This window comes from Microbispora rosea (genome assembly GCF_044460045.1).
Taxonomy (GTDB): Bacteria; Actinomycetota; Actinomycetes; order Streptosporangiales; family Streptosporangiaceae; genus Microbispora; species Microbispora rosea.
In genome coordinates this window covers 341,652-399,322 of sequence record NZ_JBITJO010000002.1, presented here as the reverse complement: position 1 = coordinate 399,322, position 57,671 = coordinate 341,652, and the positions used below count along the sequence as shown (strand labels likewise).

At 71.8% G+C, this 57,671-nt stretch carries 46 protein-coding genes and 1 pseudogene (1 of these 47 only partly in view); 24 read left to right on the top strand and 23 right to left on the bottom strand.

Annotation, left to right across the window (positions count from 1 at the left end; all coding sequences use genetic code 11):
* Window positions 1–98: 98 nt before the first annotated feature.
* Window positions 99–515, top strand: a complete 417-nt coding sequence (locus tag ACIBK1_RS09215; RefSeq protein ID WP_030505253.1) for a ferritin-like domain-containing protein — start codon at window positions 99–101, stop codon at window positions 513–515.
* Between the two features lie 261 nt (window positions 516–776).
* On the opposite strand, the gene ACIBK1_RS09210 is transcribed toward ACIBK1_RS09215, so the two are convergent.
* The 8 genes from ACIBK1_RS09210 to ACIBK1_RS09175 form a co-directional block, all read right to left on the bottom strand.
* Window positions 777–1,622, bottom strand: coding sequence for a helix-turn-helix domain-containing protein (locus ACIBK1_RS09210; RefSeq protein ID WP_030505252.1), 846 nt, complete (start codon window positions 1,620–1,622; stop codon window positions 777–779).
* A 67-nt stretch (window positions 1,623–1,689) separates the two neighbouring features.
* The gene (locus tag ACIBK1_RS09205) at window positions 1,690–1,905 is read right to left on the bottom strand and encodes a hypothetical protein (RefSeq protein ID WP_036404419.1); all 216 of its coding nucleotides are present in this window, start codon (window positions 1,903–1,905) and stop codon (window positions 1,690–1,692) included.
* A gap of 41 nt (window positions 1,906–1,946) precedes the next feature.
* Window positions 1,947–3,866: an acyclic terpene utilization AtuA family protein gene (locus ACIBK1_RS09200; RefSeq protein WP_396733622.1), complete on the bottom strand. Its 1,920-nt coding sequence runs from the start codon at window positions 3,864–3,866 to the stop codon at window positions 1,947–1,949.
* Between the two features lie 79 nt (window positions 3,867–3,945).
* Window positions 3,946–4,746 carry an enoyl-CoA hydratase-related protein gene (locus tag ACIBK1_RS09195; RefSeq protein ID WP_197042365.1) on the bottom strand — a complete coding sequence of 267 codons (801 nt, stop codon included), beginning with the start codon at window positions 4,744–4,746 and terminating at the stop codon, window positions 3,946–3,948.
* A complete protein-coding gene (locus ACIBK1_RS09190; RefSeq protein WP_449566880.1) occupies window positions 4,743–7,130 on the bottom strand; it encodes an ATP-binding protein in 2,388 nt (795 codons plus the stop codon). The genes ACIBK1_RS09195 and ACIBK1_RS09190 overlap by 4 nt, the downstream gene beginning before the upstream one ends.
* A 97-nt stretch (window positions 7,131–7,227) precedes the next feature.
* Window positions 7,228–8,826 carry an acyl-CoA carboxylase subunit beta gene (locus ACIBK1_RS09185; protein WP_363532774.1) on the bottom strand — a complete coding sequence of 533 codons (1,599 nt, stop codon included), beginning with the start codon at window positions 8,824–8,826 and terminating at the stop codon, window positions 7,228–7,230.
* A 185-nt stretch (window positions 8,827–9,011) separates the two neighbouring features.
* The gene (locus tag ACIBK1_RS09180; RefSeq protein ID WP_396733617.1) at window positions 9,012–10,973 is read right to left on the bottom strand and encodes a serine/threonine-protein kinase; all 1,962 of its coding nucleotides are present in this window, start codon (window positions 10,971–10,973) and stop codon (window positions 9,012–9,014) included.
* Between the two features lie 50 nt (window positions 10,974–11,023).
* On the bottom strand, window positions 11,024–12,364 hold the full coding sequence (locus ACIBK1_RS09175) for an FAD-binding oxidoreductase (protein ID WP_396733614.1): 1,341 nt from the start codon (window positions 12,362–12,364) through the stop codon (window positions 11,024–11,026).
* A 197-nt stretch (window positions 12,365–12,561) separates the two neighbouring features.
* Here ACIBK1_RS09175 and ACIBK1_RS09170 point away from each other — a divergent pair, with 197 nt between their 5' ends.
* Both ACIBK1_RS09170 and ACIBK1_RS09165 read left to right on the top strand, forming a co-directional pair.
* A complete protein-coding gene (locus ACIBK1_RS09170; protein WP_387069207.1) occupies window positions 12,562–15,315 on the top strand; it encodes an immune inhibitor A domain-containing protein in 2,754 nt (917 codons plus the stop codon).
* Between the two features lie 121 nt (window positions 15,316–15,436).
* On the top strand, window positions 15,437–16,366 hold the full coding sequence (locus ACIBK1_RS09165) for a diacylglycerol/lipid kinase family protein (RefSeq protein WP_030505244.1): 930 nt from the start codon (window positions 15,437–15,439) through the stop codon (window positions 16,364–16,366).
* 140 nt (window positions 16,367–16,506) lie between these two features.
* On the opposite strand, the gene ACIBK1_RS09160 is transcribed toward ACIBK1_RS09165, so the two are convergent.
* The 4 genes and pseudogenes from ACIBK1_RS09160 to ACIBK1_RS09145 form a co-directional block, all read right to left on the bottom strand.
* Window positions 16,507–17,400: an SWIM zinc finger family protein gene (locus tag ACIBK1_RS09160; protein ID WP_396733610.1), complete on the bottom strand. Its 894-nt coding sequence runs from the start codon at window positions 17,398–17,400 to the stop codon at window positions 16,507–16,509.
* Window positions 17,401–20,112, bottom strand: a complete 2,712-nt coding sequence (locus ACIBK1_RS09155; protein WP_197042408.1) for an SNF2-related protein — start codon at window positions 20,110–20,112, stop codon at window positions 17,401–17,403. It lies immediately after the preceding gene.
* 249 nt (window positions 20,113–20,361) lie between these two features.
* A pseudogene (locus ACIBK1_RS09150) lies at window positions 20,362–21,309 on the bottom strand (SNF2 helicase-associated domain-containing protein); the annotation flags it as partial.
* A 905-nt stretch (window positions 21,310–22,214) separates the two neighbouring features.
* Entirely contained in the window at window positions 22,215–22,859 is a 645-nt protein-coding gene (locus ACIBK1_RS09145; RefSeq protein ID WP_357320627.1) for a TetR/AcrR family transcriptional regulator, read from the bottom strand.
* Window positions 22,860–22,951: 92 nt separating this feature from the next.
* Between ACIBK1_RS09145 and ACIBK1_RS09140 the strand changes: the two genes are divergently transcribed.
* On the top strand, window positions 22,952–24,103 hold the full coding sequence (locus ACIBK1_RS09140) for an FAD-dependent monooxygenase (RefSeq protein ID WP_396733605.1): 1,152 nt from the start codon (window positions 22,952–22,954) through the stop codon (window positions 24,101–24,103).
* Between the two features lie 21 nt (window positions 24,104–24,124).
* Here the strand turns inward: ACIBK1_RS09140 and ACIBK1_RS09135 are convergent, their stop codons facing one another.
* Window positions 24,125–24,859 (bottom strand): GNAT family N-acetyltransferase, encoded by a 735-nt coding sequence (locus tag ACIBK1_RS09135; RefSeq protein WP_030505240.1) that lies wholly within the window; start codon window positions 24,857–24,859, stop codon window positions 24,125–24,127.
* A 148-nt stretch (window positions 24,860–25,007) separates the two neighbouring features.
* Entirely contained in the window at window positions 25,008–25,862 is an 855-nt protein-coding gene (locus ACIBK1_RS09130; protein ID WP_396733602.1) for a GNAT family N-acetyltransferase, read from the bottom strand.
* A gap of 429 nt (window positions 25,863–26,291) precedes the next feature.
* Between ACIBK1_RS09130 and ACIBK1_RS09125 the strand changes: the two genes are divergently transcribed.
* Entirely contained in the window at window positions 26,292–27,086 is a 795-nt protein-coding gene (locus ACIBK1_RS09125) for an SDR family NAD(P)-dependent oxidoreductase (protein ID WP_363537672.1), read from the top strand.
* 189 nt (window positions 27,087–27,275) lie between these two features.
* Here ACIBK1_RS09125 and ACIBK1_RS09120 read toward each other — a convergent pair whose 3' ends face one another.
* From ACIBK1_RS09120 to ACIBK1_RS09105, 4 genes are all read right to left on the bottom strand, one after another.
* Window positions 27,276–27,848 (bottom strand): TetR/AcrR family transcriptional regulator, encoded by a 573-nt coding sequence (locus ACIBK1_RS09120; RefSeq protein WP_357320611.1) that lies wholly within the window; start codon window positions 27,846–27,848, stop codon window positions 27,276–27,278.
* A gap of 173 nt (window positions 27,849–28,021) precedes the next feature.
* Window positions 28,022–28,735 (bottom strand): FAD:protein FMN transferase, encoded by a 714-nt coding sequence (locus ACIBK1_RS09115; RefSeq protein WP_030505236.1) that lies wholly within the window; start codon window positions 28,733–28,735, stop codon window positions 28,022–28,024.
* Window positions 28,736–28,755: 20 nt separating this feature from the next.
* On the bottom strand, window positions 28,756–29,346 hold the full coding sequence (locus ACIBK1_RS09110; RefSeq protein ID WP_030505235.1) for an FMN-binding protein: 591 nt from the start codon (window positions 29,344–29,346) through the stop codon (window positions 28,756–28,758).
* A 20-nt stretch (window positions 29,347–29,366) separates the two neighbouring features.
* The gene (locus ACIBK1_RS09105; protein WP_030505234.1) at window positions 29,367–30,740 is read right to left on the bottom strand and encodes a ferredoxin reductase family protein; all 1,374 of its coding nucleotides are present in this window, start codon (window positions 30,738–30,740) and stop codon (window positions 29,367–29,369) included.
* A 149-nt stretch (window positions 30,741–30,889) separates the two neighbouring features.
* Here ACIBK1_RS09105 and ACIBK1_RS09100 point away from each other — a divergent pair, with 149 nt between their 5' ends.
* From ACIBK1_RS09100 to ACIBK1_RS09085, 4 genes are all read left to right on the top strand, one after another.
* Complete coding sequence (locus tag ACIBK1_RS09100; protein ID WP_030505233.1) at window positions 30,890–31,618, top strand: response regulator transcription factor; 729 nt, start codon at window positions 30,890–30,892, stop codon at window positions 31,616–31,618.
* Between the two features lie 109 nt (window positions 31,619–31,727).
* On the top strand, window positions 31,728–33,185 hold the full coding sequence (locus ACIBK1_RS09095; protein ID WP_030505232.1) for a sensor histidine kinase: 1,458 nt from the start codon (window positions 31,728–31,730) through the stop codon (window positions 33,183–33,185).
* Window positions 33,186–33,247: 62 nt separating this feature from the next.
* A complete protein-coding gene (locus tag ACIBK1_RS09090) occupies window positions 33,248–35,485 on the top strand; it encodes a bifunctional serine/threonine protein kinase/MFS transporter (RefSeq protein WP_396733595.1) in 2,238 nt (745 codons plus the stop codon).
* 135 nt (window positions 35,486–35,620) lie between these two features.
* Window positions 35,621–35,884, top strand: a complete 264-nt coding sequence (locus tag ACIBK1_RS09085; RefSeq protein WP_030505230.1) for a hypothetical protein — start codon at window positions 35,621–35,623, stop codon at window positions 35,882–35,884.
* 193 nt (window positions 35,885–36,077) lie between these two features.
* Here the strand turns inward: ACIBK1_RS09085 and ACIBK1_RS09080 are convergent, their stop codons facing one another.
* From ACIBK1_RS09080 to ACIBK1_RS09060, 3 genes are all read right to left on the bottom strand, one after another.
* A complete protein-coding gene (locus ACIBK1_RS09080; RefSeq protein ID WP_030505229.1) occupies window positions 36,078–36,479 on the bottom strand; it encodes a cellulose binding domain-containing protein in 402 nt (133 codons plus the stop codon).
* 100 nt (window positions 36,480–36,579) lie between these two features.
* Window positions 36,580–38,970, bottom strand: coding sequence for a glycoside hydrolase family 9 protein (locus tag ACIBK1_RS09065; RefSeq protein WP_449566879.1), 2,391 nt, complete (start codon window positions 38,968–38,970; stop codon window positions 36,580–36,582).
* A 152-nt stretch (window positions 38,971–39,122) separates the two neighbouring features.
* The gene (locus tag ACIBK1_RS09060) at window positions 39,123–41,609 is read right to left on the bottom strand and encodes a glycoside hydrolase family 48 protein (protein WP_030505227.1); all 2,487 of its coding nucleotides are present in this window, start codon (window positions 41,607–41,609) and stop codon (window positions 39,123–39,125) included.
* Between the two features lie 366 nt (window positions 41,610–41,975).
* On the opposite strand from ACIBK1_RS09060, the gene ACIBK1_RS09055 reads away from it, so the two are divergent.
* The 15 genes from ACIBK1_RS09055 (at window position 41,976) to ACIBK1_RS08985 (ending at window position 55,416) form a co-directional block, all read left to right on the top strand.
* Window positions 41,976–42,374 (top strand): phage holin family protein, encoded by a 399-nt coding sequence (locus ACIBK1_RS09055; RefSeq protein WP_030505226.1) that lies wholly within the window; start codon window positions 41,976–41,978, stop codon window positions 42,372–42,374.
* The gene (locus tag ACIBK1_RS09050) at window positions 42,371–43,300 is read left to right on the top strand and encodes a DUF3618 domain-containing protein (RefSeq protein WP_396733590.1); all 930 of its coding nucleotides are present in this window, start codon (window positions 42,371–42,373) and stop codon (window positions 43,298–43,300) included. The genes ACIBK1_RS09055 and ACIBK1_RS09050 overlap by 4 nt, the downstream gene beginning before the upstream one ends.
* A complete protein-coding gene (locus ACIBK1_RS09045) occupies window positions 43,297–44,301 on the top strand; it encodes a YihY/virulence factor BrkB family protein (protein ID WP_051761108.1) in 1,005 nt (334 codons plus the stop codon). The genes ACIBK1_RS09050 and ACIBK1_RS09045 overlap by 4 nt, the downstream gene beginning before the upstream one ends.
* 227 nt (window positions 44,302–44,528) lie before the next feature.
* Entirely contained in the window at window positions 44,529–45,047 is a 519-nt protein-coding gene (locus ACIBK1_RS09040) for a MaoC family dehydratase (RefSeq protein ID WP_363531754.1), read from the top strand.
* Complete coding sequence (locus tag ACIBK1_RS09035) at window positions 45,047–46,207, top strand: acyl-CoA dehydrogenase family protein (protein ID WP_357317256.1); 1,161 nt, start codon at window positions 45,047–45,049, stop codon at window positions 46,205–46,207. Before ACIBK1_RS09040 ends, ACIBK1_RS09035 begins: the two co-directional genes overlap by 1 nt.
* Window positions 46,204–46,668 (top strand): HIT family protein, encoded by a 465-nt coding sequence (locus ACIBK1_RS09030; RefSeq protein ID WP_331281149.1) that lies wholly within the window; start codon window positions 46,204–46,206, stop codon window positions 46,666–46,668. The genes ACIBK1_RS09035 and ACIBK1_RS09030 overlap by 4 nt, the downstream gene beginning before the upstream one ends.
* A gap of 78 nt (window positions 46,669–46,746) precedes the next feature.
* Window positions 46,747–47,652, top strand: coding sequence for a haloalkane dehalogenase (locus ACIBK1_RS09025; RefSeq protein WP_030505221.1), 906 nt, complete (start codon window positions 46,747–46,749; stop codon window positions 47,650–47,652).
* Window positions 47,653–47,897: 245 nt separating this feature from the next.
* A complete protein-coding gene (locus ACIBK1_RS09020; protein WP_396733586.1) occupies window positions 47,898–48,284 on the top strand; it encodes a hypothetical protein in 387 nt (128 codons plus the stop codon).
* Between the two features lie 104 nt (window positions 48,285–48,388).
* Window positions 48,389–49,570 (top strand): sensor histidine kinase, encoded by a 1,182-nt coding sequence (locus ACIBK1_RS09015; RefSeq protein WP_030505219.1) that lies wholly within the window; start codon window positions 48,389–48,391, stop codon window positions 49,568–49,570.
* 85 nt (window positions 49,571–49,655) lie between these two features.
* A complete protein-coding gene (locus tag ACIBK1_RS09010; RefSeq protein ID WP_030505218.1) occupies window positions 49,656–50,405 on the top strand; it encodes a LytR/AlgR family response regulator transcription factor in 750 nt (249 codons plus the stop codon).
* Between the two features lie 18 nt (window positions 50,406–50,423).
* Window positions 50,424–50,858, top strand: a complete 435-nt coding sequence (locus tag ACIBK1_RS09005; RefSeq protein ID WP_197042363.1) for a DUF485 domain-containing protein — start codon at window positions 50,424–50,426, stop codon at window positions 50,856–50,858.
* Window positions 50,859–50,905: 47 nt separating this feature from the next.
* Window positions 50,906–52,381 carry a sodium/solute symporter gene (locus tag ACIBK1_RS09000; protein ID WP_357324678.1) on the top strand — a complete coding sequence of 492 codons (1,476 nt, stop codon included), beginning with the start codon at window positions 50,906–50,908 and terminating at the stop codon, window positions 52,379–52,381.
* A 299-nt stretch (window positions 52,382–52,680) separates the two neighbouring features.
* Window positions 52,681–53,025, top strand: coding sequence for a DUF485 domain-containing protein (locus ACIBK1_RS08995; RefSeq protein WP_083744017.1), 345 nt, complete (start codon window positions 52,681–52,683; stop codon window positions 53,023–53,025).
* Window positions 53,022–54,632 (top strand): solute symporter family protein, encoded by a 1,611-nt coding sequence (locus ACIBK1_RS08990; RefSeq protein ID WP_363413870.1) that lies wholly within the window; start codon window positions 53,022–53,024, stop codon window positions 54,630–54,632. The genes ACIBK1_RS08995 and ACIBK1_RS08990 overlap by 4 nt, the downstream gene beginning before the upstream one ends.
* Window positions 54,633–54,816: 184 nt before the next feature.
* Window positions 54,817–55,416 (top strand): TetR/AcrR family transcriptional regulator, encoded by a 600-nt coding sequence (locus ACIBK1_RS08985; RefSeq protein WP_036404413.1) that lies wholly within the window; start codon window positions 54,817–54,819, stop codon window positions 55,414–55,416.
* On the opposite strand, the gene ACIBK1_RS08980 is transcribed toward ACIBK1_RS08985, so the two are convergent.
* Together ACIBK1_RS08980 and ACIBK1_RS08975 are read right to left on the bottom strand one after the other, a co-directional pair.
* On the bottom strand, window positions 55,365–56,984 hold the full coding sequence (locus tag ACIBK1_RS08980; protein ID WP_396733582.1) for a wax ester/triacylglycerol synthase family O-acyltransferase: 1,620 nt from the start codon (window positions 56,982–56,984) through the stop codon (window positions 55,365–55,367). The two genes, ACIBK1_RS08985 and ACIBK1_RS08980, sit on opposite strands and share 52 nt — an antisense overlap.
* Before the next feature lie 412 nt (window positions 56,985–57,396).
* Window positions 57,397–57,671 carry the final stretch of an SAM-dependent methyltransferase gene (locus tag ACIBK1_RS08975; protein ID WP_076433647.1) on the bottom strand. 541 nt of this gene lie beyond the right edge of the window, so the window shows 275 of its 816 coding nt (coding positions 542–816); its start codon lies off the right edge, out of view; the stop codon is at window positions 57,397–57,399.

The window sequence follows — 57,671 nt, the reverse complement described above, 5'->3', positions numbered from 1 at the left end:
CACCGCCTGGTGAAGGCGCACGGCACGCAGGGCTGACGGCGTTCGGCGCCGCCCTCGGCGGGTACGTGATGGGCCTTCCGACCGACGAAAGGACTCCCATGGACACGGAGGGCTTCATCGCCCTGCTCAACGAGGACCTGGAGAGCGAGTACCGCTCGATCGTGCAGTACGTGCAGCACACGGCCACCATCAAGGGCGCGGAGTATCTGTCGATCATCGAGGAGCTCAGGCAGCACCTCGGCCAGGAACTCGACCACGCGAGCACGCTGGCCGAGCAGATCGACTTCCTGGGTGGCGTCCCGAGCGTCCGCGTTCCCGAGGTGCCGGTGGCGACCGACGGCGCCGACGCCCTCCGGCTCGACCTGGAGCTGGAGCAGGAGCAGCTGCGCCGCTACCGCGAGCGCGTGGAACAGGCCCAGGAGCTCGGCCTGAGCGACGTGGCCGAGGCGCTGCGCCCGCTGCTGCAGCAGACGCAGGACCACGTCATGGACCTGCAGACCGCGCTGGGAAAGTGACCGGGCGGCCGCGCGTGGAGTGAGGCGGGACGGCGTGGCCGGGGCCGGGCCGCGAGTCCCGCATCCGGGCGCCGGGGACGACCAGCGCGACCAGCCGGCCAGCGCGGCCGGGTCAGGGCAGCCGGGTCAGGGCAGCCGGGCCAGGGCAGCCGGGCCAGGGCAGCCGGGTCAGGGCAGCCGGGTCAGGGCGGCCGGGTCAGGGCGGCCGGGTCAGGGCGGCCGGGTCAGGGCGGCCGGGCCGAGGCAGCAGGGCGGCAGGGGTCAGCGCGGCCGGGCGTAGTCGTCGAGGGCGCGCACGATCAGCGCCCTCGCGTCGTCGTGGAAGGCCGCCACCTCACAGAGCTCCTCGAACGCCTCCGCGTAGAAGGCGACGTCCTCGACGTCGCGGAGCAGCAGGTCCCGGGTCCTGGTCGCCACCCCGACCAGGCAGTCGTCGTAGATCCAGAACGAGTTCATCAGCGCGGACGGCAACTGCGCCTCGAACGGCAGCAGCCCGAACTCCACGTTCGGCAGCGTGGTCACCGCGATCAGCCGGTCGAGCTGGCCGCGCATCACGTCAGGGGGCGCGAGCCGGTAACGCAGCACCGCCTCCGGCATGACGAACCGGAACCGCCGTGCCGGGTCGTACAGGATCTCCTGGCGCCGCATGCGGACGCGGATCGCGTCGTCCACGTCGTCGGTGGACTCGTACACCCGCCTGACCTTGCCGAAGATGTGCCTGGCGTACTCGGTGGTCTGCAGCAGGCCGATCACCACGCCCGGCTCGAAGGCCCGGAACAGCCGGGTGCGCGTCTCCAGGTCGCGGACGTCCTGCTGCAGCGCGGCGAGGCCGTTCCTGTTCCGCTGCCGCCAGGTGTCGTGCCGCTCCAGCAGTCCGGCCGCCTGCCGGATCAGGCCGTCGATGGCCTGCGGGTCGGCCTCCACGGCCTTCCCCCACGCGGCCACGTCGTCTTCGGTGGCGGTCTGGCGGGCGTTCTCGATGCGCGAGACCTTCGACGGCTGCCAGCGCAGCCGCTCGGCGAGGTCCTTTCCGGACAGGCGGGCGTTCTCCCGCAACCGGCGTAGCTGGGCTCCCAGGTCCATGCGGGCCTGATGGAAACCGCTCATGCCCACCTCCGGCCGTGGTGCGGTTCAAGGTAGACCCGGCACGCCGGATCATGCCAGAGGGGGGCGCTCAATGGTGATCGGGCAGGGCCCGCCGGGCGATCTCGACGAGGAGTTCCCTCGGCACCTCGACCGCGGTCTCCCCGTCGAGCACATGGCGCAGGTCGGCGCGGGCCTCGCGGTCCACGACCTCCAGGCCCTGGACGACCAACGTGCCGCGGTCGGTCTCGTAGAGGGAGGGGCAGGCCCCCGCCTCCGACGTGGAGCCGAGAAAGCGCAATCGCATGTTCTTGTCTCTCGATTGGCGGCGATCGGGCGCAATCCTAGTCATCGGGGAATGGGCACGCACACGGCGCGAAGTCGCTCGCCGAGCGCCTTCGCCTGGGCGTCGAGGAGCGGGCTCGCCGCCACGCCCCGGCCCAGGAGCCCATGGACGACGAAGTTCAGCGCGTGCAGGTTCGGCAACGCGAACCGGTCGATCGGCAGGTCGCCGACCTCCGGCAGCAGTTCCCTGAGCCGGTCCACGGTCAGGAACGCCGCGAGCCACGGATAGCGTGCGGGGTCGCGCACCCAGACGCCGAGGTTGGCGTCGCCGCCCTTGTCGCCCGAGCGGGCGCCGGCGACCGTTCCGAGCGGCGCGACCTGCCCGGCCGCGACATCCCCGGCGTACGGCGGGATCGCGGCGTCGGCCGCGCCGCCGGGCGGCGGTCCGCCCGCCTGCTCGCCCAGCAGCGGACCGGACGGCGGGGTGTGTGGCACCTCGACGCGGATTCCGTTCACGGTCACCACCGGGAGCACGGCCCGCGCGTTGACCGACGAGGGCCAGTAGACCCCGTAGGGGGAGGCGTCACCGGGCGGCGTCAGGCCGTAGAAGCCGGGGTAGCTCGCCAGGCCGGTCTCCACCACGGCGGAGGAGAACGCCCGCCCGGCCCTGCGAGGATCGGGGTCCATGACCGTGATCCGCAGCAACGCGGTCCCGGCGTCGTCGCGGCGGTTCGCCTCCCCGCGGCCGCCGCCCGTGTGCCCGCCGCCCGTGTGCCCGCCGCCCGTGTGCCCGGTGCCCGTGTGCCCAGCGTCCGTGTGCCCGGCGTCCATATGCGCGGTGCCCGTGTGCGAGGGGCTCGGGGAGCCGGATCCGCCGTCCGCGCCGAGGGGGGTCAGCTCCACGTGGACCTGCTCGAACGACTCCCGGGGGACGCGCGCCCAGATCGCCTCCTGCGCGATCCGTGACTTGGCCGCGATGTCGAGGCCGGTCAGCACGAGCGTCATCGTGTTGCGGTAGCCGCCGAGGTAGGTGACGGCGACCTTCAGCGTGTCCGGCGGGGGTTCGCCGCGCACGCCCGTGATCCTGACCCGGTCGGGGCCCTCCTGCTCCAGCCGGATGGTGTCGAACCTGGCGGTCACGTCGGGCCCGAGGTAGCGGGGCGAGGCGATCTCGTACAGCAGTTGCGCGGTCACGGTTCCGGTCGAGACCAGCCCGCCGGTACCGCGGTGCTTGGTGATCACGCTCGACCCGTCGGCGTACAGCTCGGCGATGGGGAAGCCGCAGTGGGCGAGGTCCGGCACCTCCTCGAAGAAGGCGTAGTTGCCGCCGGTCGCCTGGCAGCCGCACTCGATCACATGCCCGGCGACGACGGAGCCGGCCAGCGGGTCGAGGTCATCGGGGTCCCAGCCGAACCACCACATGCCGGGCCCGGTGACCAGCGCCGCGTCGGTGACCCGACCGGTCACGACGACGTCCGCGCCGTGCTCCAGCGCCACGGCGATCGGCCGGCCGCCGAGGTAGGCGTTGGCGGTCAGCGGGGTCGCCCGCAGGGTCTCACCGGTGTCCGCGTTGACCGGCGGTCCGGCGAGCGGCATGAGGTCGTCGCCGGTGACGTGGGCGACGGCCGCGCGCAGCCCGAGCCGCTCGGCCAGGGCGGAGACCGCCTCCGCGCACCCGGCCGGATCGAGGCCGCCCGCGTTGGCGACGACTCTGATGCCGCGGTCGAGGCAGGTGCCGAGGACCTGCTCCATCTGGGTCAGGAACGTGCGCGCGTAGCCGGGGCGGCCCTTGAGCCGGTTGCCGGCGAGGATCGACATGGTGAGCTCGGCCAGCCAGTCGCCCGTCAGCACGTCGATCGGCCCGCCCTCGACCATCTCCTCGGCGGCCGACAGCCGGTCGCCGTAGAAGCCGCCGCAGTTCGCGACCCGGATCGGTCCCGGCCGCCCGGCCTGCGCCGGGACAAGGCCGGCCTCCGCCGTCATCGCCCGGCCTCCGGTGTCATAGGCCCGGCCTGCGCCGTGATGAGCCCGGCCTCCGGCGTCCTGGGCCCGGCCTCCGGTGTCATCGCCCGGCTTCCGCGACCGGCGCCTCGGCGGGCACCCAGGCGGCGGGCCGCTTCTCGGCGAAGGCCCGGATGCCCTCCTGCCCCTCCTCCGAGGTGAAGCGCTCGGCCGACAGCGCGGCCATCGCGCGGAACCCCTCCTCGACGGGCAGTTGCGGCACCTCCCGCACGAGCCGCTTGGTGATCGCCAGCGCCTCCGGGCCGCCGCGCAGCAGCATGCCGGTGTAGTGCGCCACGGTCGCGTCCAGGTCCTCCTCCGGGACGGCCCGGGTCAGCAGGCCGATCTCCACCGCGCGTTCGGCGGAGAAGACCTCGCCGGTGAGGAAATACTCCGCCGCGGCCCGGGGCTCCAGGCGGCGCAGGCAGGTGACCGCGATCATGGCGGGGACCACCCCGAGCCGCACCTCGGTGAAGGCGAACGACGCGGTCGCCGGGGCGACGGCGAAGTCGCAGGCCGCCACCAGGCCGAGGCCGCCCGCTCGCGCCGTGCCGTTCAGGCGGCACACGACCGGCTTCGGGCTCTCCCAGATCCGCAGCATGATGTCGGGGAACGACGCGGTGACCGGCGCCCCTCCGCCGCGCTGCTCCTTCAGGTCGGCGCCCGCGCAGAACACCGGTCCCGCGCCGGTCAGCACGATCACCCGTACGGCGGGCTCGTCCAGCGCCCATGACAGGGCATCGTCGAGCTGCCGCAGCAGCCGGGACGACAGGGCGTTGCGGTTGTGCGGCGAGTCGAGCGTGATCGTGCCCACGCCGCCCGCCTGCTCGCGGCGTACCAGCACGTCCTGGGGTTCGCTCACGGCTGCGTCGCCTCCCCGCCCCGATCCGCGCCCGTCTGACCGCCGATCTCCGGGCCGGCCTCCGGGCCCAGCTCGCTGCCGGTCGCTGTGCCGGTCTGTGCGGCGATCTCTGTGCCGATTGCTGCGCCGGTCTCTGCGCCGCCCCGCGTGCCCGGATCCGCGCCCGTCTCGGCGCCGGGGGGAACGCCCGTCTCCAGACCCGGGTGCGGGCCGGTGTCCGTACCCGGATGTCCGACGGTGTCCGTTGCCGGATGTCCGAGGGTGTCCGTCACCGGCGGCGCGCCCGTCGCGGAGCTGGCGTCCGGTCGCGTCTCCGGGAAGCCTTCCGCGCCGGTCGCTGTGCCGTTCATCGGGCCGGTTGCCGTGGTGGCCGCCGTGTCCGGCTCCGCCGCGGTCCCCTCCGTCTGCGGGCCGCCGTCCGGTTCCCGCGGCGGCGACGGCTCGATCACGGCGAGCGGCACGCCCGCCTCGACCTGCGTGCCCGGCGTCACGTGCAGCGCGGCCACCGTGCCCGAGGCGGGGGACACGATCAGGTGCTCCATCTTCATCGCCTCCAGCACGACCACCGGCTGCCCGGCCTCGACCACGTCACCGGGCTTGACCTCGACACGCAGGACCGTACCCGGCATCGGGGCGGGCAGTGCCCCCGGCGTCACGCGCGCGGCCGGTTCGGGCAGCCGCTCGACCGTGGTGAGCCGCACCGGACCGAGTGGGGAGTCGACATGCACCACGCCGGGGCGAACCTCGGGGTAGGCGGCCACCTCGAAGGTGTGCCGCAGGCCCGCCGTCTCCAGCACCACCCGGCCGGGTTCCGCGGCCACGAGCGTGACGTCCTCGAAGCCCTCGGCTCGCAGCCCGTCCCTGGTCAGCCGGTAGGCGACCTCCACGCGTCCGCCGTCCTCGGTGCCGAACGCCGTGCGCTGCGGCTGGGACGGCACATTGCGCCAGCCGCTCGGCAGCCCGCCCAGCACGCCGTGGCGGCGGGCGGCGGCGCGGCCGGCCGCCGCCCCGGCGAGCGCCGCCGCGAGCGCGGACAGCCGTACGGCCTCGGGACCGGCGAGCGGGGCCGGCACGGGATGCCGGTCGAGGAAGCCGGTGTCGAGCGCCCCGGACAGGAAGTCCGGGTGCCGCAGCACTCCCACGAGCAGGTCGCGATTGGTCATCAGCCCGTGGATGCGCGCCCGCGCGAGCGCGTCCGCCAGCCGCCGGGCCGCCTCCGCCCGGTCCCGGCCGTACGAGACGACCTTGGCGAGCATCGGGTCGTAGTGGACGCCCACCTCGGTGCCGGGCATCACTCCCGAGTCGAGCCGCAGCCGTGCCCCGAGCCCGAACTCGCCGTCCACGCCGGGGATCTCGAAACGACGCAGCACGCCGCTCTGCGGGCGGCCCTCGGAGTCCTCCGCGTACAGGCGGGCCTCGATCGCGTGACCGACCGGGCTCGGCGGCAGTGCGGCGAGGTGGGCGCCCTCGGCCACCTCGATCTGCAGCCGGACCAGGTCGACCCCGTAGACGCACTCGGTGACCGGGTGCTCCACCTGGAGGCGGGTGTTCATCTCCAGGAAGAAGAAGCCCTCGTCCGACAGCAGGAACTCGACGGTGCCCGCGCCCTGGTAGCCGATCGCACGTGCGGCGCGGATCGCCGCCTCGCTCAGCTCGCGGCGCAGTTCGGGAGTGACCGCTGGGGAGGGAGCCTCCTCGATCACCTTCTGGTGGCGGCGCTGGATCGAGCACTCGCGCTCGCCGAGCGCCCAGACCGTGCCGTGGGCGTCGGCGAGGATCTGCACCTCGATGTGGCGGGCACCCTCCAGCAGGGGCTCGGCGAACAGCGTGCCGTCGCCGAAGGCCGACAGCGCCTCCCGCCGGGCCGACTCGACGGCCCCGGCGAGATCGGCCGGATCGCGCACCACCCGCATGCCGCGCCCGCCGCCGCCCGCCGACGCCTTGACCAGCAGCGGAGCCGTCATCTCCACCGGGCTGTCCGGGGACAGCGGGACGGTCGGCAGGACCGGCACGCCGGCCTCCGCCATCAGCGCCTTCGCCTCGATCTTCTTGCCCATTGCGGCGACGGCCTCGGGGGAGGGGCCGATCCAGGTCAGCCCTGCCTCCAGCACGGCGCGGGCGAAGCCGGCGTTCTCCGACAGGAAGCCGTATCCGGGATGGACCGCGTCGGCGCCCGACCTGCGGGCCGCCTCGACGATCCGCTCCGGGTCGAGGTACGCCAGGGGGGCGCCCAGCCGTACGGCCTGGTCGGCCTCGGCGGTGTGCGGGGCGGACGCGTCGGCGTCGGTGAAGACGGCGACGGTCTCGATTCCCAGTTCGCGGCAGGTGCGGAAGACCCGGCGGGCGATCTCCCCGCGGTTCGCGACCAGCAGTCGCCCGATCATGACCCCTCACCCCCGTCGATCCGCGTGAGCCCGCTGCCGGTAAGAACGGTGCCGTTGAGCATGGTGCCGTTGAGCGTGGTGCCGTTGAGCATGCCGGTCACATCCGGAAGACGCCGTAGCCGGCCCGGCCGGCGTCCGGTGCTCCCGCCACCGCCGACAGGCACAGCCCGAGCACCGTACGGGTGTCGCGGGGGTCGATGACCCCGTCGTCGTACAGCCGGCCGGACAGGAAGAACGCCGCCGACTCCGACTCGATCTGCGCCTCGACCGCGGCACGCATCGCCGCGTCGGCCTCCTCGTCGTAGGCCTGCCCCCGCGCCTGGGCGGCGGCCCGGCCCACGATCGACATGACGCCCGCGAGCTGGGCCGGGCCCATGACGGCCGACTTCGCGCTCGGCCAGCTGAACAGGAAGCGGGGGTCGTAGGCCCGCCCGCACATGCCGTAGTTGCCCGCGCCGTAGGAGGCACCCATGACGATCGTGATGTGCGGCACGGTCGAGTTGGCCACCGCGTTGATCATCAGCGCGCCGTGCTTGATGATGCCGCTCTGCTCGTAGTCCCTGCCGACCATGTACCCCGTGGTGTTCTGCAGGAAGACCAGCGGTGTGCGCGACTGGTTCGCGAGCTGGATGAACTGGGCGGCCTTCTGGGACTCCGCGCCGAACAGCACGCCGCTGGCGTTGGCGAGGACCCCGACCGGGTGGCCGTGGACGCTCGCCCACCCGGTGACCAGGCTCGGCCCGTAGAGCGGCTTGAACTCGTCGAAGTCGCTGCCGTCCACCACCCGGGCCAGGACCTCGCGGGGGTCGAAGGGGACCTTCAGGTCCTCCGGCACGATCCCCAGCAGCTCGTCCTCGTCGTGCAGCGGAGCGGCGTAGCCGGACGCGGGAACGTTCCCGCCTTTGCGCCAGTTGAGCCGCCGCACGATGCGACGGCCGATCCGCAGCGCGTCGTACTCGTCGGCGGCCAGGTGGTCGGCCAGCCCGGAGGCCCGCGCGTGCATCTCCGCGCCGCCCAGCGACTCGTCGTCGGACTCCTCGCCGGTGGCCATCTTCACCAGGGGCGGGCCGCCGAGGAACACCTTGGCCCGCTCCCGCACCATGACGACGTGGTCGCTCAGGCCCGGCACGTACGCGCCGCCCGCGGTGGCGTTGCCGAAGACCAGTGCGATGGTCGGGATCCCCTCGGCTGACAGCCGGGTCAGGTCGCGGAAGACCTGGCCGCCGGGGATGAAGATGTCCTTCTGCGACGGCAGGTCCGCGCCGCCCGACTCCACCAGGTTCACGTACGGCATGCGGTTGCGCAGCGCGATATCGGCGGCGCGCAGGGTCTTGCGCAGTGTCCACGGGTTCGACGCGCCGCCGCGCACGGTCGGGTCGCTGGCGGTGACGACGCATTCGACGCCCTCGATCACCCCGATGCCGGTGACGACGCTCGCGCCGACGGGATACTCGGTGCCCCAGGCCGCCAGCGGGGACAGCTCCAGGAACGGCGAGTCGGGGTCGACGAGCAGCTCGATCCGCTCGCGGGGGAGCAGCTTGCCGCGCTCCCGGTGCCGCTCGACGTACTTCTGCCCGCCTCCCGCGACGGCCTTGGCGTGCTCGGCCTCCAGCTCGGCGAGCTTCGCCAGCATGGCCTCGCGCCGCGTGCCGTACTCGCCGCTGGAGGTGTCCAGCCGGCTCACGAGCACCGTCATCGCATCACCGAACCGAATTCTGTCACCTGATGATCCTCCTGGTGAGCCGCCGCCGCGTCAACGAGCCGGGCCCGGCCGCGGGGCCGGCCCGTGTGGATCAATCCCCGGCATCGGTCCCGGCGCCTCCTGGGTCACCCCCGGCGGCTTCGGGATCAGCCGCCGTGGTTTCGGATGCAGCCCCGGGATCAGCCACAGTGCGACCACGCGCTGCTCCAGGCGGCGGTGCCGTAGCCGCCGCCCCAGATGACGCACTTGCTCTTGGCCGCGAGCCGGATCGGCCCGGCGTAGGTGGTGTAGCTGCCGGAGTCGGTCTTCGACGACCCGCCCTGGACCTTCAGCACCGCGCTCATCTTGATCTTCCCGGGCACGACGTACTTCGACATCGTGATCACGCAGTTGTAGCCGTTGGACGCGTTGTAGAGCAGGTACGTCGTCGCCTGCCCGTAGGAGTGCGAGTCGACGACGGCGTAGCCGCCGCCGCACACGCCGGCGGCGGTGTACGGGTTGGGCTTGGGCGCCGCGGTCTTCGTCGGGGTGGCCTTGGCCGTCGCGCTGGGCTTGGGGGCCGCGGTGGTCTTCGCCGGAGCCGGGGTGGTCTTCGCGGGCGCCGGCGTGCTCTGCGCCGGCGTGGTGGTCTTGTAGGTGGGCTTGACCTGCTGCGGGACCGTGTGGGAGGGCGACGGCCGCGCCTGGCGGGTGCGCGCGGGGGAGGCGGCCGGCTTCGGCCACACGCTCGGCCGGCGTGCCGAGGGATTCGGCGAGGGCTTCCTGTCCTTCGGCCGCGCCGGGTTGGTGACCAGCTCGGACGGCTGCGGGACGGGCACCTCGTCGTCCAGGGACTGCGTCATCGTGGGCGACGCGGTGGGGCCGAGGGCGTCCTCGGACGAGATCTGCTGGGCGGACACCCACGTCGGCACGAGGAAGGCCGCCGCCGCGAGGACAGACACCCCGAGACCGGCCGCCGTCCACGTCAGCACCGGCCGCCGCGGTCGCGACCCGTCGGCGCCGGGCCCGCGCCGCGCGGGCGGTGTGGGCGGCGTGGATGCTCCGGCGCCCCGCGGCCCCGGAGCGGGCGCGTGCGGCCCCGGCGTGTGCGGTCCTGGTGCGTGCGGTCCTGGTGCGTGTGGTCCTGGTGCGTGCGGTCCCGGCGCGCGCGGCCCGGGCGCCGGACCGGCGCCGTGCGACCCCGGCCCCGGTGTGTGCGGCCCCGCTGCGTGTGGGCCCGGTGTGTGTGGGCCCGGTGCGTAGGGTCCGGGCGCGTGCGGCCCGGGTGCCTGTGGGCCGGGTACCTGCGGACCGGATGTCTGCGGCGCCGACGGGGCGGCGGCGGGCCGTACGGGCACGGTGGGCTGTCCGGTGAGCCGCGCGACCACGTCCTCGGCCGAGGGACGCAGCGTGGGGTCCTTCGACAGGCACGCGGCGACGATGTCCCGCAGGGGTGCCGCGAGGTCGCCCAGGTCGGGCTGCGCGTTCAGGATCCGGGTGATCACCGAGGGGATCGAGTCCGCGCCGAAGGCGGGCCTGCCGGTGGCGGCGAACGCCATCGTGACGCCCCAGGCGAACATGTCTGCGGACGCACCGGCGGTGCCGCCGGAGAGCACCTCGGGGGCCAGGTAGGCGGGCGTGCCGATGGACGCGCCGGTCGCGGTGGACTGGGGCGAGTCGGGCGCCCTGGCCACCCCGAAGTCGATGACGACCGGGCCCTCGGGGCCCATCAGGACGTTGGCCGGCTTGAAGTCGCGGTGGGTGATCCCGGCCCGGTGGATGGCGGCCAGCGCCGTCGCCGTGCTGATGGCGAGCCGTTCGAGTGCGGCGCCCCGGCGCGGCCCCTCCCGGTCGACGAGCTGCCGCAGCGAAGGCCCCGGCACGAACTCGCTGACGATGAACGGCTGGTTGCCCGCGAGGTCGGCGTACAGGACGGGGGCCGTGCAGAAGGGCGCGACCCGCTGCGCCAGCGCGACCTCGCGCAGGAACCGCTCCCGCGCCTCGGGATCGGCCGTCAGCCGGGTGTGCAGCAACTTGACCGCGACCTGCTCGCCCGCCGGGCCGCGCCCGAGGAAGACGATCCCCTGGCCGCCCTCACCGAGCCGGTCGACGAGCGTGAACGGGCCCAGGCGGTCGGGATCCCCAGCCTCTAACGCCACCATCGCCCCCGAATAACACGCAACCTGACAATGGGACCAAACGCTACCAGTGGTCAGATGGCCTTACCGGGGTTGAGGATGTTCAGCGGGTCGAACACCTGCTTGATGCCCTGGTGCAGTTCGGCGGCCACCGGGCCGGTCTCCAGGCCGAGCCAGCGCTTCTTCAGCAGGCCGACACCGTGCTCGCCGGTGAGCGTGCCGCCCAGGTCGAGCGCGGCGCGGAAGACCTCGTCGGCCGCGGCCCAGACCTCCTCCGGCGGCTCGGCGAGGCCGCGGTCGAAGACGAACACCGGGTGCACGTTGCCGTCCCCCGCGTGGGCGACCGTCGCGATCAGCACGCCGTGCCGGGCCGCGGCCTCCTCGATCGCGGTGATCATCTCGGGGAGCACCGAGCGGGGCACGCACACGTCCTCCACCAGGCACTGGCCCAGACGCTCCTTGGCCTGGTAGGCCAGGCGCCTGACGCCGATCAGCTCGGCGGCCTCCTCCGGCGTGGACGACACCGCGACGAACGACGCGGCCCCGCACAGGTCCGCCATCTCGTCCGCCGAGCCCTCGGCCTGGGCGATGAGCATCGCCCTGGTGGACGGCTCCAGCCCGATGTTCTTCCAGTCGTCGATGGCCTGCAGGGTCGTGCGGTCCATCAGTTCGAGCATCGACGGCTGGCAGCCCGCGGCGACGATCGCCGACACGGCCGCCGCGGCGTCGCGCAGCGAGGTGAACTCGGCGGCGACCGTCGCCATCTCGCGCGGGGCCCGCCGCAGCCGCACGGTCGCGGCTGTGATCACGCCGAGCGTGCCCTCCGAGCCGACGAACAGGCCGGTCAGGTCATATCCGGCCACGCCCTTCATCGTGCGGCGGCCGGTGTTCAGCACCCGCCCGTCCGCCAAGACGACCTCCAGGCCCAGCGCCGAGTCGCGGGTCACGCCGTACTTCACGCACCTCAGGCCGCCCGCGTTGGTCGCCAGGTTGCCGCCGATGGTCGAGATCTCGTACGACGAGGGGTCGGGGGCGTACATCAGGCCGTGCTCGCGGGCCGCCCGGTCGAGGTCGGCGGTGATGACGCCGGGCTCCACGACCGCGATCTCGTCCTGCGGCGACAGCTCGCGGATCGCGGTCATCCGGGCGAGGGACAGGACGACGCAGCCGTCGACGGCCGTCGCCCCGCCGGCGAGCCCGGTGCCCGCGCCGCGCGGGACCACCGGCACCCGGTGCTCGCTCGCCCAGCGCATCGTGGCCACGACGTCGTCGCGCGTCTCCGCCAGGACCACGCCGAGCGGCCTGCCCGGCTGCACGAACGTTCGGTCCCTGGCGTACGAGTCGGTGACGTCGGGATCGGTGAGGACTCGTCCGTCCGGCAGCGCCGCGGCGAGCGCGGAGGTCAACTCGTTCACGTCTGGACTTTACGGCACGGTTCGGTATCGGGTGTCATCCGGAATTATTAACGGTTTTCGGTACAGATCACATTTTGACAACCATGCCGGATGCCTCTTTACCCGCCCTTTACCCCCTCGTTTAAGGTCCCGCATGCGCGCTCATCCCGGCGCGCCGTGCATGGGTGTCCGGGGAACCCGGACGGGAAGGGATCTCGTTGTCCAGAAGAATCCGGCGTCTCGCCGCGATCGTGCCCGCGCTCGGGCTGGCGGCAGGAGGTCTGGCCGCGGCCGGTGCGGCTGCGGCTCCCACGGCGGGCTACCAGCCCTCCGCCAAGGACCACTACATCAACTACGCGCCGCCGCGCGTGCAGGGCGACTTCACCACCATCGATGAGAAGGTCCCGGCCAAGGGCGCCAAGCGCACCGCGGCCCTGGCGCAGGCGATCGACCACAAGTTCGCGAGCGGCAACCCGGTCGCGGCGCGGGTGCTCGCCAAGCACGAGAAGCAGGCGATCAAGACCGGGAAGAACCCCTTCGACTTCATCTACAAGAAGGCGAAGACGACCCGCACCGCCAAGCTCCTCACGCTGCTGGTCGAGTTCAACGACCAGGCCAACGACGACTTCTCCGGCTGGTCCCACCCGAGGACGATCGACGACGTCGACGACTGCATCACCGAGCCGCCGGGCACCAAGCTGAACGGCCCGCTGCACAACAAGATCCCCAACCCGGCGACCGCCGGCGGTGGGGGCAAGGACAACAACTCCATGTGGGTGGCCGACTTCAACACGGCTCACTACAACAACATGCTCTACACCTCCAAGGGGATCACGACCCGGGTCCGCCCGGATCTGAAGGACCCCCGGGACGGCAAGAAGGGCATCGACATCTCCGGCTCCACCATGAAGAACATGTACGAGGAGATGTCGAAGGGCGCCTACACCGTCACCGGTGAGGCCGTCGGCTGGCTCAAGGTCCCGCACTCGGAGGCGTGGTACGGCGCGGGCAAGTGCCACACCTACCCGCAGGACATGACCGGCCACCCGGACAACCCGCGCGGCGCCGCCCAGCTCGCGGTCGACGCGGTCGACGCGCTCGTGAAGTCGAACCCGAACTTCCCGTGGGCCGACTACGACGTCGAGGACACCTCCGACGCCGACGGCGACGGCAACTTCGACGAGCCCGACGGCGTCGTCGACCACCTCGTGCTGATCCACGCCGGTGAGGACAAGTCCAGCGGCGGCGGCGCCGAGGGCACGCTCTCCCTGTGGGCCCACTCCAGCGACGTGGCCGGCGGCTACGCGGTGCCGGGCACGAACGTGAAGATCTCCAACTACATCCTCCAGCCGGAGGACGCCGGGGTGGGCGTGTTCGCCCACGAGTACGGCCACGACCTCGGCCTGCCGGACCTGTACGACACCACCGGCGCCGGCGACTCCGACGTCGACTTCTGGGACCTGATGTCGAGCGGCTCGCACTCCGGGCCGATCTTCCAGTCCCTGCCCACCCACATGGGCCTGTGGGACAAGTGGGTGCTCGGCTGGGCCAACCCGAAGGTCATCGAGCCGGGCGGCAAGAACCAGCTCGTGACGGTCGGCCAGACCTCGCGTACGCCGAAGGGCACCGAGGACGGCGTCCGGATCAACCTGCCGGACAAGCAGAACATCATGTCCACTCCGCACAGCGGGTCGAACCTGTGGTGGTCCAACGGCGACCAGGACTGGGCCGACAACAAGCTGAGCAGGACCGTCGACGTCCCGGCCGGGGCGGACGCGAAGTTCTGGTGGTGGAGCGACTGGGGCATCGAGGCCGACTGGGACTTCGGCTTCTTCGAGATCTCCACCGACGGCGGCGCCACCTGGACCGAGCAGAAGGTCTACAACGAGGACGGCAGCCTCGCCACCACCGGCGACGACTACACCGACCCCAACGGCCGCCTGAAGGACTACGGCAACAAGAAGTACGGCCTCACCGGTGAGAGCGGCGGCTGGCACCACCTGTACGTCGACCTCGCCCCGTTCGCGGGCACGTCCGTCCAGATCCGCCTGCGCTACGCCACGGACGCGGCGTCCGTGCAGCGCGGCTGGTTCAACGACGACTTCTCGCTGAACAACGGCGCCACCGCGGTCTGGACCGACGACGTCGAGGGCGGCGCCAACGGCTGGACGGCCACCACGGGCACGTTCACCGACACCAGCGGCGCCGGCTGGGTCATCCACTCCGGCCAGGAGCAGGCGGCACAGTACTACCTCGCCGAGTGGCGCAACTTCGACGGGTTCGACAAGGGCCTGGAGTACGCCTACGACACGACCTGGCTGCGTGACGGCGCCTGGAAGGTCGAGAAGGTCAAGTACAACGCCCCCGGCCTGCTCGTGTGGTACCGCGACACCTCGGTGTCCAACAACGACGTCTCGGGCCGCACGTTCGACCTGCCGTCGGTGGGCCCGAAGGGCGAGCTCCTCGTCGTGGACTCGCACTTCGACCCGCTGCGCCGTACGGGTGCGGCGGCGGACAAGGACCCGTCGGAGCTGAAGAACCTGCCGTCCCGCCCGCAGTCGTCCAACGCGGCGTTCAACTTCGTCGGCACCTACCCGTTCAAGGAGTGCATCGAGGGCGAGCCGTTCGTGGAGTACTGCACCTCGTTCGGCAAGCAGGCCGCGGTGAAGTCGTTCACGGACGCCAAGGGCTGGTACCCCGGCCTGGAGGTCCGCGACGGCAGCCTCTACTACCGCCAGCGTGACTCCTCTGCGGTCGTCCCGTCCAAGGACAACCAGCAGTACTCGACCAGGATCGTCAACGCGGACGGCACCCCCGCCAAGGAGCTGTACGGCACCGACATCGGCGGTGCGATCCTCGGCACCGGCAACCCCGGCGACGAGGGCAAGCAGCTCGGCGTGCAGATCAAGCTGATCAGCCCGCTGCCGGCCAACCTGGGCGCGATCATCCAGGTCACCCCCGCCAAGAAGTAACCGCCATCGGGGTGTAAGCCCCCTGGCCCCCGTGCCCGGCCGCCGTCCGCCCCGGACGGCAGCCGGGCACACTCGCGTCCGGGGCCGCGCGCCCGGCCGCGGCGGCCCCTAGCATGTGACCGTGCGGAGCAAGGCGGAGCATACGGAGACCATCCACCGGGAGCGGAAGGCCGCCGTCGTCGTGAACACCAAGTCGCGGCGGGGCCGGCGCCACTACGCCGAGGTGCTGCGGCTGCTGAAGGAGCGCGACTTCCGGCTCACCGGCGTCCACCCCGTCACCGACCCCTCGCGGCTGCGCGACATCCTGACCCGCGCGCTCGACTCCGGCCCCGACCTGCTCGTCGTCGGGGGCGGCGACGGCACGCTGAGCAGCTCGGTCAGGCACGTGGCGGGCCGCGACGTCGCCCTCGGCGTGCTGCCGCTGGGCACCACCAACAACTTCGCCCGCAGCCTGGGGCTGCCGCTCGACCTGCCAGGGGCGATCGGCGTGTTCACCGAGGGCAAGGTGGCCGACATCGACCTCGGCATCTGCGGCGACCGGCCCTTCGCCAACCTCGCGAGCTTCGGCGTCTCGGTCGAGGTGGCGGGCACGGTCAAGCCGTGGCTCAAGCGGATGCTGGGCCGGGCGGCCTACCCGCTGACCGCGATGACGATCCTGCCGAGGCACCGGCCGTTCCGCGCCTACATCACCGTGGACGGCAAGCGCCACGAGCTGCTGACCCACCAGCTCAACATCGCCAACGGCCGCTTCCACGGCGGCTGGCAGATCGCCAGGGACGTCAGCATCGACAACCGCAAGCTGGTGGCCTACCAGCTCGGCTCCGGCAAGCGGCTGCGCCTGCTCGGGGAGACCCTCGTGCGGGCGACCACCGGCAGATGGACCAGCCTCGCGGGCGGGCCGTTCGTGACCGGCCAGGAGATGCTGCTGGAGACCGACCCGCCGATGGCGGCCGACATCGACGGCGAGGTGCGGCTGCGCACCCCGCTCGTGCTCAGGACCGTCCCGAACGGCGTCCGCGTGATGGTCCCGCAGAGCTTCGAGGACACCTGATCCCTACCAGGTCGTGTCCCGTGATCTTTCCAGCCTACTGCGGTCGGCCAAATGGCGCCTCGCTGCGTTCTCGTCGTCGCCCATAGCTCCGCTATGGGCTCCTCCTCGGCCTTGCGATGCATCCACCTGGCCGATCCTCGCTACGGCAAAAGATCACGGGACACTCCCTCGGCCTCGTCGTTCTCCCCGGCTGCGAGAGTCCGGTACGCGGGCCGCAGCAGGTCGAGCAGCGGGATGTGCCTGGCCTTGACCTGCGGCGGGTCCAGCGCGCGCAGCAGCAGGTCGGGAGGAGATCCGGGATCGGCCGGCGGGCCGAGGCGGGCCGCCGAGGCGCCGGACTCGTAGAAGTCGCCCATCCGCTCGGCGAACGGGACGTCGGGCACGCCGAGCGGGTCGGGTGTCCCGCCGCCTCCCGGCTCAGCCGGGATCCGCCCGCCGTCGCCGCCGGTGGCGCGGAGGGCGTCGAGCAGCGCCTCCCTGGCCATGCCCCGCCAGGCCAGCACCAGGAACGGATCGTCGTCGAACGCCTCGGCCAGCAGGTAGAGCACGGCCGACAGGTGCTTGCACGGAAAGCCCCAGTCGGGGCAGGAGCAGTCCATGTCCAGGCCGCGCTCGCCGGGGAAGAGCGGCAGCCCGCACGCCTCGAAGACCTGCTCGATCTCCGGCGGCATCTCCCCGGCGAGCAGCTTCGCCCGGTGGAGAGCCTGCGCGGCCAGCGCCTCGACCAGCCCCGCCCACTCCCGCTCGCCGTACGCCGTGATCCGCACGCTCACGCCGTAAGGGTCCGGCCGCGAGCCCTGCACCCGGGCCTTCACCAGGCCGGGACCGAGGTCGAGGTCGAGCACCTGGCCCCGTCGCGCGTACGCGCGGCCCCGGCTCAGCCTGCCCGCGTCGCAGACGCGCTCCAGGACGTCGACGAACCGCCGCGACCACCACTGCTCGCCGATGGTCCCCCGCTTCGAGCGCGCCTTGATGCCGCCCTCGACCCTGATGGGTCGCGCGGCCTCGAACCAGCCGTCCCGCCCGACCGGCATTCAGCTCACCGCCTCGGGGGACAGCCGGAACAGCTCGCGCAGCTCCGCCGTGGACAGCGCGGAGATCCAGTCCTCACCCGTCCCGACGACGCTTTCGGCCAGGGCCTTCTTGCGCTCGATCATCTCGTCGATCCGCTCCTCCAGGGTCCCCGCGCAGATGAACTTCCTGACCTGCACATTGCGGGTCTGGCCGATCCGGAACGCCCGGTCGGTCGCCTGGTTCTCCACGGCGGGGTTCCACCACCGGTCCACGTGCACGACGTGGTTGGCGGCGGTGAGGTTGAGACCGGTGCCGGCGGCCTTGAGCGACAGCAGGAAGATCATCGGCTCGTTCTCGCTCTGGAACCGCTCCACCAGCGCGTCGCGCGTCTTCTTCGGCAGCCCGCCGTGCAGCCACAGCACCGGGCGGTCGAGACGCGCCGCCAGGTAGGGCTGCAGCATCGAGCCGAACTCCGCGTACTGCGTGAAGACCAGTGCCTTGTCGCCCTCGCTGAGGATCTCCTCGGCCAGCTCCTCCAGCCGGGCCAGCTTCCCCGACCTGCCGGACAGCCGGGAGCCGTCCTTGAGCAGGTGGGCGGGGTGGTTGCAGACCTGCTTGAGCCTGGTCATCGCGGCCAGGACGTTTCCGCGCCGCTCGATGCCCTCGCTGCCGGCGATCCTGTCCATCATGTCCTCGACCACCGCCTGGTAGAGGCTCGCCTGCTCGGGGGTGAGCGTGCACCAGACCTTCATCTCCATCTTGTCCGGGAGGTCGGAGATGATCGCCTTGTCGGTCTTGAGGCGCCGGAGCACGAACGGGCCGGTCGCCCGCTTGAGCGCGGCCGTGGCCGCCTCGTCGCCCCGCCGTTCGATCGGCTCCTGGTAGCGGTCGCGGAAGGCCCTCGCCGACCCGAGCAGGCCGGGGTTGCAGAACTCCATGATCGACCACAGCTCGGCCAGATGGTTCTCGACCGGGGTGCCGGTCAGCGCCAGCCTCGTCCGGGCCGGGAGCGAGCGCACCGCCTGAGCCTGCCGGGCGGCGGCGTTCTTGACGGCCTGAGCCTCGTCGCAGACGACCCGGGCCCAGGTGAACCGGGCCAGGGCGTCGCGGTCGCGCAACGCCGTCCCGTACGTCGTGAGGACGAGGTCGGCCTCGCCGACCCGCCCGGCCAGTTCCTCGCCGCGCAGGCGGCCCGTGCCGTGGTGGAGGTAGACGTCCAGCGAGGGCGCGAAGCGGGCGGCCTCCTTCTGCCAGTTGCTGAGCAGCGACATCGGGCACACCAGCAGCGTCGCCCCGGCCCGCTCCTCCTGCTCGCGTTCATTCAGCAGCAGTGAAAGGGTCTGTGCGGTGTTGTGGCAGAGGATGCCTCCGGCGACGAAGTTGTGGTGCTCTGCCACCTCGAAGTCATAGACGTATCCCTCGTAATCGACCTCTTCCACCGAGACGACCCGCGCGTAGAAGACCTCACGTTCCGCGCGCATGGCGAGCTCATCACGGATGGCGCGTAAGGCGTCCCGATCCAAGGCGCGACAGGCGCCAGCGACCTTCCCGGTCCATCGGTTCTCCGGTTGAATCAGATGTTCGCATTCCGCTGCGCCGGACAACATCCGGTCCATCGCCTGGATCGCCATGGCCGCGGTCTTCGGGGAAAGCTCCTGGGTCCCCGTGAAGTAGACGGGACCGACGCCGAAATGACGCATGGGAAGGCCGGTGGACGCCCGAGCGAGCGCCAGGAGATCGCTGCCGGGTACGCCCTCCACATTCGAGTTGGCCGGCTTCGCACAGAGGTCGTCCAACTTGGCCTGCTTCACCGGGTCGGAGAACCCGATCAGATCGCGGAACAATCGGAGCCCAGGACCGCCGATCATGCCGATTTGATAGGGCCGCCTGATTCCAGAGCCGTTGGTGGCCGCCTTCATCTTCTCAGTCGTCCGCAGCCAGATCCCGAATCGGCGGAGCATGATGCTCAGCTGGGACATAAGCCAGCGCGAGGCGGACGCGATCTCGATCATCCGCATTCCCGCGACGACACTGCCTTCAGCCGCGAAGAATTCCCTGAGGAAGAGCCGGACCGTGTCGTCGCCGGCGGCCATGATGAAGTCAGGAATGCGTTTCGCGGCGGAGAGGCGGCCCCACTCGTAGCCCCGGGCGGAGAGGAACGCGGCGTAGTCGACGCTGCACAGGCGCAGATCGTGCACATCCCTTGCAGGTCGAATGGTCGGATTGTTTACGAACAGCCCATAGCGGGTGCCGATCCGGAGAATACGCTCATGGAGTTCGTCGAGAACGGCGCGGTTTTTCTGGGTGATTCGTAGATCCGCCTTGCGACTTTCGTGGCCCTCGCTTATCTGCCATGCCAGGAGTACGGTGAGGTCCGGATCGACCGGCTCCCCCTCCCATCTAATGCGGCGGGGTACGCAGATTCGGTCGCCGGGCTGGATGTTGCGGGTCCAACCGTTGACACCGAGCAAACGATGCCGCCTGGTGATCGTGATCTCACTGCCGTCGTCCAGGCGGACCCGGCGAAGCCGTTCCCACACATGCTGGCGGTAGAGGCGAGTGAACGAGGCCTGTACCACCCGGCCCTCGGCGTCGATCGCATTGGTGGAGAGCGGAGACAACGGGGTGGCCCACTCACCGCCATCCTTGAAGAGGATGCCGACGGCGTAGTTCTGCCAAATATCGGCTGCGGAGGCAAGCGCACCGTTGACGAAGATGGGCGAATCGGGCATTAGGCACTTACCGAGTCCCATGTCGTCCGCGAGAATGCCGCCGAGCCCGATTTGGGACATGAAGTCGAGCCAGGCCAGCCCGCGCTCCTGGTACGGCCGGAGCGTGCCGTGGAACGCGGCCGGGGTCGCGACGGGTTCGAGACGGCGGTCGGCCTCGCCCGACAGCAGGTCGCCGAGCAGGCCGTCGGCGTCCACCTCCACGAGCGGAAGCTCGTCGTCCCCGGCGTGGACCACCTCCTGGATGACCTCGCCGATGGTCATCCGACCGGAGCCGCGGCGCTCCACCGCCCTCAGCGCGGCCCCGAGCTGCCGGGCGTCCAGCTCGACCCACTGCCCGCGCAGCCGGACCAGCGGCACCTTGAGCCGGGCCAGCTCTGCCAGCTCCGCCTCGCTGATCGTCTCGTCGCCGACGGCCAGCTCGGCCCGGAAGTCCACGAGCTGCGCCAGCCCGAACCCCTGGTCGGCGGCGGCGCCGGGTCCGGAGCGGGACCTCGTGGTGAGCTTCAGGCCGAGGCGGGTGCGGCCCGCCCACGCGGGCAGCTGCACGCCGAAGCCGGCCGACTGCAGGAGGGGCGCGGCGTGCCGGAGGAAATGGAAGGCCCCCTCCACGTCGAGGCCGACGTCCGTCGGCCGGGGTTCGCGGAGCGCGTCGTCGATCCTCGGGTAGAGACGGGCCGCCCGGCCGAGCCCGGCGAGCAGCGTCTCGTCCGGCCGTCCGGGCAGGCCGGGCAGACCCTCGCCCGCCCAGACGAGGGGAGCGGGCACGTAGAGGCTCGGGTCCTCGGCCGACTGGAGGGCGAACTCGACCCGCCACGCCCCTGCTCCCGCCTCGGCCGCAGCGCCCACGTGGGGTGCGCTGACCGCCTGCGCGGGATCTTCGGCCGGGAGGGGCTCGACGAGGCGGAAGCACACCTTGACCGGGCCGTCGAGCTGGTGCGCCGCCCTGAACCACTCCTCCAGCGGCCGGGCCAGCGCCTGCGCCTCCTCCCCGCGGGCGCCGGGAAGGGCCGCCGTGTCCCCGGTGAGCGCCACCGTCCACCGGTCGGCCAGGGGGCTGCGCGGCCCGGGGCGGTGCCCGCCGAGCAGGCGTTCGGGTAGCGCCTGCCGTACGGCGGCGTCGGCCAGGCCCGCCAGCGCCTCGGTCAGCACATGGGTGGACGGCCGCTCCCGCTCCACCGCCCGGCAGACCGGCGGCATGGCGGCGGCGAGCTCGCGGAAGCGGTCGGCGTGCGCGCCGGTCAGCACCGGCCGCCAGCGCGCCGCGTAGCCGCCGTCCTCGGCGGCGAGCTGGGGCAGCACCCGGCCGCGCCGCACCAGGTCACGGGCGTGGGCGGCGACGACCGCGAGATAACGCAGGGACGGCCCGGCGACGGGTGGCGGCTCGAACTCCTCGGTCAGCAGGCGGAGTGCGGGCCCCGGCTCGACCAGCAGCGCGGGCACCCGCCACGGACTTATCCTCGGGCGGCGCGCGGTGACGCGCAGGCCGGTCTCCGGGGAAGGGAGGGGACTCGTCGCCGAACTCGGCAGCAGCAGCACGGCGTCGCCGGACACGGCCTTGCCCGCCGCCTCGGCCGCCGCGTCCCCCCAGCGGGGCAGCTCTCCGGCCAGGGCGCTCGCCGGGACGGCGAAGGGATGGGGGCGCACCTCGGCGCGGGAGGCCGCAGGCTCCGCGCCGGTCGTCTCCTCCGCCCAGAGCACGAGATTCCCGCCGTTCCAGGCGGCGTGGATCACGACCACGCCGTCTCCTCCGCCGAGATCACGAGTTCCCCGCCGTTCCAGGCGGCGTGGATCACGACCACGCCGTCTCCTCCGCCGAGATCACGAGTTCCCCGCCGTTCCAGGCGGCGTGGATCACGACCATGCCGTCTCCTTCACCAGGAGTGCGAGCCGCCCGCCGTCGCAGGCCGTGTGAGTCACGAGCACACCGTCTCCTCCCGCCAATTCGGAACGCTAGCAGCGGCGACGGAGCTTCCCGGCCGCTCCCGCCGTCGCCTGTGGACAACGCTCCGCGCGGGCCTGCCTCGACCTGCCGGGTGAACGCGCTGATCGCCTGGTCGAGCCGTGTCCGCGACATCCCCTGCCGGAGCGTCGTCGCGCGAGCGTCACTCGGCGGGCGGGAGCCGTACGGCGATGTAGCCGCGCAGGTCGTCCTCGTCGAGCGAAGATCCGGGGAGGGGCGATCCCGCGTCGGCACGCAGGCCGTCCAGCATGATCTCCACCACGCGTTCCATGGCCTGCTCGTTGTGCGTGCCCGGCGGCGTGTACACGTTCAGGGTCATCAGCAGGGCGACGTCGCCGGGGCCGATGTCGGCGCGCAGCGCGCCGTCCGCCTGCGCCTGTTCGACCATCCGCAGGACGGTGGCGATCACCAGCTGCCGCATCTCGTGCAGGTCGGGGCCGGTGCGCAGCCGCTGGTGCAGGTGTGGCTGGAGCTTCGCCGGCAGCACGCCCAGCCGCATGGCGACCGAGCCGCGCAGGAAACGGCACAACGCGTGCCAGGCGTCCGGCTCCTCCTGCCAGGACGTCTCCGCCAGATCCACGAGACGGCGCAGGCTCTCCTCGCCGACCGCCCTGAGCAGCGCTTCCCGGTCGGGAAAGCGGCGGTAGAGCGTGCCGACGCCCACGCCGGCGCGGCGGGCGACCTCCTCCAGTGGCACATCGACGCCCTGCTCCAGGAACAGCTCCTGGGCCGCGGCGACGATCAGGTCCCGGTTGCGGCGCGCGTCGGCGCGCAGCCCCTTCTCCACTGCTGCCACCCCACAGACGGATCTGGACGATTTTCCTCCGGTTAGGATACCGTCGCTTATCGGAGGAAATCCCTCCGGTTAGGGGGTGCGTCATGAGCACAGCGCTGATCTCGGGGGCCGGGATCGCGGGGACGACGCTGGCCTACTGGCTGGCCGGGCACGGGTTCCGGGTCACGGTGGTCGAGCGCGGGGGACGGCTCCGGTCCAGCGGCAACCCGGTGGACGTCAGGGGGCCGGCCGTCCCGGTCGCGGAGCGGATGGGCGTCATGCCCCGGCTGCGCCGGGCCACCACCGGCACGACCGGGGTCAGCTTCGTCGACGCGGCGGGCAGGCGGGCCGGCCGGATGGACATGCGCGCCGTGCAGCGGCCGGACGAGGTCGAGGTGCCGCGCGGCGACCTCGCGTCGATCCTCTACGAGGCGAGCCGCGACCGCGCCGAGTTCCTCTTCGACGACTCCATCACCGCGCTCGGCCAGGACGAGCACGGGGTGGAGGTCACCTTCGAGCGCGCCGCCCCACGCCGCTTCGATCTGGTGATCGGGGCCGACGGCCTGCACTCGGTGACGCGGCGCCTCACGTTCGGCCAGGAGACGGAGACGCCGCAGAGCGGGCTCGTACGTCACATGGGCCTGTACGTCGCGACGATGCCGCTCGGCGACGGGGCGGCCGGGGACGGCCGGGACATCCTCATGCACAACACGCCCGGCAAGGCGGTCGCCGTCAATCCCCGGCCGGCGGGCGCGTTCTTCCTCTACCGGAGCCCCGAGGAGCCCGGCTTCGACCACCGCGACACCGAGCAGCACAAGCGGATGCTGATCGACGCCTTCGCGGACGTGTCGTGGCGGGCGCCGGAACTGCTCGACCACGTGCGCGCCGCCGACGACCTCTACTTCGACTCCGTCAGCCAGGTGCGCCTGCCCCGCTGGTGGAAGGGCCGCGTCGCGCTCCTCGGCGACGCCGCGTCCTGCGTGTCGCTGTTCGGGGATGGCTCCACCCTTGCCATCGCGGGGGCGTTCACCCTCGCCGAGGCGCTGGCCGCCCACCCCGGCGATCCCGCGGCGGCCTTCCGCCGCTACGAGGCGGCGCACCGGCGCCTGGTGGACCCCAAGCAGCGCAACGTCGCGCAGGCGTCGGCACTCCTGGTCCCCGCGACGCGAGGCGGCATCCTCGCCAGGAACCTGGCCACCCGTCTGTGGCCCGCCGTGGCCGCCGCCACGCGGCTCAAGCACGCTCTCGCACGGTGAGCGCAGGCCCCAGCCGCTCCGCTAGGCGGGGAAGGCGAAGAGGCGGTACCGGGAGACTTCGACGAAACCGAATAGCCGGTACAGCGGCTCGCCGGCCGGGCTCGCGGCGAGTGCCGCCAGCCGCGTACCGCGGTCCCGTCCCACGCGGAGCGCTGCCGCGGTCAGCGCTGTGCCGACGCCGCGTCGGCGATGCGTGTCCGCGACGTGGACGAGGAAGATCCCGGCCACGTCGTGGGCCGCGATCACTGTCGTCGTCCCGACCACACGGTCCTCGAGAACCGCCGCCAGGCGGACGATGTCCGCGTTGTCCCGACGTCGCGACTCGATCCGTACGATCTCGGGTTCGAGGCTCGGCGCGACGCCCATGGAAGCGCTGTAGGTGCGTACCAGTTCCGGCAGCCGGTCATGATCGGTTACCGCCTCGATCCGCAGGCCGGCCGGCGGATCCATCGGATCCACGGCCTGGTCGAGCGATCTGACCATCACGGGGAGCGTTGTGAATTCTTGCGCTCCGCGGGTGGTCAGGGCGGACGACGTGCCCGCGGGGCTGTCCGGGCCGACCCACCACCACCAGGGCACTCCCGCGAGCCGATCTCGCGCGGTGGCGGTGATCTGCTCGACCGCATCCAGGGAGCGGACGCGGACCACTCCGTTGAACTGTGGCTGAGCCAGCCCGCTGCGGAAGTAGCCGAGGTCACCCTCACCGCGGTCCGCCGCGCCCCAACCGGTGAGGTACTGGCGGAAGTTGGCGGTCACGCGGGCCATGCTCCCGGGGTGCCACAGGGCTCGCGGGGCATGGTTGCCCGGGGACGCGGCCGCCGCGAGCGGTTCATCGGCTCCGCTTGGAACGTTCGTCATGGGTGTCACCTCTGTGGAGAAGCGGCCTTCTATTGATCTTGTGGTGTCAGGACGCCACGATTCGGTAGTCCAAGACGGGGCGGTATCCGATGCGCCGGTAGACGTTGTTGCTCGCCGGGTTGGCGAGGTCGGTGAAGAGGAGCACGTGTTCCGCGCCGGCGTCGCGAGCTGCCAGGGAGACGGCTGTGGTGACGGCGGAGCCGTAGCCCCGGCCGCGTTGTCCGGGCGGCGTGTAGACGGGGGTGATGCGGGCCGTCCCGGCCACCACGGACGTCATGGCGGCCATGGCCACTGGTTCGTCCCCGACCGCCCACAGCCGCCAGCCGCCCCGGCTCAGCCGCTCGTCGATGAACGCGTCGAGATCGGCTCCGAGCGAGCCGGCTTCCATGACGAAACGGGTGCACCAGTCATGGAGAAGAGCCCGGTCGCCCTCGGTCGCCGCCCGCGGTGCCCCTGGTGGTGCCCCTGGTGGTGCGACGTCAGGGCGCACAAGCTGTTCGAGACGGTAGAGGCGCAGGTGCGGTCCGTTCTTCGGCGCGGAGCCGGTGGTCGTCCGCCAGGCTTCGCAGAAGGCGCGGACCGACGCGGCGTCGGCCAGGAGCTGCGTGAACGGGTGAGTCCGGGCGGACAGGAGCCGGGCCAGGTGCGCTGCCGCGACCTGGGAAAGGCGGCTCGCGGCCAGGAGGTGCGGCGGCGTCCAGACGAAGGCGGCCGTCGTCGCCGTCTCTTCCGGTTCCCGCCACCAGCCCAGCACCGTGGGCGGGTTCTTGCCCCCGGATCGCAGCTGCTCGATCGTCTCGAGCCCGGACAGCAGCATGGTGTGCAGATCGGGACGTGCGGCGAGGAACGACCCCGCCTCGGAGCGGAACACTTCGGGGTTGTCTGTGATGAACCAGGTCACTGGGTGTGGTCTCCTGCTGGCCAGGGGGCGCGCGCGGTAGCCATGTGTCCCGGGGGCGTCACCAGATGAGGTGAGAGCCGCCGTGCGGACATCGATGCCGGGCAGGTCATCGAAGGAGTCGCAGATGCTCGGGCTTGTGCCACGCTCCGGGCGCCGGCGACAGCGACGGCAGGGTCGTTCGAACCTCAGGTGAGGCGTTCGGCATGAGCCCATCATGGAGGCCCCCGCCTCGCAGTGTCCATGTGATAGATGTCACCAATGATCTATATGGCCGGGCTGAACCACCCCGCCGTGGGAGAAAACCCTCCCGGCCCGCCGATGGTTCGCCGGCCGTACCCCTCGTCGTGAGCGCCGAGGTTGGCAACCGTGAAGACCTTAGATTATGGTCGCCATCTAAAGACGTACATCCACTGAGGGAAGAAGACGACCATGTCCACACAGAAGACCGGCACGGCACTCGTCACCGGCGCGACCGCAGGTCTGGGCGCCGCCTACGCCGAGGAACTGGCGGCGCGGGGGCACGACCTGCTGCTCGTCGCTCGCGACCAGGCGCGGCTGGAATCTTCCGCAGCCGGCCTCGCGCAGCGTTTCGGCGTCGAGGTTTCGGCGCTGAGCGCCGACCTGGCCACGCCGAAGGGCATGCGGAGCGTCGAGGACCGCCTGGCGGCGGACTCCTCGATCGACATGCTGGTGAACAACGCCGGCAGCGCGCTGTTCGGCCCGCTGTCCGCGGCGGACCCGGACCGGCTGGAGTGGCTGGTCACGTTCAACCTGACCTCCGTCACCCGGCTGGCGGCCGCCGCCGCGAAGGCGTTCGCCGGCCGGGGCTCGGGCACGATCGTCAACGTTTCGTCCGCCCTCGCCCTCAACATCCTGCCCGTGGGCGCGGTGTACAGCGGGACGAAGGCCTACGTGATCGCGTTCACCCAGGCCCTGGCGCAGGAATTCGCCGGATCCGGCGTCCGGGTGCAGGTGGTGGTGCCGGGAGCGCTGGAGACGGCGATCTGGGACGGCTCGGGCATCGAACTCGACCAGTTGCCCAAGGAGGCCGTCATGGCACCCCGCGACGCCGCGCGGGCCGCGCTCGCAGGTCTCGACGCCGGCGAGCTGGTCACGATTCCCTCGCTGCCGGAGTACGCCAGGTGGGAGGAGTACGAGAAGGCCCGCCAGGGACTCATCCCGGGCCTGTCCCTCACGCACCCCGCCGAACGCTACGCCCGCTGACAGCGGGGCACGCACGCTCTTCGCCAGGACCGGAGGCCAACCGCCGCCGGCTGGCGGCGGGCCGGGCCACGAGTTCAGGACGCCGTATGAACCGGCCGCGGGGCCTGGGCCTGCGGGGCGCCCTGCGAACACGGCGTACGCGCCGCTTTGGGACGTCGAGCGGGTCAGGACACCGAGGTGGCGTGCACGTCAGCGGGTTTCCGGTTGACCGGTGTCGGCGGCCCTCGCCGCCGCGGCACGCGCGGCCTGCAGGATCTGCTCCGACAAAGGCGTGCCCGCGGTGGCACGGGCGAGAAGTATGCCGCCGACGAGCGTGGCGTAGGCGGCCAAGCCGGCGTCCCCGGGCGCGATCCACTCAGCGAGCTCCTGGACGCCCTTGGCGTAGGTCTCCCTGTGCTCGGGCTCACGCGCGACGTCGCCCGCGAAACCGGCTCCGGGACAACCCGTGCCGGGGTTGTCGCGATGCTCGACGGAGAAGTAGGACTCGAGCAGCGACTGCCACGCCTCCTGATGCCCTCCGGCCTCGTGGTCCAGAGCCATGAGGTCGTGCAGGTTGTCGGCGAAAGCCTTGGCGGTCGCTTCGTCGACGAGAGCGGCTTTGGAGGCGAACTGCTTGTAGAAGCCGCCTTGAGTAAGTCCGATCGACTTCATCACATCCGCGATGCCGACCTTGACCACACCCTCCTCACGGAACAGCTGAGAGGCCGCGGCCACCACTCGCTCTCGGTTGGCCTTCGCTTCCGCTTGCGAGACGCGACTCATTCATCCCCTCCATATGCCGGCTGTCCGCCCCGTCGCGGCCCGTCACAACGACCAGCGGCGCAGCGCCCCGGCCTTGAGATTATGCCTGTCGTCTATCGCCTGTCACAGCTCCCTGTCGGCGGAACCCGGTGTCAGGCGAGGCCGGGGAGCAGCAGGCCTGTCGCGTCGTCCCCTCAGAGGCCGGACGTGCGCCAAGTGCCGCCGGTCGCGGTGACGGCGAAGGCCTCGTAGCCGTCCAGCTCTTCCACCCACTCCCTCGCGGCGCCGCCCATGGCGAAGGCAGCCGTGGCGTACGCGTCGGCGAGGGTGAGGTCCGGCCCGATCACCGTCACCGAGGCCAGCTCGGTGGCGGGTCTGCCGGTGTGGGGGTCGATGACGTGCGCCCCGCGTTCCGCCGTGCCCGAGGTGGCGACGGCGAGGTCGTTGCCCGTCACGACGGCGGCCAGGTCTCCCGGGCGGAGCGGGTGAGCGACGCCGACCCGCCAGGAACGGCCTGGGCCCGCCGAGCCGGACAGCCGCACGTCCCCGCCGCCGTTCACGCAGTGGTCCGGCGCGCCCGCATCGCGGAGCATGGCGGAGGCCCGTTCGACCGCCCATCCCTTGACGAGGGCCGAAGGGTCGAGCCGGCCCCCGGGGTAGGCGGTGAAGTATCCCCGGGACCGGTCGCTCACCGATTCGCACATGCGGAGAACGTCGGCCACCTCCGGCGGGCAGTCGGCCAGGGCGATCTCACCCCGGCCCAGCCGGCTGACCGGGCTGTCCGGCTTGTAGGTCGAGAAGACCGCGTCGACGTGGTGCAGCCAGGCCACCGCCTCCGTCACGGAGGTTCCGGCGTCGTCGTGGCGTCCGCCGGAGTGACGTACGTCGAAGGAGAAAACGGTGCCCATCACGTGCTCGACATGGCGTGTCAAAGGCCGGCCTTGTCGAGCGCGCTCTGCAGGGAGCGGATGTACCCGTCGCTGGTGTAGGTGGCGCCGGAGACCGTGTCGATCTGGGCGGACCGCGCCGACAGCGCCTCCTCGTTCAGGATCGGCAGCGCCTCGTTGTTGATCGATATGTCGCGGCGGTTGTTGGCGGGGGCCACCGGCACCCTGATCCCGGCCAGCTTCCCGCCGGAGATCACGATCTGCACCTGCACCGGGCCCCAGCGAGTGTCGGCGGGATCGCCGGTGACGATCTTCTCGCCGCCGGTGGCGCCCGCCGCGGCGCCCTGCCCGGTCCACTCCGACCCGGAACCGGAGGAACCCGAGGAGTCCGGGGAGCCCTCGCCGAAGCGGTCCCCGTCGCCGGACTCGTCGTCGCGGCCGAAGAACCCGTCGTCCTGGCCCTGCTCGCCGTCCTGTTCGCCGCCCTGGGCGCGGTCGCCGGCGTCCGCGTCCCCGCCCTGGGTGACGGCGGCCGGACGCTCGGCCAGCGAGGTCACCTCGTGCGGTTTGAAGGACAGCAGCAGCACGAGACCGACGGCGGTCGCGAGCACGGCCAGAATGGCTCTGCGCATGAAACTCCCATCAAGGGCGATCAGAATTCGAACGATTCGTGGTGGATGTGGCGCTTGGGCACCCCGGCGGCCCGGAGGGCGGCGGTGACGGCGCTCGTCATCTCGGCCGGCCCGCAGACGTACGCCTCGTGACCGGTCAGATCGGGCACCAGCCCGGCGAGCGTCGCGGGCGTGAACGGGTCGCCGATCACGGTCCGGGGGCCGACGCAGTAGTGCAGGGTAGCGCCGCGCGCCGTGGCGATCTCCTCGAGCTCGGCGCGGAACACCAGGTGCCGTTCGTCGCGCGCACGGTACAGGAGGGTCAGGTCGCCGGGGGCGGCCGGCACCGACTCGAACAGCGCGCGCAGCGGCGTGATGCCGACGCCGCCCGCGACGAGCAGCACCTTGCGCGCCCGGCCCCCGCCCGCGGTGAACGCGCCGTACGGGCCCTCGGCGAGCACCCGGGTGCCGGGCCGCAGGCCGGAGAGAGAGCGGCTCTGGTCGCCCAGGTCCTTCACCGTGATCCGCATCTCGCCCGCGCGGGGCGGGGCGGACAGCGAGTACGGGTTGGGGGACCACCACAGGTCCCTGGTCAGGAACCGCCAGCGGAAGAACTGGCCGGGCTCGGCCCGCAGCCGGCCCAGGCGCCGCCCGGTCACGTACACGGAGACCACCCCCGGAGCCTCCGGCACCACCCGGGAGACCCTCAGGCGGTGCCGTACGGCCAGCCGTACGGGCGTGAGGAAGCGATACCACACGATCAGCGCCGCGACGCCCCAGTAGAGGACGTACCAGGAGGTGCGGGCGACCGGGGCCACGGCGAACTCCGCGCCCGTGGCGAGCTGGTGCCCGAAGGCCAGCCACGCGGCCAGGTAGGTGTAGAAGTGCAGGTGGAACCACGTCTCGTAGCGCAGCTTCGGACGGATCCTGCGGGCGGAGACGACGCCGACGCCCACCAGGAGCAGCAGCGCGACGGTGGCCTTCAGCACGTCGGGATAGGTGAGGTTCAGCGTCACCGTCTCGCTCACCACGTCGGTGCGGTCGGTCAGCGCGTAGCCCCAGATGGTCAGCAGCATGTGCGCCACCGCCAGGCCGACGACGTAGCGTCCGCCCATCGAGTGCCACCGGGCGAGCCGGTCGGAGCCGACGCCGCGCTCCAGCGCGGGTACCCGGGCCATCAGCGCCAGCAGCACGGCGATCGCGTACCCGGCGAGCAGCCCGGTGATGCGGCCCGCGTTCGTCAGCCAGCCGTCGAATCCCGCGACGCTCGGCGTGTTCGCCCACCACATGCCGACGACCGCGACCACGCCCACGGCGATGAGCGCCAGGACGGCCACGGGGCGGGCGCGCACGCTCCGTCGCGGCGGACGCGCGTGCCCGGTCGTCACCGCCGCCCCCGGGAACGTGGTGGTCACGGTTGCCTCCTCGTCGTCATCACGCGCCTCACCGTGCCAACGAAACCTCTTGGTTTCCTATGAACCGGGGCATTTGCGGACCATTCATAGGATTCTCTGAGGCGGCTCACAGGGTAGGCCCGGTGAGCGGGGAGGACCCTGTAGGCATCATGCGTAAGACTTCGAACGACCGGCCCGGCCTGGTCCGCTCCGACGGAAATCCCGTACGCGTCCTCGTGGTCGACGACGAACCCGACCTCGTCGAGGTCCTCGCCGCGGTGCTCAAGTACGAGGGGTGGGAGGTGCGCACGGCGGGCGACGGGACGTCGGCCGTGCGGGAGGCACGGGAGTTCCAGCCCGACGCGGTGCTGCTGGACGTGATGCTGCCCGACTTCGACGGGCTGGAGGTGCTGCGCCGCCTGCGCGCCGAGGCCCCGGACGTGTGCGTGCTGTTCCTCACCGCGCGCGACGCGGTGGAGGACCGTATCGCGGGCATCACGGCGGGCGGGGACGACTACGTGACCAAGCCGTTCAGCCTGGAGGAGGTGCTCGCCCGGCTGCGCGGGCTGCTGCGCCGCGCAGGCATGGCGCGCAGCGCCGAGGGCGACCGGCTGACGGTGGGCGACCTGGCGATGGACGAGGACGCCCGCGAGGTGACCCGGGACGGGGAGCTGGTCGAGCTCACGCCGACCGAGTTCGAGTTGCTGCGCTTCCTCATGCGCAACCCCCGGCGTGTGCTGAGCAAGGCCCAGATCCTCGACCGGGTCTGGTCGTACGACTTCGGCGGGCAGGCGCACGTGGTCGAGCTGTACATCAGCTACCTGCGCAAGAAGATCGACGCCGGCCGCAGGCCGCTGATCCACACGGTGCGGGGCGTGGGATACGTCCTGCGGCCGTGATGGCGCCGCTGTGACCGGCTCGCCGCCCCGGGCGGCGCCGCCCCGGGCGGCGCCGGCCCGGGCAGTGCCGCGACAGAAGCCGCCGCGCACGCGCCGCCTTCTTCGCCCGGTGCCGACGACGTTGCGGGCCCGCCTGGTGGTGGGCACGCTGGTGCTGCTCGTGCTGGCCTGCGCGGCGGCCGGGGCGGCCTCCTCCCTCCTGCTCGAACGGTTCATGATCGAACGGCTGGACCAGCAACTGTCCGTGACGGCCGGGCGGTTCGCGGCGAGCCTGGCCCACGAGGAGCGCGAGCACGGGTATCCGCGCGATCCGGGCGGCGAGCGCGGGGACTCGCGCGGGCAGGCGCCCGGCACCTTGGGCGTGCTGATGCGGGACGGCCAGGTGGGGACGCCCGCCGTGGTGGGCCGGGCCGACCCGGTGCTGTCGGCGGCGGACCGGAAGGCGCTGGCCGCCGTCCGGGCCGACGGGCTCGGGCACACGGTGGATCTGTCCTCGGGCGGACTCGACGACTATCGGGTGATGGCCGTGGGGGACGACGACGGCGAGCTTCTCATCACCGGCCTGCCGCTGGACGACGTGCGCACCACCGTGCAGCGGCTGCAGATCGCCGAGATCGGGGTGTTCGCCGTCGTCGTGCTGGTGACGGGGATCGCCGGGGCCGTCTGGGTGAGGCTGTCGCTGCGCCCACTGGACCGGGTCGCCGCCACGGCCCGGCGTGTGGCCCGCCTGCCGCTCGCCGACGGAGAGGTGGCGCTGCCCGAGGGGGTGCCCGACGAGGATCCCCGCACCGAGATCGGCCAGGTGGGGGAGGCGTTCAACCGCATGCTCGGCCACGTGGGACGGGCCCTTGCCCAGCGCCACGCCAGCGAGCAGCGGATGCGCACCTTCGCCGCCGACGCCAGCCACGAACTGCGCACCCCGATCGCCACCGTCCGCGCCCACGTCCAGCTCGCCCGGCGCGACGAGGAGGCCGTCCCCGACGGCGTGCGGCACGCCCTGGAACGCATCGACGCCGAGTCGGCCCGCATGGGCACGCTCGTGGACGATCTGTTGCTGCTGACCCGGCTCGACGCCGGCCGCCCGCTGGCACGCGAGGAGGTCGACCTCACCCGCCTGGCCATCGACGCCACCGGCGACGCCCGCGCCTACGGGCCCGACCACCGCTGGAGGCTCGACCTGCCCGAGGAGCCGGTCACCGTGCCCGGGGACCCGGACCGGCTCCACCAGGTGGTGGCCAACCTGCTGGGCAACGCCCGCGCGCACACCCCTCCCGGCACGACCGTGACCGTGGCCCTGCGCGTGCCCGGCCCGGACAAGGCGGAGCTGACCGTTGCCGACGACGGCCCCGGCATCCCCGGAGACCTGCAGGGCGAGATCTTCGAACGGTTCGTCCGCGCCGACAAGGCCCGCACCCGGGCCTCGGGCGGCAGCGGCCTGGGCCTCGCGATCGTCAGGGCGGTGGTGGCCGCCCACGGCGGCACCGTCGACGTCGAGAGCCGTCCCGGCCGCACGGCGTTCCGCGTGCTGCTGCCCGCGGGTTCTGCCGCGCCGGACAAGGCTCTGTGATCGATCCTTACCCGTGATGATCGGTTCCGGTAAGGTCGCCCCGTCCGGCACGGGAGGGGGACATGGCGGGATTACGGGCGCTTCGTACCGACGATCCGCGGCAGGTGGGCCTTTACCGGCTGGTCGGCCTGCTCGGTGAGGGCGGCCAGGGGACCGTGTACCAGGGCCTGGCCCCGGCCGGCGAGCCCGTGGCGGTGAAACTACTGCACGCGCGCTTCGCCGGGGACGACCGGGCGCGGGCGCGGTTCGCGGCCGAGCTGGATCACGCGCGCAGGGTCGCCGCGTTCTGCACGGCGCGGGTGCTGGACGCCGACGTGGCGGGGGATCGCCCCTACATCGTGTCGGAGTTCGTCTCGGGGCCGTCGCTGGGAGAGGTGATCGCCTCGGGCGGGCCGGTGACGGGCGGTGCGCTGGAGCGGCTCGCGATCGCGACGGTGACCGCCCTGGCGGCGATCCACGAGGCGGGGGTGGTGCACCGGGATTTCAAGCCCGGCAACGTCATCATGGGGACCGACGGGCCGCGAGTGATCGATTTCGGGATCGCGCGGGCGCTGGACGCCACCGGCACCGTGTCCAGCGCCGTCGTGGGCACCCCCGCCTACATGGCGCCCGAGCAGATCGCCGGGCATGCGGTCGGTCCCGCCGCCGACGTGTTCGCCTGGGCCTGCACGATCGCCTACGCCGCGAACGGGGCAACCCCCTTCGGGCAGGACTCCATCCCCGCCGTCATGAACCGCATCCTGCACGCCGACCCCGACCTGGGCCCCCTCGACGGCGGACTGACCGGCCCGATGCGCGAGATCATCACCGCCTGTCTGGCCAAGGACCCCGCCCGCCGCCCCACCGCCCGGGACATCCTGCTCCGCCTCCTCGGCGCCGGCCACCCCGCCGACACCCTGCTCGCGGAAGGCGCCCGCGCCGCCGGCCCGCCCGCGGCCGATCCCGGTCTCGGTCTTGCGGCCGATCCCGGTCCCGGTGCCACTCCGCCGCCGTACGACGGGGAGCGGTCCTCCGACGCTCCGCCGCGCACGCTCCCGCTGTCCGCCACGCCCCCGGCCGCCGGCGCGCGGCCCGCGTCCCCGGTGCTCGGCGCGCCGCCGAGGGTCGTCGCTGCCGTGCTGGCGCTGGGCGGGATCACGGTGCTTGTGGACAGCACCGTGATGGGGATCGCCATGCCCATGATCTCTCGGGAGTTGCACGCGTCGTACGTGGACGCGCAGTGGTTGATCACCGCCTACCTGCTGGCCGCGACGATGGTCATTCCCGTCACCGGGTGGCTGGCCCGGCGCTTCGGCGCGTCGGCGGTGTGGATCATCGCGCTCGTCCTGTCGCTGGCCGGCTCGGCCCTGTGCGGGCTGGCCTGGTCGTTCGGCGCCCTCGTCGCGTTCCGGGCGGTGCAGGGACTCGGCGGCGGGATGATCTTCCCGCTGAGCCGCATCCTCGTCGCCGAGGTCGCCGGCAGCGAGCGGCGCGGCGGGGCGGCGGCCCTGGTCGCGGCGGCCGTCCAGGCGGGGCCCATCGCCGGGCCCGTCGTCGCGGGCGTGGTCGTCGACACGTTGTCCTGGCGGTGGATCTTCTTCCTCGCCGTCCCCCTGCTGCTGCTGACGAGCATTCTGTCGGCCCTGCTCCTGCCCTTCGCGGGGGTGGCGGCCCGATCCGCCCAGCTCCGCGTGGCGGACCCGCGCCTGTTCCGCGACCGTGCGTTCGCCGCCTCGGCCGCCGTGTCGCTGCTCCACCACTTCGCGCTCTTCGCCGCTGCGTTCCTGGTGCCGCTGTACTTCCAGATCGCCGGCGGCCTGTCGCCCCGGCAGGCCGGGTGGTTGTTCGCCGCTCAGGGGGTGGGCACCCTCGTCGCGGTGCTCCCCGCCCGGTGGCTCGCCGGCGTCTGGCGCAACCCCCGCCTGCTGGTCCTCGCCGGTCTCGCCCTGGTCGCGGCCGGCACGCTCCCCTTCGCGCTCGATTCGGCGCACACGGGGTCTTCGGTGCTGGTCGCGGCACTGTTCGTCCGCGGTCTCGGGCTGGCGTTCGTCGGCACGCCCCTGATGGCGAGCCTCTGCCATTCGCTGCCGGAGGCGCGGATCCCGGCGGCGACGACGGCCGACGCCATGGGCGCCCGGGCCGGCGGCGCGGTGGGGACGGCGCTGATCGCCGTGGTGCTGGGATGGGCCACCGTGCCCGGCATCGCGGACCCGGGCTCGGGATTTCCCCCGGCGTTCTGGGCGATTCTGGTGGCCGTCGCACTCACCGTGGTCCCCGCCCTGACGCTGCCGGCGGGCGGCGCCCGCCGGGCGCACACGTGATCTCAACCCTATTGGGGAGGTCGCTGTCAAGGGGGGCGCTGTGAAACATATGTTGCATATGAGGAATACTTAGGCGTTGGGGGGGCAGGGGGGTCTTTCTGAGCGGAGGTCCCTCCGCGACAAGAGAGGTGTGCAATGACCGCGACCGCTACCGAGCGCCGCACAAGTGACGAACTTCCTCACCCGTGGCCGGATGACCGCTACGAGGTCAGATGCGACAGGGAGAGCCCGTTCGCCGGTAGTCGTGACCGTTACCACTACGCCAAGAACGCCGTGGAGTCGGCGAAGGCGCTGGAGCGAGCGGGACTGGCCCGCCGTGTCGTGGTCGTCAGGCTGGCGGACGAGACCGTCATCTACGACCGTGTGGGCGATGTGAACCTGCCTCCGGAGTCGTGGTGATCCGGCATGACACGGAGTGATATGTCTGGTCGCGTTTGGCGCATATAACGCAGAAAGACGATCCCCCGGGAGTGTGTCCCGGGGGATCGTCTGTGTCCGGACCGGCCTGTTCCGGGGTCGTCGCCCCGGCGGCCGGAGGTCGGGTCCTCGCGTGAGGCCCGCGCCGCGCGATCCCCTCGCGGGCACCCGCCGGCTACGCGGGCGTGCAGGTCACGTCGGGGGCCTTCCCGCCGCCCAGGCGGGCGGCGAAGCCGAAGACGGTCGAGCCGCCGATCGGCAGGTTGCCGTTGTAGCTCTCGTTGCCGAACGCGTACGAGCCGACGGTGCCGACCACCGGGAGGGCGACGGCACCCCACACCTGGGTGATGACGCTGCCGTCGGTGTAGCGCCACGACACACGCCAGCCCTTGAGAGCCCACGACCCGGTGTTGGTCACCGTGACCTGCCCGAGCGAGGGGGCGTCCCTCGTTCCCGGCCACTCGCTGGTGACCGTGTAGCTCGCCGTGCAGCCGATCGAGTCCGCGGCCGCGGGGACGGCCGTGATCCCCGCGGTCGCCAGGACCAGGCCTGCCGCGGCGATCATCTTCCTGATCATTGATCTCTCCCTTTCTCGGCGCTGACGTGGATGCCCGCCTCCCCCAGAGAGGGGTCCGTCTGGGGAAGGCGGGCGACTGGGGCGAGCCCGGGAACGCGGGCTACGCGGGAGTGCAGGTCACGGACGACGGGACGGTGTCCGAGCCGGTGCCGGTGAAGCCGAAGTTCGTGGTGGCGCCGGAGCTCAGGTTGCCGTTCCAGGACAGGTTCTTCACCGTGACGTTCGATCCGCTCTGGCTGACCGTGCCGCTCCAGAGCTGGGAGATGGTCTGGCCGCTCGGGAACGACCAGGCCACCGTCCAGCCGGAGACGGCCGAGGCGCCGGAGTTGCGTACGGTGACGTCCGCCTGGAAGCCGCCCTGCCACGAGTTGATGACCTTGTACGTCGCGGTGCACGCCTTGCCGGTCACCGGCGACGGGCTGGGCGACGGCGACGGCGAGACGGACGGGCTGGGCGACGGAGAAGGCGACGGGGACGGGGACGGGGACGCCGACGGCGAGGCCGACGGGCTGGGCGACGGGGAGGGGGACGCGGACGGAGAGACCGAGGGGCTGGGCGACGGGGACGGCTCGGTCCCGGGCGCGTTGCCCCAGATCTTGGTCGATCCCGAGTACAGCGTCATGTTCTGCACCGTCACCGGCGTGGACGGCGTGGTGGACACCCCGGTGTACGACCAGTCGTTCGACGGGTCCCACGAACCGGAGCTGGCGATGCGGAACTGCACCTCACGCCGCGACTCCGACTGTCCCTGCGGCGCGATGACCTGGCCGGAGCAGTCGATCGTGACGTAGTAGACCTTGCCGGAGAACTGCGTGGGCCCGGTCGGCGGCTTGCACTGGTTGTAGTTGGCCGTCAGCGTGATCTGGCTCGGCGTGGTGTCGCCGTCCAGGGTGAAGTAGTAGCGGAACGAACCGTCGCTCAGCGCGCGGGCGGGCCAGGCCGAGTGGTTGTAGACCAGCGTCTTGATCTCGGTGAAGTTCTGGCCGGTGGCGTTGAGCGCGGCCTGGAGGTAGATCTCCGGGCCGTCGGGGGTCTCTGCGACGGGGAAGTTCGCCAGCGGCGTGCCGCCGTACTCCTTGTACAGCCGGACCAGCGCGCTGGTGAAGCCGGCGTTGTAGTCGGTGGCGACCTCGTTCATCGTGTAGTCGGCGCGGCTGTCGGTGTAGGAGTCGTCGGCCGACTTGGGGCCGCCGACCAGCGCGCCGTAGAGGATGTGCCGGCTCTGCGCCGGCTCGCCGTTCAGGTTGTTGGTCCAGGTGCCGTGCGCGGTGCGGTGGTGCGGGTTGCGTGGCGGGTTGTTCCCGAAGCCGATCTCGTACGACGACTTGCGCGGGTTGTCGCCGAGCGCGTAGTTGATCTGCCGCACGGCGAAGTCGTGGTAGCGGGCCTTGCGCGTGGTGTCGGTCAGCCCGTCGCTGTAGTAGAGCGCGACGAACGCGGTGTTGGCGGCGTAGCGGAGCGAGCCCCACGAGTCGAGCACCGCCTGGCCGCCGGGGGAGTAGTTCACCTTCTGCCCGTTGACGCCGACCGTCCAGAAGTCGAGCCACCGGTTCGCGTCGTCGGCGTACTGCTGCTTGCCTGTCAGCTTGGCCAGCAGCGCGTAGCAGCCGTACGACTTGTCGTCCCAGGCGATCGTCCACTTGTACGACTTGGTGGACGACTGCGGCTCGGTGCCGAGGTTGGCGTAGTACGACTCGGCCTTGGCGAGGTAGGAGGAGTCCTGGGTGGCGCGGTAGAGCCAGATGGCGCCCCACACCAGCTCGTCGTTGTAGCCGCTCCAGGACTTGTAGAAGTTGGCCGCATCGGTGATGCAGTCGCTGTACTTGCCGCGCACGGTGTCGGCGAACGAGTACAGCTGCTTGGCGTGGGTGAGAAGCTTGTCGGCGTACGACGGGTCGGTGGGCCGGAAGACGATCGAGGAGGCCGCCATCGCGGCCGCCGTCTCCCCGGCCAGGTCGGCTCCGCCGCACGAGGAGTCGATCTTGTATGAGGGCCTGCTCATCGGCAGCACCTCGGCCGCCCCCCACCAGGCGTGGTCGGGGTTGCCGCTGCCGACCTGGCCGTAGAGGACGTTGGCGGAGGGGTGCGCCTTGATGAAGTAGTCGTTGACGAAGCGCAGGCTGTTGAGCAGGTAGGTGAGCTGCCCGGACGAGGCGTAGGCGTCGCGGTAGTCCACCGCGCCCCACGCGAGCATCGTCGTGCTGAACGCCATCGGCAGGCCGAACTTGACGTGGTCGCCGGCGTCGTACCAGCCGCCGGTCAGGTCCAGGCCCACATCCTTGCCGTCGTTGAGCGCCGAGTCGCCGCGCCAGGTGACGCGGTTGGTGGACGGCAGTGTGCCGGACTGCTGGGCCTCGTAGAAGAAGAGCGACTTCTGCAGCGCCTCGCCGTAGTTGAACCCGGGGGCGGCGGAAGCCGACTGGGGAACCGCGGCCGGGACGACCGCGGTGGAGATGATCAGCGCCGCAAGTGCAGGGAACGTACGCCGCATGGGGATGAGCCTCACAGAGGTGGGGGGTCGGGGGCGCGGCGGCGGGTCAGGCACCGCCGCGCCCCGGCTTACTCGGTCGTGTCCCGCGGGGACACGTCCTTGGGGTGCGGTGAAGGGTCAGGCGACACCGCACCCCGGCTTACGGGGCGTGCTCAGCCGTTGGGGAAGAGCAGGCCGTACTGTCCGAGCGCGGTGGCCACATCGGTCTGCGCCCAGAAGCGGTGGTAGTGGAAGACCGGAGCCGATCCACCGTTCAGGTACGACTGGACCTTCGGCCAGTCCGGGTCGTTCTTGTACCAGGACCGGATGGAGATGAAGGTCGAGTTGCTGTTGATCGGGTCGCCGTTCGGCATCTTGCCGGTCCAGCCGGACGGCACGTAGATCGGGTCGTCGAGGCGGTTGTAGTCCGTCTTGGTCTCGGCGACCGACACGCCCTTGGAGTCCTGGTTGTTCTTCCAGATGCCGTCGAGCAGCGCCTTCGCGGTGCTCTTGGCCTGGGCGTTGCCCGACTTGGCCGCGTAGAACATCAGGGTCTTGGCGTACGAACCGGCCACGCCGATGTCGTCGGTGTAGTCGGCGATGGTCACGTGCAGGCCGGAGTTGGCCGGCGGCATCCCGGTGCCGCTGAAGCTGGCGTCCGGCTGGCCGGTCCAGTGCAGCGTCGACGGGATCTGGAAGGTGCCGTCGGAGTTCACCGTGGTGCCGGACAGCGCCCAGGCGACCCACTTGTCGAGGATGCCCTTGGCGTCGGCGTTGCCCGTGGCGTAGTAGTACTCCGCCACGCGCTCCATCGACCACGCCTGGAAGCCGAACCACTGGTTCGACGGCGGGTCGTGGTAGACCGGCTCCCAGTCATAGGCCATGCCGAAGAACTTCGGCAGGCCCGACGGCGGGGAGGCGTAGTGGCCCTCCCAGCTGTTGGTCGCGCCACCGGCGATGGCGCCCTCGGCCGACTGCAGCCACTTGTAGAACTGCAGCTGGCGGGTGAGGCTGGTCGACCAGTCGGTGACCGCGGTCGCGCCCTTGGGCTTCAGCGCGTTGACGTTCGACAGCGCCCAGGCCGCCATCGGGTTCTGGTAGCCGCCGTGGTTGTGGCTGGAGCCGATGCGCCAGGCCCAGCCGGCCGACGTGTCGGTCGCGCCGCCCCAGGCGTAGTACCAGGACAGCAGGTAGTTCGACGAGTTCTTGCCGGAGCCCGCCGGGCAGGAGGTGCTGGTGCAGCCCGCCTGCTTGAAGTACTTGTCGTACATCGCGTAGCGCAGGTAGTCGCCCATCTTCGCGGCGTTGGCCACGGAGGTGGAGATCTGCGACTGCTTGTTCTGCTCGGTCGCCCAGGTCAGCGCCCAGTAGGCGGCCTGGACGGCGCGGGCGTCGGCGTCCGGCGCGTTGGTGTACTTCCACTGCTTCGCGTACGACGCGTCACCCGTGAACAGGTCGAGGTACCCGTTCGGGCCGCCGAACTTGAAGGTGTCGCACGACGGCTGCGGGATGGTCTCGAAGACCGACTCCTCGGGCCCGCGCTGGTAGGTGTTGATGTACGCCGGCTTGGTGGTGCCGTCGCCGCAGCGGCCGTAGCCGTAGGTGTTGTCGACGTCCAGCAGCCAGTGCATGCCGTAGATGTCGGAGGTGCCGTAGGCGGACTTCAGCTCGCCCGCGATCGGGTCGCTGCCGACGCTGACGCCGCTGTCGAGCCTGGACGGGTACTGGCTGATGTCGTTCCACTCACCCGCGTACGTCGCCGGCTTGCTGGCGTCGTACTTGTCGTTGGTGGGCTGGTCGTTGTGCGACGGGATGATGTACTTCTCCATCGTCGTCCACGCGGTGTTGAACTTCGACCAGTCACCGGTGATCTTGCCGTACATCGCCTCCAGCCACAGGTAGTAGCTGAACGCCTCGGACGTCGTCTCGTGGCCCTGGTCGGGAGCCTCCACGAGCAGCGTCTCGACCGAGTGGTACGGCACGCCCTGGGGTGAGAAGTACCCGTTGGCCGGGTCGTGGATCTTGTTGTACATCGTCATGAAGTTGTTGATGTACTGGTTGGTCCCCGGCGAGGGGCTCGCCGACGGCGACGCGGACGGCGACGCCGAGGGAGAGGCGGAGGGCGAGGCCGACGGCGAGGCGGACGGGCTGGCCGACGGGCTCGGGGAGGGGCTGGGCGATCGGCTCGGCGAGGGGCTCGGCGAGGGACTGACGGTCGCCCCACAGGTCACGCCGTTGATGGAGAACGAGGCGGGCTTGTTGTTGCTGCCGGACCACGTTCCCTGGAACCCGATGTTGGTCGTCGCGCCGGTGCCGAGGTTCCCGTTCCACGACATGCTCGTGGCCGTGACGGCGGAGCCGCTCTGGCTCCAGTTCGCCGACCAGCCGTTCGACAGCTGCTGCCCGTTGGGGAAGTTGAACCGGAGCGTCCAACTGCTGACCGGGTCGCCCAGGTTCTTGATGTCCAGGCTGGCCGTGAAACCGCCTGATCCGGAACCCCAGGAGTTGAGCGCGTACTGGACGTCGCAGGACACGGCGGCGGACGCAGGGGTCTGCGCCAGCCCGACGAGGAGGCCGCCCGACACGGAGGCGGCCGCCAGCAGGGCGAGCCGTCTCCGCGATCGTGGGAGCGCTCCCGTACTCAGAGCTCTCGTTCGCATTTGAGGAGGGTCTCCAAAGGGGATTGGGGGTGGGAGCATCGGGTGGAGAAACGCCAGGTAGCGCATTTCGTGACCGATGCGGGCAAGGGTGGATCTGAACCGATACGATGGGAGCGCTCCCACCTCAGGATTGTGGATTGGGCCCCCGGTATGTCAATGACGGGTTGCCGACGCCTCACGCGGCCGTCCCATCGGACGGTGAGCCGGGGCCCCTTGCTGGCCTTTTGCCCGCCTCTGACAGATGTGGCGCTAATTCATAACTGAAACTTTCATGTGTAACAGCCTGGCCGTTCACCCCGCCGGGGCCCGTGGTTAGGGCTCTCGGCTGCGGGTAGGCGCTTCCCAACCCTGGAAGGGAGGCAGGCCATGACCATCCAGAAGGAGTCGCTGTCCACGGGCGAACTCGTGCGCCGGCTGTCCGAGGACGTCTCCCGGCTGATCCGCGACGAGCTGCGGCTGGCGCGGCTGGAGATGACTCGGAAGGGCAAACGCGCGGGCATGGGCGCGGGCCTGCTCGGCGCCGCGGGTCTCATCGCGTTCTACGGCGGAGGCGCCCTCGTGGCCACGGCGATCCTGGCGCTCGCGCTCGTGCTGCCGGCCTGGGCCAGCGCCCTGATCATAGGCGCCGCGCTGCTGGCGCTCGCCGGACTGCTCGCCCTGGTGGGCAAGGAGCAGGTGTCCCGCGCGACGCCGCCCACTCCCGACGAGGCGATGCGCAGCCTCAAAGCAGACATCGACGTCATGAAGGAGAGTGCGCGCAGATGACCGAGACCGAACCCGGAGCGGCCCGGCCGAGCGCCGGGACCGTGGGTGTGCACAATCAGGACGTGTCCGAGCCGGTCACCGAGACGGAGTCGCTGAACGCCGTACGGCAGTCGCGGCCCGGACCCGAGCCCGTCGCCGCGGCCCGGGACACCGAGACCAGGGGCGAGGGCGAGGGGAAGAAGGGCCACGACGAGATCGCCGAGGTCCGCCAGGAGATCGAGCGGACCCGCGACCATCTCGGCGACACGATCGAGGCGCTGGCCGCCAAGGCCGACGTGAAGGCGCGGGCGCAGGAGCGCGTGCACGCGACCACCGCGGCGGCGCGGGCCAGGGTGGCCGGTGTCACCGGACGCGTGCGCGAGGCCACGCCGCAGCCGCTGCGCGGAGCCGCGGGCAGGGTCGGCGAGGAGGCGAAGCGTCGTCCCGGCATGATCGCCGCCGCCGGAGCCGCGGGCACCGCGCTGCTGCTGCTGCGCCGGATCACCCGGAGCCAGGGCCGCGGGACGAGGCCCGGTATACCCGGCATGTTCCAGAAGCCGGGCGTCTCCGGCAAGGCCGGCACGTCACGGATGCGCGGCTTCGGCGGAGCCCGCACGGGCAGGGGGATGTTCGGCGCCTCCGGCAAGATCGGGAAGACGCGCGGCGGATCGCGGCCGTTCGGTTCCCGCATGTTCGGCGCCAGGAGCAGGTTCGGCGGCATGGGCCCGCTCGGCGGCAAGGGCGCGTTCGGCGGGAAGAGGACGCGCGGCGGCATGAGCATGTTCGGCCGCAAGAGCATGGCTCGCGGGATGGGCGTGTTCGGCCGCAAGAACAGGCCCGGCGGGACGGGGATGCTCGGCATGCTCGGCCGGTCCCGGGTGTTCGGCGGCCGCCGGATGTTCTCGCAGCCACGTCGCCCGTTCATGCGGAGGTTCGCGCACCGATGACCGACCCCGAGGACGAGCGGGGGCCGCTGGAGAGGCTGTCGCGCCGCGACTGGATAGGAGTCGTCAAGCGCACGGCCAAGGAGTTCAAGGAGGACAACGTCCCCGACTGGGCGGCCTCGCTGACGTACTACGCCGTCCTCTCGATCTTCCCCGGGCTCATCGTGCTGGTGTCGATACTCGGCCTGCTGGGGCAGAGCGCCACCGGCCCGCTGCTCGGGAACATCAAGTCGCTGACGCCGGGGCCGGTCCAGCAGATGCTGCAGACCGGCCTCGCCAACGTCCAGCAGCACCAGGGCACCGCCGGCGTCTTCGCGATCACGGGCCTGCTGTTCGCGCTGTGGGCGGCCTCCGGCTACATCGGGGCGTTCATCCGGGCGAGCAACGCGATCTTCGACATCCGCGAGGGCCGTCCGTTCTGGAAGGTGACCCCGCTCCGGGTGGGGCTGACACTCCTGCTGGTCATCCTGATGGCGGCCTCCGTGCTGGCCGTCACCTTCACCGGCCGCCTCGCCGAGATCGCGGGGAACCTGCTCGGTGTCGGGCCCGCCGCGGTCACCGTCTGGAGCATCGTGAAGTGGCCGGTCCTCGTGCTGCTCGCGGGGGGCATGATCACCCTGCTCTACTACGCCGCGCCCAACGTCCGCCAGCCCGGCGTGCGGTGGCTCAGCCCCGGCAGCCTGCTCGCCGTCGTGGCCTGGGTCGTGGTGTCCGCCGGATTCGGGCTGTACGTCGCGCGGTTCGGCTCCTACAACAAGACCTACGGCACGCTCGCGGCCGTGGTCGTCTTCCTCGTCTGGCTGTGGCTGTCGAACATCGTCATCCTCAGCGGCGCGGAACTCGACGCCGAGCTCCAGCGCGGGCGCAGGATCGCCGCAGGCGAGTCCCCCGCGGAGCCGTACGTCGACCCCCGCGATCCCCCGAAGAACCCCGGGCCCGCGGAGGGCCTGAGCGAGGCGCCGGAGACACGGCGCGAAGCGCGCCAGGAGGCCGACGCCCCCTGATACAGACGTGCTGAGACCGGCGCGGGCCACTGGCGGCGGCCGTGCATCCGGGAAGAGGAATTCGGAACGCCGCCGCTTTGCCGGAACTCGACCGCCGCACCAGGCCGCACCAGGCCGCACCAGGCCGCACCAGGGCCGCGGGACACACGCACGGGGGACGGGTCCGCGAACGGCGTCCGCGGGCCGGCCCCGCCCCGCGCCGAGCTGATCCAGAATAGTCTTCTGGTGTGACGGTCCATGAAGCCCGCCTCGGGCGCTACTACGAGGACTTCGTGGTCGGCGACGTCTACCAGCACCCGCTCGGCCGGACGATCAGCGAGGCCGACAACACCTGGTTCACGCTGCTGACGATGAACACCAACCAGAACCACTTCAACGCGCACTTCGCCGCCCGGGCTCCGGTCGGGAAGATCATCGTGAACTCGGGGCTCTCGGTGGCGGTCGTGCTCGGGTTGTCGGTCATCGACGTCAGCCAGACGGCCATGATGAACCTCGGCTGGGACGAGATCCGGCTGACCCATCCGGTCTTCGTGGGCGACACCCTGTACGCCGAGTCGATCGTGGTGGACAAGCGTGAATCGCGGTCCCGGCCGTACGCCGGCATCGTCACCTGCCGCACGCGGGGCCTGAACCAGGACGGGGACGAGGTGATGTCGTGGCGGCGCGCGGTGATGGTCTACAAGCGCGACGCGCCTCATGACAAGGGGTATTTCCCGCGTGCCAAGACCGGCCCGATGGAGGCGTAGTGGACTTCGAGCTGAACGAGGAGCAGCGGCTGTTCCGGCGCACGCTGCGGGAGTTCGTGGACAAGGAGATCGTCCCCGTCGCCTCCGAGTGGGAGCGCGCCGGGCGCTATCCGGAGGAGATCGTCCGGCGGTTCGCGCAACTGGGACTGTTCGGCATCACCGTCCCGGAGGAGTACGGCGGGCTCGACCTCGACCGGGTGTCGTTCGCCCTCGTCTTCGAGGAGATCGCCCGGGGCTGGATGGGCGTGGCCGGGATCCTCGGCTCCCACTCCCTGTCGACCTGGATGATCGCCAGATACGGCACGGACGAGCAGCGCCGCCACTACCTGCCCGACCTGGCCACCGGCGCCCGCCGCACCGGGATCGCGCTGACCGAGCCGGGCGCGGGCACCGACCTGCAGGGCATCGCCACCCGGGCGGTCCGCGACGGCGACCACTACGTCGTCACCGGGACCAAGACGTGGATCACCAACGCGCGGCACGCCGACCCGCTGCCCGTCCTGGTGAAGACCTCGATCGAAACGCCCGCCCATCGAGGGATGTCGGTGCTGCTGGTGGACGCCGGCAGCGAGGGCCTGACCGTCAGCCGCGACCTGCCCAAGCTGGGCTACAAGGGCACCGAGACGTGCGAGGTCGTCCTCGATGGCGTGCGCGTGCCGGCGTCGCGGCTGCTCGGCGGCACCGAGGGGCGCGGCATGCAGCAGGTGCTCTCCGCGCTCGAACTCGGCCGTCTCAACATCGCCGCCCGCGCGGTCGGCGTCGCGCAGTGCGCCTACGACGCGGCGCTGGGCTACGCCCGCGAACGGCACGCGTTCGGGCAGCCCATCGCCGATTTCCAGGCGATCCAGCTCAAGCTGGCCGACATGGCGACCGAGATCCAGGCGGCCAGGCTCATGACGTACTGGGCCGCCGTGCGCTCGGAGGCGGGACCGGTGCGCAGCGAGGCCGCGATGGCGAAGTACTTCGCCTCCGAGGTGGCGCTCAGGGCGACCCTGGAGGCGATGCGTGTCCACGGCGGCTACGGCTACTCGCAGGAGTTCGTGGTCGAGCGTCTCTATCGGGACGCGCCGCTCATGGCGATCGGGGAGGGCACCAACGACGTGCAGCGGCTGATCATCGCCAGGGCCCTCGTCGAGGGCGACGCCACGGTCGGCTGGTGACCGTGGACGGCTGCGTGTTCTGCGAGATCGCGGCGGGGGAGCGGCCCGCCCACGTGGTGCTGGACGACGAGGTCGCGGCGGCCTTCCTCGACACCCGGCCGGTGTTCAAGGGGCACGTGCTCGTCGTGCCGCGCGGGCACGTCGAGACCCTGCCGGACCTTCCGGCGGAGGAGGTCGGGCCGTTCTTCGCCCGGGTCCAGGCGGTCGCGCGGGCGGTCGAGGCGGGCGCCGGCGCGGCCGGCACGTTCGTCGCGATGAACAACCGGATCAGCCAGAGCGTGCCCCACCTGCACGTCCACGTCGTGCCGCGCAACCGCAAGGACGGCCTGCGCGGCTTCTTCTGGCCCCGGGTCAAGTACGACGGCGACGCCGAGATCGAGGACTACGCCGCCCGCATCCGCGCCGCACTGGACGAGCCTGCCGGGGACGGCCCCGGTGAAACGGCACCCGGACCGCCCTGACGACGCCGGAGACGAGCGGGAAAGCCACCCCGCCCCCCGACCACGCCCGCTCCGAATCTACAACGTAAAGGTGCCCCCATGGACTTCCTCCGCACTCCCGACGAGCGCTTCGCGGGCCTCCCCGCCTTCCCCTATGAACCCCGCTACGCCGAGGTGACCGGCGGCGCCCGGATGGCGTACGTCGAGGCGGGCCCGGCGGACGGACCGCCGGTGCTGCTGCTGCACGGGGAGCCGAGCTGGTCGTTCCTCTACCGGCACGTGATGGCCGTGCTGGCCGAGGCGGGCTGCCGGGCCGTCGCCCCCGACCTGGTCGGCTTCGGCCGGTCGGACAAGCCGTCCCGCCCGGAGGACCACACGTACGCCCGGCACGTGGAGTGGGTGCGCTCGCTCGCCTTCGACGCGCTCGACCTGCGCGGGGTGACGCTGGTCGGCCAGGACTGGGGCGGGCTGATCGGGCTGCGGCTCGTCGCCGAGCACACCGGCCGCTTCGCCAGGGTCGTCGCCGCCAACACCGGCCTGCCGACCGGCGACATCCCGATGCCCGAGGTGTGGCACCGCTTCCGGGAGGCCGTCGAGAAGGCACCCGTGCTCGACATCGCCCGGTTCATCCAGTCGGGGTGCGTCACCGAGCTGCCCGAGCCCGTACGGCGGGCCTACGACGCGCCGTTCCCCTCGGAGGAGTTCAAGGCGGGACCGCGGGCGATGCCGGGCCTGGTGCCGATCACCCCCGACGACCCGGCCGCCCCCGCCAACCGCGCGGCCTGGCAGACCCTCGTCACCCTCGACCTGCCGTTCCTCGTCGCGTTCTCCGACCGCGACCCCATCACCGGCGGGATGGCGCCGATCCTGAAGAAGTCCATGCGCGGCGCGGCCGGGCTCGACCACCCCGTCATCGCCGGCGCCGGTCACTTCCTGCAGGAGGACGCGGGGCGCGAGCTGGGCGAGGCCGTCGCAGCCTTCGTCCGTGAGATGGCTGCCCGGTAGGTCCGGCGAGCGGAGGACGGCCGCGCGGCCTCACGCGCCGGCCGTCCCGAGCCCGGTCTGCTGCCGCCCCGCCCCGGCACGCCGGTTGGTGCGCGAACAGCCGGTTTTGATTCGTGTCGGTGTGCGCAACAGGACATCAAAGCGCCGTGTCGGCTGAATGGTGACCGGATCGGCTGACGCGGCCGCCGCTCGCCGGCTGCCGGCCCGAACCACGCCCCATGTCCATCGGCAGCAGGAGGAAGCACATGAAGAACGGCGCAGGCCCTTCGCCGAGAACGGTACGAGTGGCCGCACTTGCCGGAGCGTTGCTCCTCGGTCCCGCCGCGGTCGTCGCCACGGCCTCACCCGCGATGGCCGCTGCGACGGCGGCCCCGGTCGTCACGAGTTGCAGCAATCCGAGCCGCAAGGTCGACATCGTGGACTCGCGTGGATTCCATACGTGCTTCGCCGGTACCGGTTACCTCGGATATCGGATCAACGGTGTGGCCGCGGTCAGGTCCCTCGACTGGGGCTGGATGGTGATGTACCTCCGCGGCTCGACCGACGGCTGGTACGAGGATCTCCGCGGCGACGGCAAGTGGTACTACTACCCGGCCAACCACGACATCACTCAGATCTGCGTCCACTGCTGAAACCGCGCGCACCACGGCGGAACACCGCGTTTCGGCCCGCCGGGTTCGCCCCGGCGGACCGGGCGCGTCGTCCCCCGCCCGGCTCGGGAGTAGGCTGCGGCGGCGTGGAACCGGTCGTCACCGCGCTCGTAGTCGCCGCCCTCGTCGCCGTGCCGGCGGTCGTGCTGTGGCGGGTGCTGCGCGGCAGGCGCGACCTCGGCAGCAGCCCCGCCGAGCGGGCGACGTTCGAGACGCTGCACACCGCGTCGCTGGCCGCGCCGCCGCTGCGCGCCGGGCTGACCCAGGCCGGGGCGCTCAAGGCGTCGCGGCACCTGCGCGAGCTGCTCGGGTCCCCGGCCATCGCCATCACGAACGGCGAGGAGCTGCTGGTCTACGACGGCGCGGGCGACCACCACGCGGCCGAGGCGTTCGAGCACGCCGCGGAGACGCTGAAGGACGGCCGCACCCAGGTGCTCGCGCTCGACTGCGGGCGGCCGGAGTGCCCCGTCAGGCACGCGGTCGTCGTCCCGCTCACCACCGACGACCGCGTCGTCGGCTCGCTCGCGGCGTACGGCGACCACGCCTCGGCGGGGCTCGTGCGGGCGGCGCAGGAGGTCGCGCGGTGGGTCGACTCCCAGCTGGAGCTGGCCGAGCTCGACCGCTCCCGGACGATGCTGATGGAGGCGGAGGTCCGGGCGCTGCGGGCGCAGATCTCGCCCCACTTCATCTACAACTCGCTGACCACCATCGCGTCGTTCGTCCGCACCGATCCCGAGCGGGCCAGGGAGTTGCTGCTGGAGTTCGCCGACTTCACCCGCTACTCCTTCCGGCGGCACGGCGACTTCACCACGCTCGCCGAGGAACTGCGCTCGATCGACCGCTATCTCACGCTCGAGCGGGCCAGGTTCGGCGACCAGCTCCAGGTCACGCTGCGGATCGCGCCGGAGGTGCTGCCCGTGGCCGTGCCGTTCCTGTGCCTCCAGCCGCTGGTGGAGAACGCCGTACGGCACGGCCTGGAGGCCAAGCCGGGCGTGGGCCGCATCACGATCGTCGCCGAGGACGCGGGCGCGGAGTGCGGCATCACCGTCGAGGACGACGGCGTCGGCATGGACCCCGAACGGCTGCGGCGGGTGCTCGCCGGGGAGGACCGCTCGGGCGCCGGCGGCATCGGCGTGGCAAACGTGGACGAGCGGCTGCGCCAGGTCTACGGCGACGAGTACGGTCTCGTGGTGGAGACCGGCGAGGGCGCCGGCACCAAGGTCACCGTGCGGGTCCCCAAGTATCACCCCGGGGTCTCCCTCCACTGACACCGTCTCGTGACAACGGGAGGCGTTGACTTACCGACGTTCCGGTCATCACTCTCTAGGGGATCGGTCGGTGAAAGGGGTGATCGTGAGCGGTCTGCGGGTTCTGGCGGTGGACGACGAGCAGCCCGCGCTGGAGGACGTCGCCTACCTGCTGCGCGCGGATCCCCGCATCGGCGACGTGCTCACCGCCCGAGACGGAGCCGCCGCGCTCCGGCTGCTCGACCGCGCCATCGCGGACGGCAGGCCGGTGGACGCGGTCTTCCTCGACATCCGCATGCGCGGGCTCGACGGGGTGGTGCTGGGTCGGCTGCTGACCCAGTTCACCCGCCCACCGAAGATCGTTTTCGTGACGGCGTACGAGGACCACGCCGTGGACGCCTTCGAGCTGAAGGCCGAGGACTACCTGCTCAAGCCCGTACGGCCGGAGCGGCTCGCCGAGGCGATCCGCCGGGTGTGCGGCAGCCTGGGCGAGCCGGGGGAGGGGCCGCAGGCGGACACGATCCCGGTCGAGCTGGGCGGCGTCACCCGGTTCGTGGCGAGCACGGAGGTGCGCTACGTCGAGGCGCAGGGCGACTACGCGCGGCTGCACACGGCGACCGGCAGCCACCTGGTCCGCATCCCGCTGGCGACGCTGGAGGAGCGCTGGGCGTCGGCCGGGTTCCTCCGCGTCCACCGCAGCCACCTCGTCGCGGTCAAGCACATCGACGAGCTGCACATCGACTCGGGCAAGTGCGTGGTGCGGGTGGGGGAGACCGAGATCCCGGTGAGCCGCCGCCACACCCGGGAGCTGCGCGACCTGCTCGTCCGCCGGGCCCGCAGGGGCCAGACCCGGTGAGCGGGCGGTGAGGGCACGATGACCGGCAAGCCCCGCAAGGCGGCGGCGACCGGCACGCGCGGGCAGGGCGATGGGGCCGCGACCAGCGGGAAGCCCCGCAGGGTGGTGGTGACCAGCCCGCGCACGGCGGCGGCGCGCAGGCCACGGCATCCGCTCACCCGGGAGATCGACGAGCAGACCCGACTCGGCGAGGTCTACATGGGCTCCCTGGTGCGGACCCAGTTCCGCCTGGCGTTGTTCGTATGCAGCCTGCTCGCGTGCGTCGTGGGCGGGCTGCCGCTGCTGTTCCTGCTGGCCCCGGAGCTGCGCGCGGCCGAGCTGTTCGGGCTGCCGCTGCCGTGGGTCGTGCTCGCGGGGCTCATCTACCCGGCGCTCGTCGGGGGCGCCTGGCTGTACGTGCGGCAGGCCGAACGCAACGAGCGCGACTTCGCCGACCTCGTGGAGCACCGATGAGGACGGTGCCCAGGTGAGGACGGTGCTCAGGTGAGGACGGCGCGCCGGTGAGCCAGATCGCCGCGGTCGTCCTGGTGATGCTGGCGACCGTCCTCATCGGCGCGTTCGGCCTCCGGGTGTCCCGCACCACGTCGGACTTCTACGTCGCCTCCCGCACGGTCTCGCCCCTGTGGAACGCCTCGGCCATCGGCGGGGAGTACCTGTCGGCGGCCTCCTTTCTCGGCATCGCGGGGCTGATCCTCACCTTCGGCGCGGACATGCTGTGGCTGCCGGTCGGCTGGACCGGCGGCTACCTCGTGCTGCTGGTGCTGGTGTCGGCGCCGCTACGGCGGTCGGGGGCCTACACGCTGCCCGACTTCGCCGAGGCGCGGCTGGAGTCGATGGCGGTGCGGCGGCTGTCGAGCGTTCTCGTCGTGCTGATCGGCTGGCTGTATCTCATGCCGCAGTTCCAGAGCGCCGGGCTGGTCTTCCGTACGATCACCGGGGCGCCGCCGTGGACGGGCAGCCTGCTGGTGGCGGTGGTGGTCGCGATCAACGTGCTGTCGGGCGGCATGCGGTCGATCACGTTCGTCCAGGCGTTCCAGTACTGGCTGAAGCTGACCGCGCTGGCGGTGCCGCTGGCGTTCATGCTGCTGGCCTGGTGGTCCGACGGAAGGCCGGGGCTCGCTCCCGGGGACGAATGGGTGCTGCCGCTCCACGGTCGTGATCACCCCATGTACGAGACGTACTCCCTGATCCTGGCGACGTTCCTCGGGACGATGGGGCTGCCGCACGTGCTCGTCCGCTTCTACACCAACCCGGACGGGCGGGCCGCCCGCCGCACCACGCTCGTCGTGCTGACGCTGCTCGGCGCCTTCTACCTGATGCCCGCGGTGTACGGCTACCTCGGCCACGTCTACGGCATGCCGGAGAGCGACACCGTGGTCATCGCGCTGCCGGGCCGGCTGGTCGGCGGACCGGTGGGCGACTTCCTGACCGCGCTGGTGACCGCGGGCGCGTTCGCGGCGTTCCTGTCGACGTCGTCGGGGCTGACGGTGTCGGTCGCCGGGGTGATCGCGCAGGACATCCTGCGCGGCGGGGTGCGCGCGTTCCGCGTCGCGACCGTGCTCGCGGTGCTCGTGCCGTTCGCGCTGGCGGGCGTGGCCCGGTCGCTGCCGGTGGCGACCGTGGTGGGGCTGGCGTTCGCCGTGGCCGCCTCCTCGTTCTGCCCGCTGCTGGTGCTCGGCATCTGGTGGCGCAGACTGACGACGTCGGGGGCGATCGCCGGTCTGCTGGCCGGGGGAGGGCTGGCCTGCGCGGCGGTCGTGATCACGATCACCGGTGGCCCGCACACCGGCTGGGCGGGGTCGCTGCTGGCGCAGCCGGCCGCCTGGACGGTGCCCGTGTCGTTCACGGTCATGGTGGTGGTGTCGCTGCTGACGCCGTCGCGGGTGCCGCGCGGCGTGGCGCGCACGATGGTCCGCCTGCACACGCCGGAGACGCTGAACGTCGACCGGGGCGACTGGCGTCCGCGGTTCATGTAGACCCGCGCTTCATGTAGACCGCGCACTCATGTGGACCCGCGCCTCATGTAGCCCGCGCCTCATGTGGACCCGCGTTTATGCAGCCCGCGCGTCAGGTCGGCCCGGCCCCACGCTGCGGCCGTGTTTCATGTAACGCATGCGTGACCGCTCGGCGCGTGCAACCGACCATTCGTCGCACGGATGCGCCATGTGAACGAGCGGGCGGTACGGCTGGGCGACTCGGCGGTCCCCGGGACTCGTCGCCGGACACGGCGCACTCCTACGTTGAAGTGATCCAGATCACTGCCGAAGGAGATCTTGTGACCGTCCAGCACGATCCATCGGTCTATGAACGTATACAGGCGGGTGAGCAGTTCCAGGAGCTGCGCCGCCGCTACCGGTCCTGGGCCTTCCCCATGACCATCGCCTTCCTGGTGTGGTACCTGCTCTACGTGGTGCTTTCCGGCTTCGCCCGGGACTTCATGGGCGCCAAGTTGTTCGGCAACATCAACGTCGCCCTCGTCTTCGGTGTGCTGCAGTTCGTGTCGACGTTCCTGATCGCGTGGGCGTACTCGCGGCACGCGGCGGCCAAGCTCGACCCGATCGCCGACGAGCTGCGCGGCGAGGCCGAGAGCCGCGACGAGGTCGGGGAGGGCGCCAAGTGAGTCACGAGACGCTGTCCACGATCCTTTTCGTGATCTTCGTTGCCGGTACGCTCGCCATCACGTTCTGGGCCAGCCGCAACACCAAGACAGCCTCCGACTACTACGCCGGGGGCCGGTCGTTCAGCGGCCTGCAGAACGGCCTGGCGATCGGCGGCGACTACATGTCGGCCGCGTCGTTCCTCGGCATCGCCGGCATCATCGCGCTGTCGGGCTACGACGGCTTCCTCTACTCGATCGGCTTCCTCGTCGCCTGGCTGGTGGCGCTGCTGCTCGTCGCCGAGCTCATGCGCAACTCCGGCAAGTACACGATGGCCGACGTGCTGGCGTTCCGGATGTCGCCGCGCCCGGTCCGTACGGCGGCCGGCGTCTCCACGATCGTCGTGAGCATCTTCTACCTGCTCGCGCAGATGGTCGGCGCGGGCGCGCTCGTCGGCCTGCTGCTCGGCGTCCACTCCGAGGCGGGCAAGATCTGGACGATCATCGCGGTCGGCCTGCTGATGATCATCTATGTCGTGTTCGGCGGCATGAAGGGCACCACCTGGGTGCAGATCGTCAAGGCCGTCATGCTGATGGTCGGCGCGGCGCTGATCACCCTCTTCGTGCTCGGCAAGTTCGGCTTCAACCTGTCCGGGCTGCTCGGCGACGCCGCCGCCCAGAGCGGCAAGGGCGAGGCATTCCTCAACTCGGGCCTCAAGTACGGCACCGAGGCCCAGGGCGTCTGGGGCAAGATCGACCTGATCAGCCTCGGCCTGGCCCTGGTGCTCGGCACGGCGGGCCTGCCGCACGTCCTCATCCGCTTCTACACGGTGCCCACCGCCAGGGACGCCCGCAAGTCGGTCTTGTGGGGCATCGGCATCATCGGCGTGTTCTACCTGCTGACGCTGGTGCTCGGCTTTGGCGCCGCGGCCCTGGTGGGTTCGAAGACGATCGCCGAGGCCGACAAGGCCGGCAACACCGCGGCCCCGCTGCTCGCCCAGAAGGTGGGCCAGGACCTCTTCGGCGACGTCGGCGGCACGGTCCTGCTGGCGGTCATCGCGGCGGTCGCGTTCGCCACGATCCTCGCGGTCGTCGCGGGCCTGACCCTCGCGTCCTCCTCCAGCTTCGCCCACGACCTGTACGCGCACGTGTTCAAGCGGGGCGGCGCCACCGAGCGCCAGGAGGTCGTGGTCGCCCGGATCGCCGCGTTCGTGATCGGCGCGGTCGCGATCGCGCTGAGCATCTTCGCCCAGTCGCTCAACGTGGCCTTCCTCGTCTCGCTGGCCTTCGCGGTCGCCGCGTCGGGCAACCTCCCGGCGATCCTCTACAGCCTGTTCTGGAAGAGGTTCAACACGGCGGGCGCGGTCTCGGCCATCTACGGCGGCCTGATCTCCGCGGTGGTGCTGGTGATCTTCTCGCCGGTCGTCTCGGGCGCGGCGACGGCGATGTTCCCCGACGCCGACTTCCACCTGATCCCGCTGTCGAACCCGGGCATCTTCTCGATCCCGATCGGCTTCCTGTGCGGCTACCTCGGCACGATCCTGAGCAAGGAGTACAACGGCGCGAAGTACGCCGAGATCGAGGTCCGCTCGCTCACCGGCCTTGGGGCCGAGAAGGCCACGAGCCACTGACGCCGGTTTCCCGGCCACACGTCGCCGGCCCGCGACGCCGCCTCCCACCGCCGCCGAGGGCCGGCGACTCCCATACGCCCGGCCGCGAGCTCCCCACTCATCGTGGGGCTCGCGGCCGGGCGTATGCCTGCCCTGTCCCTCGCGTCATGGTGTTGGGGCACCCACTCTGGTTATCGTTCGGTCCGTGGACAGCCCTCTCCAGACCGCCAAGGCGTGGTCACGCTCGCGGAGAAGGAAGCAGCCGCCCGAGGGCGACGCCCGCACCCGCATCCTCGACGCCGCCGAGGAACTGTTCGCGGGAGGCGGCTACGAGGCCACGCCGACCGCGCGCATCGCCGAACTCGCCGGCGTGCCCAAAGGCCTGGTCTTCCACTACTTCCCCCGCAAAATCGACGTGCTGGTCTCGCTGGTGGACGAGCGGACCGTGGTGATCGAGGAGGAGGTGGAGGCGGTTCCCGGCGACGCGGCCGGCGCGCTGTCGCGGCTCGCCCGCAGGCTGCCGCTGCACGCGTCCCCCGCGATGCGGCGCATCCTGTTCCGGGAGGCCGACACCCACCTGTCCGTACGGGAGCGCCTGGGCCGCCTGAACACCGAGATCATCCGACGGGCCAGGTTCGCCCTGGAGCTCGCCCTGCCGGGCGGGCGGGGTGACGCCGCCCGGCTGGAGGCCGCCGCCGCGACCTTCGCCGCGGTCCTGCTGTACCAGGAGAGCATCTGCCTGCTCACCGGCCATCACATCGACCCCGACGCGGTCGCCGAGCTGATCGCGGGCGCCCTGCGCTGACGTGGCTCGTGCTCCTCCCGGGGCGGTGCGAGAGGAGCGTCGCCGTGCGGGGCCGGTTCGTCCGGGGCCGGGGCGTCCGGGGAGTCGTCGAGCAGGACCAGGAGCTCGTCCATCGCCTCACGCAGGTGGCCGATCATGCTCCGGACATCGGGCAGCCGGGACGGGCAGGCGACGACGCCGAAGTCCAGCCGCCCGTCGTACGACGCGCAGGTGATGCTGATCCCCCCGGTGGCGTCGGTGACCACCGACAGCGGGTGGTAGGCGAGCATCCGGGCGCCGCACAGGTACAACGGCAGGCGGGGGCCCGGCACGTTCGACACGATGAGGTTGACGCCCGCCCCCGCGACCCCCGCGAGGCGGAACACCACCGGCGTGGCCAGCGCCGCGAAGGCGCTCGGCACCATCGCGCACACGTCGTCCAGCCAGGTGCGATGGGAGACGGCGAAGCGCCGCTTGGCGGCGGCCAGCGCCGAGCGTACGGCCGCCAGGCGTTCTCCAGGGGAGGCGACGTCCGTGGCCAGCGGTGTGATCATCGCCGAGATCCGGTTGCCGACCCGCCCGTCCGCGGCGTCCGGGGACGGCCCGCCCGCACCCGCCGACGGTCGAGAGCGCAGCGCCACCGGCACGGCGGCCACCAGCGGCCGGTCGGGCAGCGCGTCGTGGGCGAGCAGCCAGCGCCGCAACGCCGAGGCGCACAGCGTCATCACCACGTCGTTCGGGCCCATGCCGAAGGCCCTGGCGACCCTCCTGACCTCCGCCAGCGGCACGGAACCGAAGGCGACCTCCCGCTCCCCGGAGATCGGGCCGTTGAACGGCGTGCGCGGCGCGACCAGCGGCGGCGTCTCGGGCAGCGGGCGCGCGTCTCCCGCGAGCGCGCGGGCGGCCTGGGCCACGAGCCGGGCGTCGGGCAGCGCCGCCACCACCGGGATCACGTCCAGGTCGGCGGCGGTGCGGGCGAGCGAGCACAGCGCTTCCACGGGCTGGACGATCGACCGGGTGATCGCGCCGGCGAGCATCGCGAGCAGCCCGGGCACCTGCGGCGACGCAGGCGCCGGGGGCGCCGGGGGCGCCTCCACCCGCCGCGGCTGCGGCGACGGGTCGAGCAGCGCGGTCAGGATCTCCGAGCCCGACACGCCGTCGATCGCACAGTGGTGCACCTTGATGTAGAGGGCGCAGCGGCCGCCCTCCAGTCCGTGGACGAGGTGCGCCTCCCACAGCGGCCGCGCGCGGTCGAGCCGCCGCGCGTGGACGCCCGCCACGTACGCCGCCAGTTCCCGCTCCCCGCCGGGAGCGGGGAGCGTGGTCTCGTGCACGTGCGCGTCGAGGTCCACGTCCGGGTCGTCCAGCCAGTACGGCCGGTCGAGCCCGAAGGGCACGTCGGCCAGCCGCATGCGCAGCGGCGGGGCGAGGTGCAGCCGTTCGCGCAGCAGGGCGAGCAGCGCCTCCCTGGTCAGGGCGCCGGAGGGCGAGGTCGACGGGTCGAGTATGGCGACGCCCGCCACATGGGTCGCGGTCGTCGCCGACTCCACGCTCAGGAACTGCGCGTCGAGTGCCGTCAACTGGCGCATCTCGTCATCCTCCCGCTCACGCCGCCCGATCCGCGCAGGCGCCCGGCCGGTCCCGCCGACGGGCCCACCACCGGGGTGCACTGCCCCTGCGCCGCGCGCCCGCACACCTGGGGTCGCACGTCGGAGGCCGCACACCGAGGTCCCCACACCGAGGTCCCCACGGAGGTCCGGACGGAGGTCCGCACACCCCGCGGCGATCCCTGGCGCACGATAATCACCCGCCTGCGCACCGTGACCATCATCGCCGCGCCGGGTTACCGCCGCATTTCTCCCACGTGCCGCCGGGGGATGTTCAGGAGCGTCCGTGACTCGCCGAAGACGAACGCGGCCGCGGTCCGATGCGTGGCCGCGATCCGACGCGTGGTCGTGGTCGCGGTCCGATGCGGCTCGGGCGATCGATCCGGCCCGCAGGTCAGGGCTTGCGCGCGACTCCCCCGTAGCACGCCACCTCGCGGGGCTCGCCCCACGGGTTGTCCTCCGCCCGCCAGTGCGACACCGAGACGATGCCCGGTTCGAGCAGGTCCAGGCCGGTGAAGTAGCCCTCGATCTGCTCGGGGCTGCGCGGCGTGTAAGGGGCGGCGCCGCTGCCCGCGTTGTAGCCGCCCAGCGCCTTGACGTACGCCGGGTCGGTGTCGGAGCCGTCGTAGAGCGCGAGATAGCTGCCGGAGGGCAGGGCCTCCAGCAGCC

What these genes read in the sequence shown, in the direction of transcription:
- ACIBK1_RS09215 (WP_030505253.1), top strand. Translation starts at nt 99, where the DNA reads ATGGACACGGAGGGCTTCATCGCCCTGCTCAACGAGGACCTGGAGAGC.
- ACIBK1_RS09210 (WP_030505252.1), bottom strand. Translation starts at nt 1,622, where the DNA reads ATGAGCGGTTTCCATCAGGCCCGCATGGACCTGGGAGCCCAGCTACGC.
- ACIBK1_RS09205 (WP_036404419.1), bottom strand. Translation starts at nt 1,905, where the DNA reads ATGCGATTGCGCTTTCTCGGCTCCACGTCGGAGGCGGGGGCCTGCCCC.
- ACIBK1_RS09200 (WP_396733622.1), bottom strand. Translation starts at nt 3,866, where the DNA reads ATGACGGCGGAGGCCGGCCTTGTCCCGGCGCAGGCCGGGCGGCCGGGA.
- ACIBK1_RS09190 (WP_449566880.1), bottom strand. Translation starts at nt 7,130, where the DNA reads ATGATCGGGCGACTGCTGGTCGCGAACCGCGGGGAGATCGCCCGCCGG.
- ACIBK1_RS09185 (WP_363532774.1), bottom strand. Translation starts at nt 8,826, where the DNA reads ATGACGGTGCTCGTGAGCCGGCTGGACACCTCCAGCGGCGAGTACGGC.
- ACIBK1_RS09180 (WP_396733617.1), bottom strand. Translation starts at nt 10,973, where the DNA reads ATGGTGGCGTTAGAGGCTGGGGATCCCGACCGCCTGGGCCCGTTCACG.
- ACIBK1_RS09160 (WP_396733610.1), bottom strand. Translation starts at nt 17,400, where the DNA reads ATGCCGGTCGGGCGGGACGGCTGGTTCGAGGCCGCGCGACCCATCAGG.
- ACIBK1_RS09155 (WP_197042408.1), bottom strand. Translation starts at nt 20,112, where the DNA reads ATGCCCGATTCGCCCATCTTCGTCAACGGTGCGCTTGCCTCCGCAGCC.
- ACIBK1_RS09140 (WP_396733605.1), top strand. Translation starts at nt 22,952, where the DNA reads ATGAGCACAGCGCTGATCTCGGGGGCCGGGATCGCGGGGACGACGCTG.
- ACIBK1_RS09125 (WP_363537672.1), top strand. Translation starts at nt 26,292, where the DNA reads ATGTCCACACAGAAGACCGGCACGGCACTCGTCACCGGCGCGACCGCA.
- ACIBK1_RS09120 (WP_357320611.1), bottom strand. Translation starts at nt 27,848, where the DNA reads ATGAGTCGCGTCTCGCAAGCGGAAGCGAAGGCCAACCGAGAGCGAGTG.
- ACIBK1_RS09115 (WP_030505236.1), bottom strand. Translation starts at nt 28,735, where the DNA reads ATGGGCACCGTTTTCTCCTTCGACGTACGTCACTCCGGCGGACGCCAC.
- ACIBK1_RS09110 (WP_030505235.1), bottom strand. Translation starts at nt 29,346, where the DNA reads ATGCGCAGAGCCATTCTGGCCGTGCTCGCGACCGCCGTCGGTCTCGTG.
- ACIBK1_RS09100 (WP_030505233.1), top strand. Translation starts at nt 30,890, where the DNA reads ATGCGTAAGACTTCGAACGACCGGCCCGGCCTGGTCCGCTCCGACGGA.
- ACIBK1_RS09090 (WP_396733595.1), top strand. Translation starts at nt 33,248, where the DNA reads ATGGCGGGATTACGGGCGCTTCGTACCGACGATCCGCGGCAGGTGGGC.
- ACIBK1_RS09085 (WP_030505230.1), top strand. Translation starts at nt 35,621, where the DNA reads ATGACCGCGACCGCTACCGAGCGCCGCACAAGTGACGAACTTCCTCAC.
- ACIBK1_RS09080 (WP_030505229.1), bottom strand. Translation starts at nt 36,479, where the DNA reads ATGATCAGGAAGATGATCGCCGCGGCAGGCCTGGTCCTGGCGACCGCG.
- ACIBK1_RS09065 (WP_449566879.1), bottom strand. Translation starts at nt 38,970, where the DNA reads ATGCGGCGTACGTTCCCTGCACTTGCGGCGCTGATCATCTCCACCGCG.
- ACIBK1_RS09060 (WP_030505227.1), bottom strand. Translation starts at nt 41,609, where the DNA reads ATGCGAACGAGAGCTCTGAGTACGGGAGCGCTCCCACGATCGCGGAGA.
- ACIBK1_RS09055 (WP_030505226.1), top strand. Translation starts at nt 41,976, where the DNA reads ATGACCATCCAGAAGGAGTCGCTGTCCACGGGCGAACTCGTGCGCCGG.
- ACIBK1_RS09050 (WP_396733590.1), top strand. Translation starts at nt 42,371, where the DNA reads ATGACCGAGACCGAACCCGGAGCGGCCCGGCCGAGCGCCGGGACCGTG.
- ACIBK1_RS09045 (WP_051761108.1), top strand. Translation starts at nt 43,297, where the DNA reads ATGACCGACCCCGAGGACGAGCGGGGGCCGCTGGAGAGGCTGTCGCGC.
- ACIBK1_RS09025 (WP_030505221.1), top strand. Translation starts at nt 46,747, where the DNA reads ATGGACTTCCTCCGCACTCCCGACGAGCGCTTCGCGGGCCTCCCCGCC.
- ACIBK1_RS09020 (WP_396733586.1), top strand. Translation starts at nt 47,898, where the DNA reads ATGAAGAACGGCGCAGGCCCTTCGCCGAGAACGGTACGAGTGGCCGCA.
- ACIBK1_RS09005 (WP_197042363.1), top strand. Translation starts at nt 50,424, where the DNA reads ATGACCGGCAAGCCCCGCAAGGCGGCGGCGACCGGCACGCGCGGGCAG.
- ACIBK1_RS08980 (WP_396733582.1), bottom strand. Translation starts at nt 56,984, where the DNA reads ATGCGCCAGTTGACGGCACTCGACGCGCAGTTCCTGAGCGTGGAGTCG.